This is a genomic window from Pectobacterium sp. HCp5_1, assembly GCF_032905925.1.
GTDB lineage: Bacteria > Pseudomonadota > Gammaproteobacteria > Enterobacterales > Enterobacteriaceae > Pectobacterium > Pectobacterium brasiliense_A.
Map to the genome: position 1 here is coordinate 1 of NZ_JAUMIO010000016.1, position 57,671 is coordinate 57,671.

A 57,671-nucleotide genomic window follows, 5' to 3' on the forward strand; every position below is an offset into this window, starting at 1 on the left:
CTGAATCGTAAAACTATCGGGTACTCAAAATCAGTGGAAATGCATGACAAGATAATCGGCACATTCATCGAACGTGAACATTATCTGCAATGACCTGATCTACATATTGAATACGTGACCAGAAAAACTAAGGTCGCATTCGTTGATAATATCATTGAATTTATTCATGGTTTATCAGTACATATTCTCAGTTAATATGCTGTATCCCGATGTCCCTGCAATATTGTGTTGGCAGGTAATGCTTTCATAACGCAGGCTCAGGGTTTCAAATGGCTGCATATCGCTATGCGTCAATGAGTTGGGGTTCTGATTAGAGATATTGACAATAGAGGCATCCCTTAATGTGATTGTCATGTAGTTCTCTTGCGTCCCGCTGGCGGAGGTGCGGTAATATCTCAACTCAATTTCCAGTAGTTCATTATTAGCGATGCTAGTTAGGACTAACGGTGTAGACTTATCAACGACTTTGGTTACGGAAAAGGGGTGATGATTGACGTGTCGATCTCTTGATAAGTCGTAATTTGTTGCATAAACAAAAATCTCATCTTCGTGACCAGATATATGTTTATTTCCTACAGAATCGATACTTAAACACCCTTCAGAGATCAGTCCCTGAATTTTTCCGGTGATCTTCATAAAAATAGAATTAGCCATTCGTGTAACTCCCTGTTAAACAATCCTTGTTAGAGACGTTATAACGTAAATCTTTATTAAATAAAAGAAGAACTCGGCTATTTAATAAGAAATAGGATTTCTGTCAGGAAGATATCCTTTCCAAAATTCCATAATTTATTGTTTTAAATGATAATTAGTTGTGTGGGGCGGTTTTTATTACTCTGCTAATTATGTTTTGATGATGGTTTTATTATATAAACAAAAAATAATGATCGCTTAAATAACAAAGGCGATAGCTAAAGAAATTAGTGATTTAATTAAGATGAAAGCGTTATTGATAACTCGCCGCTTAAGCGGCGATATTATCTATTCTGGTTTTATTATTTCCCGACGTTAAGCCAGTCTGGCAGATCGTGTAATCCCATTGCCTGACGTACCAGTGTGGGTTTAATGCCGGGCAGTTTATCCGCCAGAACCAGACCGACATCACGCAGCAGCTTTTTCGCCGGATTATCGCCGTTAAACAGCTCGCGGAACCCCTGCATGCTGGCGAGCATCACTGCGGCGCTGTGTTTGCGGCGGCGTTCATAGCGTCGCAGATAAAGGTGTTGGCCGATATCTTTGCCCTGCGCCTGTAAGCGCTTCACTTCCGCAATCAGTTCGGCGACATCCATGAAACCCAGATTGACGCCTTGCCCCGCCAGCGGATGAATGGTGTGCGCTGCGTCGCCGACCAGCACCAGCCGGTGTGCCGCGAAGCTGCGAGCGTAGCGTCCGGTCAGTGGGAAAGTCTGGCGTTCGCTTTCTAGTTCACATAGCCCTAGGCGCATATCAAACGCCATCGCGACCTGACGATTGAATTCTGCTGCTGGCAAGCTCTGCATCGCCTGAGCCTGTTCCGGTGACAGCGACCAGACAATTGAACAAAGGTGAGGCTCGTCCAGCGGCAAGAACGCCAGAATACCGTCACCATGAAACGTCTGACGCGCAACGGATTGATGAGGGTGTTCAGTTCGAATATTGGCGACCAGCGCGTGATGGCCATAGTCCCAAAAGGTCAGCGGAATATCCGCATGCTGGCGCAGCCACGAATGTGCACCGTCCGCGGCGACCACTAGCCGAGCGGTCAGCATGCTGCCGTCCTGCAACGTAATAAAGGCTTCGTTCTCGCCCCAGGCGACCTGTTTTAACGAGGCGGGGGAGAGCAGGGTGATATCGCTTAACTGGGAGGCGCGTTGCCACAGCACCTGCTGAATCACTGGGTTTTCAATGATATGCCCAAGGTGGGAAAAGCCGAATTCTTCACCGCTAAAACTGATTTTTCCGAAGCTGTCTTTGTCCCATACCTGCATATCGTTGTAAGGGCTGACGCGTTGCGCCACGAGATTTTCCCAGACGCCGATATGGCGCAGGAGGCATTCGCTGGCGGCATTGATGGCGGAGACGCGCAGGGCATGGTCTTTCTCGAGCGGCTGAGGTTCGGCCGCTTGTTTCTCCAGCACGGCGATACGCAGGCCGCTGCCTTGTAAACCGCAGGCTAGCGCCAGACCGACCATACCGCCACCGGCAATAACCACGTCGAATGATTGCATTTCCGTCTTTTCCTGTTGGCGAGCTTAATTAACGTTCTACCCAGCCCAGCGTGCGACGAGCAAAGGCGTCGCGCATCAGCGGCAGGTTATTCATGGCGATCAGACCCAGATTACGGCTGATTGTCAGCGCGGCATAGCGGTTAGCGAACAGCCTGACCAGTCCATCGGTGATCGCCACCGTGCTGTGTTGATCGGGCGTGCGCCGTTGTTGATAGCGGTTGAGTACCGTGTACTGGCCGATATCCTGCTGGTTTTTTGCTGCATCGACGAGGGTTTCCGCCAGCGACATCACATCGCGAATCCCCAGATTAAAGCCCTGTCCGGCAATCGGGTGCAGCGTTTGTGCCGCATTGCCCACCAGCGCTAGCCGATGACTAACATGTTGGCTGGCCGTGAGTAAGCGCAGCGGATAGCTGTGGCGTTCGCCGATATGGGTGAACTGTCCCAGACGCCAGCCGAAAGCCTGCTGTAGCTGTTGGCGAAATTCGGCTTCGTTCCATCCATCGACCTCATGTTGACGGTGTTTGTCATGGCACCAGACGAGCGAGCAGCGTCCGTTGCTCATCGGCAAGAGCGCCAGCGGGCCGTGCGGGGTAAATCGCTCGAATGCCCGGCCGCGATGGGGTTCGGCAGTCGTCACATTGGCGATGGTCGCGATCTGATCATAATCATGCTGCTGCCATTGAATGCCGCAGGACTGTGACAGCATGGAGCGCGAACCGTCGGCGGCAACCAGTAGTTGACCCGTTAGCTCAGTGCCGTCGTCCAGCGTGAGCGTCGCATTATCCTGCGTCCGCATGACGGCCACGACTTTGGCCGGGCAGTGCAGGCGCACGCCCGGTGCCTGTTGCAGCAGGGAAAACAGGCGTTGTCCGACGTCGTGCAGTTCAACCACGTGGCCTAATGCCTGAACGTGATAGTCCGAGGCCTTCAGGTTCACCACGCTGGCGTGCCCGCGTTCGCTGACGTGAATGTCGGTTATCGCCGTTGCATTACCCGACAGCGCTTGCCAGATGCCCAGCGCTGCGAGCTGCTGACGTGTGCCATCAGACAGCGCGAGGGCGCGTGCGTCAAAACCCGGATGTTCCTTGTCGAGTGGCGAGTGTGCCTCGATCAGGTCAACCGAGATTGCGCCCTGCGAAAGCCGCGATATTGCCAGCGCCAGCGTTGCGCCCGCCATCCCGCCACCGACAATCATGACCGCCATGCTGTTGTCCTTTGCAATTATGCCATTGTCCTTTGAAAGGAATTGTCCTTTGAAAGGGCTGCCTAGTGTTGTTTATCATGCCGTTGCGCCATGAGCGCTTCGATGGCATCAGCGTCTTTGATTACGCCAGCCGTCAGGTTTTCATTGCCGTTTTCGGTGATCACGATGTTATCTTCGATACGCACGCCGATTCCACGGTACTGCTGTGGCACTTTGGCATCAGGCGCGATGTAAAGACCCGGCTCGATGGTCAGTACCATACCCGGTTCAAGCGGGCGGCCCCGATCGGTGGTGCCGTAATTGCCTACATCGTGTACGTCCAGACCCAGCCAGTGGCTGAGGCCGTGCATGAAGAACTGGCGATGTGCCTGCTCGGCAATCAACTCTTCCACTTCACCTTTTAGCACGCCGAGCTTGATAAGCCCGCTGACCATGATGCGCACCACTTCTTCGTTCACTTCACGGATGCTGCGACCCGGACCAAACAGCTCCAGCGCGCGCAGCTGTGAGCGCAGCACGATGTCGTAAATAGCACGCTGCGGCGCGGTAAATTTACCGTTCACGGGGAAGGTGCGGGTAATGTCGCCAGCATAGCTTTTGTATTCACAGCCAGCGTCAATCAGCACCAGATCGCCGTCGCGCATTTGTGTTTCATTTTCGGTGTAATGCAGGATACAGGCGTTTTCGCCGCTGCCGACGATGGTGTTGTAAGAAGGATAGCGTGCGCCGTGACGGGTAAATTCGTGGTGAATTTCGCCTTCAAGCTGATATTCATACATGCCGGGGCGACATTTCTGCATGGCGCGTGTGTGGGCCAGCGCGGTAATTTCACAGGCGCGGCGCATTACGCTGATTTCTTCCGGTGATTTAAACAGGCGCATCTCATGTACCCATGGGCGCCAGTCGGTCAGCGTTGCAGGGGCAGCAAAGCCCTGACGGGTGCCGTTGCGCAAGGTGTCCAGCGCGGCGAAGACCAGCTTGTCGGCATAATCGTACTGCCCTTGCGCGTGGTACACCACGTCCAACCCATTCAATAAGAGATGCAGCTGTGCGCCGATTTCGCCAAACGGCAGGGCGCGGTCAACGCCGAGTTTGGCGGGTGCCGCTTCCTGACCGAGACGGCGACCAAACCAGATTTCGGCCGTCAGATCGCGTACGCGGTTGAAGATCACGCTGTGATGATGTTTGGCATCGCTTTTTACCAGCAGCAGCACGGCTTCCGGCTCGTTGAAGCCGGTGAAATACCAGAAATCGCTATTTTGACGATAAGGATAGTCACTGTCGGCATTGCGCTGCGCTTCCGGCGCAGAAAAAATAATCACCGCGCTGCCCGGTGCCATTTTTTCCAACAGTACCTGACGACGACGAAGAAATTCTTGTGGATTCATCACCTGCTCCTGAAAATAGTCCGTGCGGTTACCTTTCCCTTCTGCCTTGCATAACAATCAATGCAGCGTCGGTTTTTGCTGCTCGGGCGCAGTCACAACGCGCTGGCTGGTAAACTCGGTATGGCACAAAATGGCAGAAACGCGAACATACTCAATCACTTCTTCCAGCGATTGCTCCAGCTCTTCCTGATCTTCATCTTCGTCGTAGCCAAGCTGTGCGATGTTGCGTAAATCTTCGATGGCTTCTTTCAGCTCACCTTTGGCTTTGTTCAACTGCGGTTGAGCCACGCCCAGCCCAAGCAGGAAGTGGTTGACCCAGCCTGCCAGCGCGTCGGCGCGATCGAAAACGCTCACGCTATCCAGCGAATCGTCCGGCAGGAAAAGCTGGAACAGAAAACCATCATCTTCCAGCGCTTCACGCGTAGTCTGGTACAGGTCCTGAAGCGGCTGCGACAGCGTCTGGGTAAACGCCATGCCTTCATTAGTCAGTTCAAAAACCAGCGTTCTCCAGCTATCGTCATGGTTTCCACCACACAGCATCCCACTGATCAAACCGTGCATTTCTGCTGCGGTCAGCGCGACTTGCTGTTGGTGAAGCAGTTGGTCAAGGCCTTCATAGGCGGGAAACGTATTCTCTATAGACATGCGGATTCGTCATCGTTGGCTGGATTGGTTCATGCTATGCTACCACCAAGCTCCCTTTCGATACCAGAAAGGGCTTGTATCTTAGATCTCGGCTATATATAGTTGCGCCCGCTTTAACGAGCCCGATGTAACGGGTAATGCTCATGCTATGCGGCACGCAGGCGCAAGAACGACAAAAGGCAGGAAGGTGGTATGTCTGCACAACCAGTAGATATTCAAATTTTTGGCCGTTCGTTAAGAGTGAATTGCCCGCCAGAACAACAGGATGCGTTGAATCAGGCTGCGGAAGATCTTAACCAGCGGTTGCAAGATCTTAAAGTTCGCACTAGAGTCACAAACACTGAGCAACTGGTGTTTATTGCCGCGCTGAACGTGTGCCATGAGCTGGCGCAGGAACGGGGTAAGACGCGTGATTATGCGTCGAATATGGAACAGCGTATTCGTATGTTGCAGCAGACCATCGAACAGGCGTTGCTGGAGCAGGGCAAGATCACCGAACGTCAGGGTGCACAATTTGAATAACGTCGTATTTTGACAAAAGTACGGTGTTTTTACGTGATAAGACGTGCTAAGGTTTATCGCGAGTAACGAATAAAATTTCTCTGAGGTGTTCGTCAGCGGGCCAGTCCCCTGAGCCGATATTTCATACCAACAGAATGTAATGCTCTGCGGTTGGTGAGCACGCTCGGTTCGTCCGAGAAGCCTTAAGACTGCGACGTTATGTTCACCTTGAACCAAGGGTTCAAGGGTTACAGCCTGCGGCGGCATCTCGGAGATTCCCTTTCTTTTATCATTCTTGACCCGTGGCGAATGTAGCCCATGTCATCTTCTGATTCATTTTCATCGGCACTTCCCGATACCTCACTCTCTTCTACGACAGCATCGCGTCAGCAAATTCGTCAGGCTGTGCGGCAGAATCGACGTTTACTGACGTCAGAGCAGCAGTCGCGTTTTGCGCAACAGGCGTGTGAGCGCGTCATGACACATCCGAAAATCATACAGGCAGATAGCGTGGCGGTATTTCTGTCATTTGATGGCGAGCTGGATACGACCCCGCTGATTCAACAGCTGTGGCGGCAGGAGAAACGCGTGTATTTGCCGGTTCTGCATCCGTTTCGCACCGGGCATCTGCTGTTCCTGCGCTATGCGCCGGACACCGAGCTGGTACGCAATCGTCTGAAGATTATGGAGCCGCGTCTGGATGTGCGTCAGGTGCTACCGTTACCGCAGTTAGACGTCCTGCTGACGCCGCTGGTGGCGTTTGATCATCTGGGGCAGCGGCTTGGTATGGGGGGCGGGTTTTACGACCGTACGTTGCAGTATCGCAGCCAGATGTCGCGTGGGCCTTACCCGATCGGTCTGGCCCACGATTGTCAGCAGGTTGACGCACTGCCAGTGGAAAGCTGGGATATTCCGCTGCCGGAAATCATTACCCCCTCCCGCCATTGGCAGTGGGATACACGCTAGCTTTTGAGCGGTTCAGGCGAGTGATCGTGGCCCAACATCTGTTGTACCAATTCCACGCAGTGCAGGAAACGCGAATCGTAGTCCGACTCTTTGATGTAAACGTACGGGATATTATTGTTAGCCAGCATTGTTTTCAGCAGATCCTGGAACTCCGAGCGGGCGGTGGTGCTGCCTAAGCTACGCAGTCCGTCGGCCACCCACGGCGTGTTGTTTTCCAGCAAAATCACCAGATCGAAGCGGTATTCATCGATCAGCGCCTGAACGAACGGGTGCTCACGACCCTCGTATTTCTTGCAGAATGCTTGCGTGGTGACAAAATCGGTGTCGATAAAGGCCACTTTATTGGCATATTTTACTGCAAAATCAATGTACTGTGCCTGACCTAGCGCGATCTTGTCGTAGTCGGAATACTGCAACGCCATCTCGTCACCGCCCAGATGGGAGAACACGTAATCGCGGCCATATTCCCAGGCGCTGGTGGTGTTGAAGATATTCGCCAGTTTGTTCACCAGCGTGGATTTACCGCTGGATTCGCCGCCAAGAATGGCAACGGTACGCACAAAGAACGGCTTCACTTCGGTCGGGATATAGTCCCAGTAGCGGAAGGGATCGTGACGAATTTGCGAACCGCTGATGTTCATAAAGGAGCGCTGCGGGTCGATCAGGACGGCCTCAATGCCCAGCTGTTCACGGTATTGTGCGGCATCCTGTTCTTCGCTGGTGTAAACGAAATTCGGCGTGATGCTTTTTTCCTGCATAAACGCCTGAATTCCTTTGCTCCACACATCCCAGCCGTGCGGGTAAGGCTCCATTCCTTGCTCATTGAAGGCGTGAATATGAATATTTTTCTGATATTTAAAGGTCTGCAATAGCCAGCGCAGGCGATCGCTGACGGTGGGCTGCTGTGACATCGAGCTGTTCTCAAACAGCAGACGGTCGCGCGGTTCGTCGTAGCCTAAAATTACATGCAGTTCATCGACCTGGCTACAGGCACGCTGAATCAGATAAATGTGGCCAGTGTGTAGCGGATAGAACTTACCGAAGACGACACCAATGCTCTTTTCGTAGCGCGGGAATTCCAGTTCAAGAAAGCGATGCAGCGCTTCCAGCTTCTGGGCGCTAGGGCTTTTGATTTTGGCATTAAGTAATTGACTGAGATAGCCTTTGGTCATATCGGTCGCGTCAGCAACCTGCTGTAGGGTGCAACCCTTCTGCCGGATAGCGGATTTCAGGTAATCAAATGATGACATGGTGCAGCACTCTTGTTTAGCTTACTAAACAAAATACCACAGAACAGGGCAACATCCGCTACTCTTTCCCCCTGTTTAGTTCAGGATGGAAGCGAGCGGATGGCCTTCTGTGGTCCGTTTAGAGATCGTCGAGGATCGCCAGCGCGTCGGCCAGCTTTTTCACGCCGAACACCTGCATGCTGGCAGGGACTTTCTTCGGCATATTGGCATGAGGAACGATGGCGCGTTTGAAGCCGTGCTTGGCGGCTTCGGTAATCCGCTCTTGGCCGCTGGGAACCGGGCGGATTTCACCCGCCAGACCGACTTCACCGAAGATGACAAGATCCTGCGGTAACGGGCGGTCGCGGAAGCTGGAGACCAGCGAGAGCAGCAGCGCCAGGTCGGCGCTGGTTTCGGTGACTTTAACGCCGCCGACGACATTCACGAATACATCCTGATCGGACATCTGCAAGCCGCCGTGGCGATGTAATACCGCCAGCAGGATCGCCAGACGATTTTGTTCCAGCCCGACCGCCACGCGACGCGGGTTAGCCATCATCGATTGATCCACCAGCGCCTGAATTTCGACCAGCAGCGGACGCGTACCTTCCCACACCACCATGACCGAACTGCCGGACGTGATTTCGTCCCCGCGACTGAGGAAAATTGCCGACGGATTGCTGATCTCGCGTAGACCCTGTTCCGTCATCGCGAACACGCCCAGCTCGTTAACGGCACCGAAACGGTTTTTATGGCTGCGCAGGGTGCGAAAGCGGGAATCGGCATCGCCATCCAGCAGCACGGAGCAGTCGATGCAGTGTTCCAATACTTTTGGCCCGGCGAGCGAACCGTCTTTGGTGACGTGGCCGACCATCACGATGGCGACGCCGCGCGTTTTTGCAAAGCGCGTCAGGTAGGCGGCGGTTTCACGCACCTGCGCCACGCTACCGGGTGACGATTGAATATCAGCGAGATGCATGACCTGAATGGAGTCGATCACCATCAGCTTCGGCTGTTCCTGCTCGGCAATCAGGCAAATCTGTTCGATGCTGGTTTCTGACAGCATATTGAGATTCTGGGTCGGCAGGTTGAGACGATGCGCCCGCATCGCCACCTGTTGTAATGATTCTTCCCCGGTGACGTACAGGGTTTTCATGTTCTCTGACAGCTTGCAGAGCGTTTGCAGCAGTAAGGTACTTTTACCCGCGCCGGGGTTACCGCCGATCAGAATCGCACTGCCGGGGACGACGCCGCCGCCCAGAACGCGGTCAAACTCCTGAAAGCCGGTAGAAAAGCGCGGCAGAGCTTCGAGACTGATTTCCGAGAGCTTTTGTACCCGGCTGACGCCAGCGCTTTCGCCCGCATAGCCAGTGAGACGGTCGGAACGTGATACTGACGCCGAGGCCAGACGGACTTCGGTAATGGTGTTCCAGGCATGGCAGGCGCTGCACTGCCCTTGCCAGCGCGGGTAGTCAGCCCCGCATTCATTACATACAAACGCCCGTTTGACGGCTTTTGCCACGTATCACCTCCCACTGATTAACGCTTTTCGTGTCTCATGCTACCGCTAAGGATGCACAGCACGCCGGTCAGATCGGCATGACGGATGGTCACCGCAGACTGTTCATTGACCTTCGGTTTGGCGTGATAGGCAATGCCTAAGCTGGCTGCCTTGATCATCGGCAGATCGTTCGCGCCGTCACCAATCGCAACGGTCTGATGCATGGGGATTTCCAGCTTTTCCGCCAGTTGTTGCAGCGTGGTCGCTTTATATTTTGCATCGACAATCGTGCCGATGACATCGCCGGTCAGCTTGCCGTCTTGCATGCCTAATTCGTTGGCAACGGCGGCGACCAGACCTAATTCATCACGCAAATAATCGGCAAAGTAGGTAAACCCGCCTGATGCAATCGCGACGTGCCAGCCTGCTTCCTGAAGCTGGCTAACCATATTACGCAGGCCCGGCATCAGTGGCAGTGTTTTACGCACCGTCTGTAAAATATTGGCGTCGGCACCTTTTAGTGTCCCTACGCGCTGACGCAGGCTGTCAGCGAAATCCAGCTCGCCGCGCATCGCGCGTTCGGTGACTTCAGCGACCAGTTCACCCGTGCCCGCCAGTTTGGCAATTTCATCAATACATTCGATCTGAATCGCGGTGGAATCCATGTCCATCACCAGTAAACCCGGCGAACGCAGCGTTGGCGCATTACGCATGGCTGCGACATCGATACCCAGTTCGTGGGCCAGCTTGGTTGCGCGTGGCGTCAGCGTGCCGGCTAAACGCACGACCTGATAATCGCCTACGTTCCAGGCGCTCACGATCACCATCGCGCTCCCCAGCTTACGCTGGTAGCGGGAAATCAGGTTCTTATCGAGAACGTCGCTGTAGATCAACCAGCCGGTGTCGCCAGCGCGGTAGTCAAGCGGCATCACTTCGTCACCGCTCAGTGATAGTGGCAGTCCCGGCCAACAGTTGATCTCATCAGGGAGATCACGATAGGTCAGACTATTCGACATGGAGTAAATCCTCTGCTGGCAGTAGTGCGATAAAGTCGTGCGATAAAGAGGGATGCGGCGTCGACCAAACATATCCCTCCAAAAACTGGGCAACAAGCTATCCTATCGTCGGCGCTTCTGGCAACATGAAAGTATCCAAATCGTGTAAGGATTATCATGGTTCGCGCCCGGGTGAAATTTCGTCTACACCGCACGGCAATTGTGCTGATTTGCCTCGCTCTGCTAGTGGTATTAATGCAAGGGGCATCCTATTTCAGTTTGAGCCACCAGATGGCGCGATCTGAACAGGTTGAAGATCTGGCGCGTACGCTTTCCAGACAGGTGGCTTACAGCCTTTCGCCGCTGATGGGCAGCGTGGACGATAATAGTCAAAAAATTAATACCATCCTCACACAGCTTACCGATCACAGCCGCATTCTGGATGCCGGTGTGTATCAGCAGGACGGCTCGCTGGTGGCGCATATCGGTGAGCAGGTGCAGCTGAGAGACAGGCTGGCGCTGGATGGCAATCGGGTCGGTAGCTACTTTAACCATCAACTGGTGCAGCCGATTGAGGGAAAAGAAGGGCCGATCGGCTTCCTGCGGATTACCTTAGATACCCATGTACTGGCGACCGAAGCCAGACAGGTCGATAACACCACCAATATTCTGCGTCTGATGATTTTGCTTTCACTGGCTATCGGCATCATTCTGACCCGCACGCTCTTGCAGAATCGCCGTACCCGCTGGCAGCAGTCGCCTTACCTTCTCACGGCGAGTACGCCAGTGAAAGAAGAAGGGGATGAGGCAGAGAGCGATACGCGGCCGAACGACGGGACGGTAGTGAAAAAAGACGGGGAAGAGAAAAGCCTCTGACACGCAATGGCCCCCGTACAAACCGAGCGTTTGTACGGGGAGTGTGTGCTATTTCAACTGCTGCTGGAACTGCAACCAGTGAGACTGGAATTTGCTGATGACGGAGAGATGATCGTTTTGGGTATAGCGGTCAGACGCCGTTGCAGAGATATAGTTACGAAGGCTGTCAAACAGTGAATTAGCAGGTGCTGAGTCTGCAAGAGAAAAGATTTGCTGCCGTTGAACCTGCGTGGCCGATGTGCCTTCCGCATTTTTCTGTAGTTCCAGGAACGTCGCGTTTGTCTTCTCGGTGTCTCCCGCGTCAACGCTGCGCTGATACTCATCTTGCAGAATGTTTTTTTCCAGATTACTCAGCGCGTCAGACTGGTATTTGATGAAATCCTGAATATCTTTATCGGCTTTCTGGTGAGCGCTGCTATCCACATAGCGGTTTTTCAGTTCTTCTAACTTCGCCGCTTTTAGCGTGATTTCTACGCTATCGGTCGCATAGCTCCATGTTGTCACGTTAGACGGTTTCGACAGTGCTTGATGAATCAGACCGACAAACTCTTCTTTACTGATGCCGCTGTCTTCTTTGAGATTATTTGACCAGAGCTCAAGCGCCATTTCGTTTGTGCCAATGGGATCAACCGATAGATTGATATTCGGGTTGGGACTGGAGACGTTTCTTTGCCGCGCGAGATCTTGGGCTTGGGCCTCCGTCCGCTGCGCATTTTCATCTATCTTAGTCACGCTAGGGTGTAGGGGCTTTCCGGCATTTTCTTTCAATCGTGCCATCGCTTCCTCAGAGATTTTTATATTGGTGGGGAAGCTGACGGTTTTTCCGGTAATCGGATCGACGACTTTTATGCTGCCACTGTTTGTTGTGATGGACTCTGCCGTTGTCGATTTTTCTGTCGCTGACTGTGCTGTAGTCGATGATGTCGCGGTGCTTTGGGCCTGAGAATTGCCATAACCCGTATTATTTACAGACAAGCTCATACTCTCTCCTTAAGTGCGATCAAATGGTTAAATATTGACCCAAATATTATCGGCAAAGATAAATGATAACTTTATAAATGATTTATGGCGTAATTGTTGATGGTGGTATCAGAACGGTGACGGCGAGCATGATGTCTCCGCGTTGTTTATGCCATCACCGATTGTGTCTGCACGTTAAATCAGGGAAAATACTCGGCTACAGTTTATTTCCGCTTTGCCTGACGATCTGACATCGGTGTGTTGTTGACTTGATGCTGACGCCGGGTGGCTAACAAAAGAAACCTGAAAATCATGTCTCCAAGTGAATACGCCCGCGAAGTCTCCAAAAGAAGAACGTTCGCTATCATTTCTCACCCCGATGCCGGTAAAACCACGATTACCGAAAAGGTCCTGCTGTTCGGACAGGCGATCCAGACTGCCGGTACGGTAAAAGGGCGTGGTTCGAACCAGCATGCGAAATCCGACTGGATGGAGATGGAAAAGCAGCGTGGTATCTCCATCACCACGTCCGTGATGCAGTTTCCCTACCGTGATTGCCTGGTGAATCTGCTCGATACCCCAGGGCACGAAGACTTCTCCGAAGATACCTATCGCACGCTGACGGCGGTGGACTGCTGCCTGATGGTGATCGATGCCGCAAAAGGCGTCGAAGATCGTACGCGTAAGCTGATGGAAGTCACTCGTCTGCGCGACACCCCGATTCTGACGTTCATGAACAAACTTGACCGTGACATCCGCGATCCGATGGAAGTGCTGGATGAAGTCGAGAGTGAGCTTAAGATTGCCTGTGCGCCAATTACCTGGCCGATTGGCTGCGGCAAACTGTTCAAGGGCGTGTACCACCTTTATAAAGACGAAACCTATCTGTATCAGACCGGTAAAGGCCATACGATTCAGGAAGTGCGCATCGTTAAAGGGTTGGATAACCCGGAACTGGATACTGCCGTTGGCGAAGAGCTGGCTGCGCAATTGCGTGACGAGCTGGAGCTGGTTAAAGGAGCATCGCACGAATTTGAGCTGGACGCGTTTCTGGCTGGTGAACTGACGCCGGTCTTCTTTGGTACGGCACTGGGTAACTTCGGCGTTGACCACATGCTGGACGGTTTAGTCGCCTGGGCTCCTGCGCCGATGCCGCGTAAAACGGATACCCGTGAAGTAACGGCGGCAGAAGAGAAATTCACCGGTTTTGTGTTCAAGATTCAGGCCAATATGGACCCGAAACACCGTGACCGCGTGGCGTTTATGCGCGTGGTGTCCGGGAGATATGAAAAGAGCATGAAGCTGCGTCAGGTACGTACGGGCAAAGACGTGGTGATTTCAGATGCGCTGACCTTTATGGCGGGCGACCGTTCCCACATTGAAGAGGCCTACCCCGGCGATATCATCGGGTTACATAACCACGGCACTATCCAGATTGGCGATACGTTTACACAGGGTGAAGACATGAAATTCACCGGTATCCCCAACTTTGCGCCGGAACTGTTCCGTCGTATCCGCCTGCGTGACCCGCTCAAGCAGAAACAGCTGCTTAAAGGGCTGGTACAGCTGTCTGAGGAAGGCGCGGTGCAGGTCTTCCGTCCACTGACCAACAACGACCTGATCGTTGGGGCTGTCGGCGTGCTGCAGTTTGATGTGGTCGTTGCCCGTCTGAAAACGGAATACAACGTTGAGGCGATTTACGAATCGGTGAACGTTTCTACCGCGCGCTGGGTTGAGTGCAGCGATGTGAAGAAATTCGAGGAATTTAAGCGTAAGAACGAACTGCATCTGGCACTCGATGGCGGTGATAATCTAGCCTATATCGCACCGACGATGGTAAACCTGAACCTGACGCGGGAACGCTATCCAGAAGTGACGTTCCACCAAACGCGCGAGCATTAATTTTGAACGGTGACGCTACGGTTTCATGAAAATTATCGTGACTGTGGCGTTTACATCGTGATCACATTGTTAAAATAATCATCACCCGGTTATGCTTGGCTTTCGGCCAAAATTGCCGGGTGTTTTTATTTTTAAATGTATTTAAAAACAATGTATTACCCTGGTTTTTTCCCTGCTGTGATTTCTCGCTTCAGTGCAACAGACAAATCTGAATTGCTGCGCATATTCCCTTGCTCCCCTGTGATTTTCCATTCTGTAGGCTATAGTTAACAGCGTGTTAACTGATTTAGCTTGTTCAACTGTTAGTACAATTTAAGTTGGTTCATTATTTTGATTTGTTTCGTCTTTGCAATTCAATACTCTGATTTTTTATGCAAGTAGAGGGAATTATCGGAGTATTGATAACGTCATTATCACCTTGATTTGCTGATGACGGTGCAGGCGTTAACGTGACCCAAATCGGTTATTTCGGGTTTATAGAAGAGCATAAGAAGGAAGACATCGATGAAAAAGACCAAATTGACACAATCGCTGATCGTAGTTGCTCTGGGTTCTATTCTGGCTGGCGGTGCCATGGCTGAGGAAACGTTGGGGCAGAAAGTAGAACGTATCGCGGACACAACTGGTGCAAAAATCGATAGCTCCGCCAATAAAGCATCTGACTACGTCAGTGACAGCGCGATCACAGCAAAAGTGAAGAGTGCGTTGTTGGAAGACAAATCGATTACCAGCAGCGACATTTCCGTTGAAACATCAAATGGCGTCGTCACGCTGAGCGGCTTTGTCGGTAGTCAGGAATTGAGCACCCGTGCGGTGCAAATCGCGACGCAGGTTGAGGGCGTCCAGTCCGTCAGCGATAAACTGCAGGTGAAAGATTCCCAATCACAATCGGTTGGCGCTTATGCCGATGATGCTGTGATTACCAGCACGATTAAAGCCAAACTGCTGGCAGATGACATTGTTCCGTCCCGTAAAGTGAAAGTCGAAACGCAGGCTGGCGTCGTGCAGCTGAGCGGCGAGGTGGACAGCAAAGCGCAGTCTGATCGGGCTGAAAGTATTGCGAAGGCCGTTGACGGCGTGAAAAGCGTCAAGAACGACCTAGCAGTGAAATAACCGTCGCCATACCGTACAGGGTTATCCGTAATCGCGGATAACCCTACCTAATCCGCACAATAAAACACCACTTGTGGATACGCAGTCAGGACGCATGAAGCGCGTCAGGATGACCACCATGATTTTTCATTTTTTGTCTGGTAAGGAGAGCGTATGTTTCGTTGGGGCATTATATTTTTAGTCATCGCACTGATCGCGGCAGCACTGGGCTTCGGCGGATTGGCCGGTACAGCAGCTGGCGCGGCGAAAATCGTCTTTGTAGTCGGTATTATTCTGTTTCTGGTTAGCTTGTTCACGGGTCGAAAACGGCCGTAGCACAGCACCTTCTTTCATTCTTTCTCCACGGAAAGAAATGTCATACAGAGCACACAGCCGCGCCACGCGGCTGTCATATTTTACCGGCACATGATACAAATCTTTGACTAATACGACCCGCGTATTTGCTGCATTTCGACAGTTTATCAGGAGGGTTATGATGAATAGCGATATCGTTGTTGGCAAATGGAAACAGTGGAAAGGGAATTTCCTGGCACTGTGGGCTGATTGGTTTGACAGCGACTGTGCCTGGCTGGAAGGGAGTAATGATTACCTGTCCGGCGTCTTGCAAGAGGGTTACGGAAAAGCGCACGAAGAGGTATCCTCAGAGAAAACCACGCTACACTGAGGCCTCACCGCAACGACCAGTCCGATTCTGCCATGAGGCTTTGGCAGGGTATTACTTGGGCGTAGATTAGGTCGCCTCATCTTGACGGGCCTAATCTTGACGGAGAGAAGCAACGTGCTTTCTGAACGACACCGCTTTATCGATACCCACTGCCATTTCGATTTCCCCTTATTCTATGATGATGCACCGGAAAGCTTACGTCTGGCGCAAGACGCTGGGGTTGAGCGCATCATTATTCCGGCTGTGGCTTCTCAGCATTTTGAGCGCGTGTTGACGCTCGCTCGTACCTACTCTCCACTTTATGCCGCACTGGGTCTTCACCCGCTTTATATCGCTGAACATCAGGAAAGCGACCTGCTCCGTCTGGAAGAGGAACTGCGCCAGTTGCCTGTAACGCTGGTGGCGGTGGGGGAGATTGGGTTGGATCTCTATATGCCGGAACCGCAGTTTGAGCGACAGCTTACCTTTCTTGAGGCTCAGCTTCGGCTGGCGAAAAAATACGATCTCCCGACGATCCTGCACTCGCGACGTAGCCACGACAGGCTGGCGCAATTGCTCCGCCGTATCGACGTGCCGCGTACTGGCGTAGTTCATGGGTTTGCAGGCAGCCTGGCGCAGGCGCAGGCCTTTATCCGGCTGGGTTATTACATCGGCGTGGGGGGAACCATTACCTATGACAGAGCGAACAAAACGCGCCAGGCGATCGCGCGGTTGCCGTTAGATCGGTTGCTGCTGGAAACTGACGCGCCCGATATGCCGATGAGTGGCTATCAGGGGCAGCCCAACCGACCCGAGCGTATTTCGTGCGCGTTTCAAACGCTGTGTGAGCTACGTGCAGAACCGCCTGAAGAGATTGCCGAGGCGCTGTGGCAGAATTCATTCAAACTGTTTGGGCGGCTCACTCCGACATAACACCGCTACCGTTATGCTGCAACCATTCCCCGAAAGAGGAAGCCTGTTTGCTTCCGCTTTTCTCTTATTTCTGTGCAACAGCAGACAGAACAGTCATTCCGATTTCATATATCATCCATCAAATTGTGACGTAGATCACTTTTCAGCATTTTTGACTGTTCGATGTTGTGTGTATTTGTGACATAAATTAGCGACCTTTTCGGGCCACTCTTTATAATCGGCTCGCCAGGGCGTACTTACCGTTCTGGCGAAATGATTTTTTATTCTGTTTTCACTTTTTTCACGCGTTATAGGGAACTGCACATGCAACTCGTTATGAGTCTCATCGGCATGCTTGTTCTGATTTTGTTCGCGGTTATGTTGTCCAGTAATCGTAAAGCGATCAGATTGCGCACCGTAGTTGGTGCTTTCATTCTTCAGATTGGTATCGGTGCGCTGGTGTTGTATGTGCCAGTAGGACGCAAAATTCTGGAAGGACTGACGGGCGGTGTAGCAAACGTTATCGCCTACGGAAACCAAGGGGTTTCATTCATTTTTGGCGGTCTGGTTTCCGACAAAATGTTCGAAGTCTTTGGCGGTGGTGGGTTTGTTTTCGCATTCCGTGTTTTACCGATCATCGTCTTTTTCTCTTCCCTTGTGGCGGTACTGTATTACATGGGTGTGATGCAGTGGGTCATCCGTCTATTAGGCGGCGGGTTGCAGAAACTGTTGGGAACCTCCCGTACTGAATCGCTCTCTGCAACAGCCAACATCTTTGTTGGTCAAACGGAAGCGCCGCTGGTGGTTCGTCCCTATATCGCCAACATGACGCGTTCTGAGCTGTTTGCGGTGATGTGCGGTGGATTGGCTTCCATTGCGGGATCGGTGATGGCGGGTTATGCCCAGATGGGCGTGCCGCTGGACTACCTGATTGCGGCCTCCTTTATGGCGGCACCGGGTGGATTGCTGTTCGCCAAACTGATGGTGCCGGAAACGGAGAAAACGCACGATCATGACGAGATGGTTGGCTTTGTCGATGAAGACGATCGCCCGGCTAACGTCATCGATGCAGCGGCAAGCGGCGCGGCGTCCGGTATGCAACTGGCGCTGAATGTGGGCGCGATGCTGCTGGCTTTTGTCGCGTTGATTGCTCTTCTTAACGGCATTCTGGGCGGTATCGGTGGCTGGTTTGATTATCCGCAACTGTCGCTGCAACTGATTCTGGGATGGGTGTTCTCGCCCGTCGCTTTCTTGATCGGTGTACCGTGGCATGAAGCAACGGTTGCGGGCTCGTTCATTGGGCAAAAACTGATCGTCAACGAGTTCGTCGCTTACATGAATTTCAGCGAGTACCTGAAGGCAGATGATGTGGTTGCCGCTGCGGGCTTGCAGGTTCTGTCGGATCATACCAAAGCTGTGATTTCGTTCGCGCTGTGCGGCTTTGCTAACCTTTCGTCTATTGCTATCCTTATTGGAGGTTTGGGCAGTATGGCACCGACTCGGCGTCAGGATATTGCCCGCTTGGGTTTGAAAGCGGTTGCGGCAGGTACGCTTTCTAACCTGATGAGCGCCTGCATCGCAGGGTTCTTCCTGACCCTGTAAATGTAACCAGGCATTCTTGCAGTAGCGAGATGATGGGCGGCGAAAGTCGCCCATTGTTCGTTTAAGTCCCTACATTTTTCAGGGATTAAACGTGGCCTATGCAGCATTTACCGAATGCAGGTGCGATATGCTTGCCTGAGTTGGAGCAACATGCTTTCTGCTTTTATTGATGATGTTGAATGGATTACTTTTCCACGGGCAACGGACGGTGCCGCCTACCCAGGTATTACTGCTCGCTGCCATTTCCATTTGTCTGCCTACGACGACGCGCTTTTTGCCGAGGCGAACATTCCTTTCTCCGACGCGCTAGAACGCGCCGTACCGAAACGCCGCGCCGAATTTCTGGCCGGGCGCTGTGTCGCCAAACACGTGTTAAATAAGCTGGAACACCCTGATTTTGTTCTGCATAGCGGGGAAGACCGCTCGCCGCAGTGGCCGGGTAATATTGCCGGTTCGCTGAGCCATAACAAAGACAGCGTACTCTGCGCCGCACATTTACGGAGCGATGCGCTATCGTGCGTGGGGGTGGATATCGAAGGATTTATGTCTGACGAACGTGCGCAATCGCTGTGGCCCGGCATCATTGGTGATGAAGAATTCCAGTGGTTTCAGGAGCGGGAAGAAGCATTTAGCTGTTTGCTGACAATCAGCTTCTCAGCGAAGGAGAGCCTGTTTAAGGCGCTTTACCCGCAGGTCAGGCACTATTTCGATTTTCTGGATGCCAGACTAGTGGCGCTGGATATCACTAAACGCGAGTTTGAGCTGGAACTGCTGACCGATCTGACGCCGACGTTTTACGCCGGACGCCGTTTTAAAGGCGCGTATTTGTTAAGAGAGTACGATGTCACCACGTTTCTCTGCTGCTAAAAAAGCCCGCGTTAGCGGGCTAGAGTTATTGATCAGAACTTATAGCTCACGCCGCCGTACACCGTACGTCCAGACAGGAAATAGTCGTTGTCGGTAGCAACATAGTCCCGTTTTTCGTTAGTCAGGTTCGTGAGGCCCAGTTTCAGGTCTACGTTTTTAACCGGCGTATAGGTGGCACCGATATCCACGGTATTGAAGCCTCTGGTTCTAAGTACTTCTTTATCGCGCAGATATTGGTTACTGGTGTACTGATAGGACACATAGGTTGAGAGGTTATCCAGTGCCTGCCAGTTCAACTGCGTGTTAACCGTATTTTTCGGGGTTTGCTTCAGGCGTTTTCTGGTGGTGCGATCTTCGGCATCGACAACCGTCCAGTTGGTGGTCCAGTTCAAATCCTCTGTCAGATCGATCCAGAATGAAGTTTCAATCCCCTGAATTCGTGCTTTACTCACGTTGTAATAAGTAAGATTGGCTGGAGGAGTAGACCTGACACCATTCCAAGCCTCAGCTTGGATCATATCCTTGATATCATTATTAAATAAGGTAACGCCTCCGCCGAAGCGCTCAGCTTCATAGGCAGTACCGATTTCATAACTGATAGAGGTTTCTGCTTTGAGGTCTGGATTGCCTATGCGCCGGCAGAACATGCGGCAGTCCGCTTTGGAATAGCCTTTGGTAAATTGAGCCAGCGTTGGGGCTTTAAATGCCTTATTCACGCCGCCTTTGATCACCCAGTTGTCGGTTAAACTATAAGTGGCGTAAGCACGTGGGCTGAACTCGGTTCCATAAACCTCATGGTGATCGACGCGGCCACCAAACGTGAGCGCTAAATCAGCAATCTTGAACTCGTCCTGCAGGAAAAGGGCGCTTTGATTGACGTCTACTTTACCGCCTTTCATGTTCATGCTGTGTTCCAATGACGTTATGCGATATTCGCCGCCGCCGGTCAGAAGATGGTCTCCTAGATAGCCAGAAATCTGCCCATCAACCGTCTGATTATTCTGGGTAATGTCGGCTACGCTTTCATTGAGCTGAGAGTTGTCCATTAAGTCGATGTTTTCGTAGTAGTAGCGCAGCCGCGTATCGAAATTATCCCAGCTACCGTTATGTGTGAGTCCCAGAGCGAGGCGATCGATTTTTTGTGTATTATGAGCAGTGGCACCAAAGTTATTCCAGTCGACGAAACGGTCATCTTTGGTATAAGTCGCATCAAAATCCAGACTCTGCTGGGAATCGATCAACCACGTCAGGTTACCCAGCACGCTGTAGTTATCGCGTTTTTCCAAGGCATCTGAGTTGCGATTCTTAGATTGTTCGGTACGCCACGCATCGCGCTTGCCACCATCAACAATCAAACTACCCAGCAACGTATTTTCTATTAATGGCCCGCTGACGTAGCCATTCAAACGATTATTATCGCCGCCGGAGCCTTCTGTCGGTGCCTGAAAGTTATAGCCGATCTCACCAGCAACGTTCTCCCCCGGCTGACGCAGGATCACGTTTACCACACCGCCCAGCGCATCGGCACCGTACAGCGAAGACATCGGGCCACGAATCACTTCGATACGTTCAATGGCCGACATAGGAATGGAACTCAGATCGAAATCATTCCCCATATCGGTTGCGAGCGATTCTTGGGAGTTTATACGGCGACCATTTACCAGCAGCAGCGTGTAATCAGCCCGCATACCACGAATTTTGATTTCATTACGACCATAGGTGGATGACGGATTGATGTTAATCCCCGGCAGCTTTTTCACTGCGTCGGAAACGTTATTCACCGACATCTTTTCCAGCTCGGCGCGGGTGATAACAGAAACGCTGGCGGGCGCGCTCAGCGTGGTGTGTTTCGTCTGTGTTGCTGTCACGACGATTTTTTCATCTGCCGCGTTTTCTGCCTGTACGAGAGCTGGCAGTGCCAGTAACCCGGTCACCAGCAGGGCGCGATACACCTTGCTGTGTGGGAAATGATGATATGAAAAACGATTTTCCGGTTTTAGCTGCATGTCAAAGACCCCATCAAAGAGTGGAAAAATATCCCCGTAAATAGCGTGTTGTGTTGCGTATATTGCCGACCCACTCGTACGTGAATCGATCGGTTTATTGCCCTGTATACCCGTCATACTTCAAGTTGCATGTGCGTTGGCTACGTTCAAATACTCGGCCCGTCGTGGGCCTCGCCCTGAAGGGCCGCTGCAAGCAGCGTTCAAATCTGCTCCCGGCAGATTTGTCACCCGAATCACTTACCTGAGTAAGCTCATCGGGATTCCTTCTCTTGCCGCCTTCCTGAAACTCGAATTATTTAGGGTATTGTCTGTGCCGTTTGGCGTGCGGCCATCTTTCGGCTGCGTTCAGCCAGCTTCGGAATCAGGCGCATGGTTAGCAGCATGGCGGCCAGCGCAAATACGGTGCTGGCGATAGCAAGCTGCGAGAAGCCGTCAATTTTTCCCTCGGCAGAGGTGCTCAGATAAGCTGCAGAAGCGACGCTGGCAAGCCCCGACGCCACGTTGGCCGCGGTTCCCTGATAGGACATAAACGCGGCGCGCTGATGTGGCAGCGGAATACCCGCGGTAATCGCCAGCGTGCTGCTGGAGCGGGCTGCGCTGAGCGCCATGAACAGGGTGAACACCAGATACAGGGAAAGTGAAAAAGGCAAAACGAAACCGCAGAGAATCACAACGGCCAGCAGCAGCGTCGTCACCACGATTGTCCGGCTGGCATAGCCGCGATCCAGCAGATTGCCGCACAGCTGCATGGTCACCATACTTGCCAGCCCGCCGCAGAGATAGAGCAGGGAAATATCATCCCGTGGGAACGCCAGATTGAACTGAAAGTAGTTAGAAAAATGGGGGATCAGCAGGAAATGGCCGAACATTTGCAGCGACATGATCGTCAACCCCAATAGGAAAAGAGGCGATGCCAGCAGGTCATGTAATACCGAAGCGGGCACTGCCGTGGGTGATGAACCTTGCTGAACCCGATGCGTCGGCGGCATGGAAGGAAAAAACCACAGCACTAACAGCGCCAGTAGCAGGCCGCCGAGGCCGAAAATATAAAACGGTGCTTGCCAGTTAATACGGTGAGCCAGCTCCAGCGACAGCGGCATGATGACAATCGCCGCGAGCGAAAAACTCATACCGACATAGGCCAACTGCTTGCCGCGCTCGTTGGCAGGCACAATATCGACAACCGCCGCCATCAGGACGCCAGATGCTGGCCCGGCCACGCAGCCCGCCAGAATAAACAGCAGTAAAAGATGAGTTTGGCTGGTGGCAAACATGCAGGCCGCCGTCAGGCCGAAGCGCAGGGTTAGCAGCACGATCAGAGCATGTTTACGGTTAAATCTGTCCAGATAGGGAGCGGCGAGGAAGCCGACGATGGCAGAAGCAAACGTTGCGCCGCCGCTAATGTAGCCGATGTTCTTAGCATCCATGGACAGTGCGCTGATGAAATCAGGGCCCAACGGCATCACCATCATCAGGCTACCGAGGGAAAGCATGTTGATTAGCAACGCCAGATGCACAACAGATCGGGTGTGCGGGCGGTACATGCTTTCATCCATGACAGGCTCACATTTAGACACAGTTAGTAAAATATTTGCGCAGTCTAGCGCAGCTTAATTTTCCTGACAATGAATGATAAGTATTTTCATTATCATCTGTGATGTGGGTTTTATAATCAATACATTCCTGTTGCTAATCATTATCCATTCTGAAACATGCACAAAAAAATTGATTAATATCAATTTAACCCCTAATTACTGGGCGTGAATAACCATTTTGTGGAAGGATTGACCGAACACGTTACTTCAGTGTAATTTAACTGCGCTTAATATAAATGATAATGATTTTAATAATCATTGGTATTTAATTTGCGAGCGCAGGAGCTGTCTTGTGGATACACTGATTACAGAAACTGAAGCATCTAGCGGACTCACCTATTCGGAACAGACCGCTTTTTTATATGCATCGGAACACCGAAGCCTGTCTACTTCTGGCTTATTTGAACGTATTTCTTCCCCTGTTTGTGTTCCGGGCTCGCACGATGACAGGCTTAGCCCTGCAATCGCGCAGGCATTCCAGCGAGCGCGTCAGGCAGGGCAGTCGCTGCCTATTGTTGTGGGGGCGATTCCCTTTGATACCACGCAACCGTCTTGTCTCTATATCCCTGATAGTTATACCGTTACGACGAAATCTGAACTCGTCAGCCGTGCCCGTAAGCACACGGCGGCGGGTCCTACCGCGTTAACGTTAAACAGCGTCCCGGACGAATGTCAGTTCAAGTCCATCGTGGCAGAGGCCGTTGAGCGCTTCCGCCGTGGTGAACTGAGCAAAGCGGTGCTGTCACGTATTCTGGACATCGAGCTGGCGAGCCCCGTTAAGGCGCAAACGATCCTCAATAACCTGATGGTGCAGAACGCCGGTGGATACCACTTCTCACTGCCGCTGCCGGATGGTTCGGTATTGCTGGGGGCGAGCCCGGAACTGCTGCTGCGTAAGCAGGGGAATGTCATTGTCTCTAATCCGCTGGCGGGATCGGCGCGACGAATGAACGATGAACATCTGGATTACCTGAACAGCCAGCGCCTGCTGAAGTCGGGTAAAGACAAGCACGAGCACAAGCTGGTGGTGGACGATATCCGCCAACGCCTGATGCCGCTGTGCGCATCGTTAACGATTCCATCGGTCCCTTCGCTGATGCACACCGCCTCCATGTGGCACCTGTCTACCGCTATCCGCGGTGAACTGGCGAACCCAGAGATGACGGCGCTTCAGGTCGCCTGCCAGCTCCATCCGACCCCCGCATTGTGCGGCTTCCCCACGCAGGAAGCGCGCCAGTTGATCGCCGAGCTGGAACCGCACGATCGTGGCGTATTCAGCGGCATCGTCGGCTGGTGTGATGCCAACGGCGATGGTGAATGGGCGATAGCGATTCGCTGCGGCACCATCAAACACAACAAAGTCCGCCTGTTTGCCGGCGCTGGCATTGTTGAGGCGTCCGTCCCCGAGGATGAATGGGCTGAGACCGCCGCCAAATTAAACACGATGCTGAATGCGTTTGGGCTTAACTCAGGTGTGGATGGACTATGAGCATTGAATTTACGCCCTGGCCAGAGGAACTGGCGCAGCGTTATCGCGACAAGGGATACTGGGTTGGCCTGCCGCTAACGGATGCCTGGGAGCGCCACCTGGCGACGCAGCCTGACGCCGTTGCGGTGGTGTGCGGCGAGCGGCAATGGAGCTATCGCGAGCTGGATCGGCAATCTTCCGCGCTGGCAGCGCGCCTGACGGAAAGCGGCCTGCGCTGCGGCGACACCGCGCTGGTGCAGTTACCGAACGTGGCCGAATTTTACCTGACCTTTTTTGCGTTGCTGAAAATGGGCGTCGCGCCAGTTAACGCGCTGTTCAGCCATAACAAGCTGGAACTGCTATCGTACGCCACGCAGATCGAACCGCGTTTACTGATCGCCTCGGCTGAACATCCGCTGTTCGGTAACGGTGAGTTTCTGGATCGGCTACAGACGCAGGTTCCCCGTCTGCAAACGGTGGTGATGCTCGGCGACAGCCCGCTGGGGCACAGTCTGTCAGACTGGCTGCAGCCGTGTGTGTCGACCAGCCAGTATCAGCCTTCTGCATCGGGGCAGGTCGCTTTCTTCCAGCTTTCTGGCGGCAGTACCGGTACGCCGAAGCTGATTCCCCGCACCCATGATGATTATTACTACAGCGTGCGCCGCAGTGTGGAAATTTGTGAGCTGACGCCTCAAACCCGCTACCTGTGCGCCTTGCCCGCGCCGCATAACTTCCCGCTAAGTTCGCCCGGTTCGCTCGGCGTATTTTACGCCGGTGGACGTGTCGTACTGGCACCCGATCCGGGGGCGATGACCTGTTTCCCGCTGATCGAACGCCATCAGATCGATATTACCTCGCTGGTTCCTCCCGCTGCCGCGCTGTGGATCCAGGCGGCCGAACAATTTGGTGACGCGCTACGTAGCCTGAAGATCTTGCAGGTGGGTGGTGCAAAGCTGAGTGAAACCGTCGCCCGTCGTATTCCGGCGGTGTTGGGCTGTCAGCTACAGCAAGTGCTCGGCATGGCGGAAGGGCTGGTGAATTACACCCGACTGGACGACAGCGACGAGCACACTTTCACGACGCAAGGCTATCCGATGAGCCCGGACGATGAAGTGAAAGTGCTGGATATCGACGGCAATCCGGTGCCGAGAGGCGAGGCCGGGCTGCTGGCGACGCGCGGCCCGTATACCTTCCGTGGCTATTACCGCAGCCCGGAACACAATGCCCGCGCCTTCGACAGTGAAGGCTTCTACCACTCGGGCGATGTGGTGCAGATGACCGAAGATGGCTATTTGCGCGTGGTCGGGCGGGAGAAAGATCAGATTAACCGAGGCGGTGAAAAGATTGCCGCGGAAGAGATCGAAAACCTGCTGCTCAAGCATGACGGCATTCTCCATGCCGCGCTGGTGTCCATGCCCGATCCGGTCATGGGCGAAAAGAGCTGCGCTTTTCTGGTGGTCAGCGATCCCTCGCTGAAAGCTATCGCGTTAAGAAAATATCTTCGCAATCAGGGTATTGCTGAATTCAAACTGCCGGACCGCTTCGAGATGATCGACACCTTGCCCGTTACGCCGGTCGGCAAGATTGATAAGAAATTGCTTCGTCAGCGCATCCAGACCCAACTTAGCACTCAAAATAAATAAGGATTTTGTGATGGCAATCCCTTCTATTGCTTCTTATCCCCTGCCGCGCGCACAGGATTTCCCTGAGAACAAGGTTTCCTGGGCATTTGAACCTGAGCGCGCGGTGCTGCTGATTCACGACATGCAGGATTATTTCGTGAATTTCTATGGCGCGGACAGCCCGCTGGCGCAGCAGTTGATCGAGAACATTGTGGCGTTGCGAACCTACTGCAAAGCACAGGGGATTCCGGTGGTGTATACCGCGCAGCCGAACGCACAAAGCGCGGCTGACCGGGCGCTACTGAACGATATGTGGGGCGCAGGGCTGAATAATCATCCTGAAAAACAACGCGTCGTGAGTGCGCTGGCACCGGATGAGCACGACACGGTACTGGTGAAGTGGCGCTACAGCGCATTCCACCGTTCACCGCTGGAACCGATGATGAAAGAGATGGGTAAAGATCAGCTGATTATCTGCGGCGTTTACGGGCATATCGGCTGCATGATTACCGCGACGGATGCCTTCATGCGCGACATCAAGCCGTTCATGGTCGGCGATGCGGTGGCGGATTTCTCACTTCAGGAACACCAGATGGCGCTGAAATATGTGGCGACGCGCGCCGGACGGGTGGTTAGCACGGCAGAACTCACAGGAGCAAAAATGGCACAGGCACTGACGAAACAAGGACTGAGAGCGCATCTGCTGACCTTGATCGACGAAGAAGAAGATCAGTTCGATGAAGATGAAAACCTGATCGACTACGGTCTGGATTCGGTGCGGATGATGTCGCTGCTGACCGAATGGCGCAATCAGGGTGTTACGCTGAGCTTTGTCGATCTGGCGCGCAACCCTAGCCTGAATGCCTGGTGGGCGCTGATCGAAAAACAGCAGGGAGCTGCATCATGAAGCCGTTGAGCGTTGCGCAGCACGGGCTGTGGTTAGGCCATGCCCTGAACGATGATAAAGCGACGTTCAACACGGCGGAGTGCATCGCGTTTGATGGCAAGGTTGATATTGAAGCCATGCTGAGCGCGATCCGTCAGGCGGTCATGGAGTGCGAGTGCCTGTACTGCCAGTTTGTTGAAGTGGCGGGTGAGCACGCCGACCAGCCGGAAATCGGCTTTGTGGCTTCACAACTGCCGGTGCCGATTGGCGTGCTGCCGATTATTGAACTGTTGCCTGCGCCGATGAAGGATGAAGAGCAGACGATACGCCAGTGGGCGCGTGAGGAAATCGCCCAGCAGCTGGATCTGCTGAACGGATTACCCTGTCGCTTTGCGCTGCTGTGCGGTGAAAAGCGCGATTTTCTCTACAGCTGCGTGCACCACATTGCGCTGGACGGCTTTGGCACGACGATGCTGTTTCAACGCATCGCCCAGATCTATACCGCGCTGACGGCGGGGCAACCCGTGGCGGTGGCGGAGTTCGGCCCGTTCAGCGAAGTGCTGGAAGAAGAACAGCAGCGCGATGCCAGCGGGCAGACGGCGCAGGCGCGCGATTTCTGGCTGGAAACGCTGAACGCGATGCCGGAACCGGCCAGTTTCAGCGAGAAGAAAGCACCGATTGCGGCGCGTTTTTTACGCCAGAGCAGCGTGTTGCCGACGAATATCTGGCAGCCGCTGACCGCGCTGTGTGAAGGCAATAAAATCAGCTGGCCGGATCTGTTTCTGGCGATGCTGGCGACGCACCTCAAGCTGGTGTCCGGCAGCGACAGACTGACGTTCGGCATGATGGTGATGAACCGTATCGGTTCCGCCTCGCTGACGGTGCCGAGCATGCAGATGAATATTGTGCCGCTGTGCATTCAGGTGGATGAGCAGGCGGACTTTGTCACACTGGCACAGCAGGTTGCCCGCACCAAACGCACGCTGCGTCGTCATCAGCATTATCGCTATGAGCATTTACGGCGCGATCTGAACCGCGTCGGCGGTGAACAGCGGCTCTTCGGCCCGCTGATCAATATCATGCCGTTCGATCATCCGCTCAGTTACGGATCGCTGTCGTCCAGCACGCTGAATCTCAGCGCCGGACCGGTAGAAGATCTGACGATCGAGATCCACTTCAAACCCGATGGCACACCGGTATTGGATTTTGATGCCAACCCGGCCTGTTACAGCGCAGAAGCGCTTGCCAGCCTGCAGGAAACGCTGTTCACGCTGCTTCAACGCTGGCTGGCACAGCCGCAGCAGACCAGCGGCGAGCTGTTGGGACGCTGGCTGCGTGAAGAACGCGAACTGGCGCTGATCACCAGCCGCGAGCCTGAACCTTTTGTCGAACCGGTTCTGACGGCGATTGCCAAGCAGGCGCGTAAAAACCCGCATCATCCAGCGCTGACGCAGCGCGACCGGCAGTACAGCTACCAGCAGTTGCTGGATCTGAGCGGTCAGGCTGCTGCGGCGCTGCATGAGCGCGGCGTTCAGCCCGGTGAACGCATCGGCATCATGCTGAACCGCAGCCCGGAAACCATCATTTGCCTGCTGGCCGTGATGCAGTGCGGCGCGGTGTATGTGCCGCTCGATCCTGAACAGCCGCACGAACGTCAGCAGCACATCATCCAGATTGCCGAGCTGCGTACGATTGTGACGCAGGCGGACTACCAGCATCGGCTGGCGTCGGTCTTTTCCGGCGAGATCGTTCTGGCGGGGCATCTTCTGTCATCCAGCGCACAGGCTGCCGCGCTGCCGCCTGTGGAAGCGAGAGACGGGCAGATTGCCTATGTCATGTTCACATCAGGATCGACCGGATTGCCGAAGGGTGTGGAGATCGGCGCTGACGCGTTAGATCACTTCACGGCGGCGGCACGTCAGCGCTACGGCCTGCGAGCGGCGGATCGCGTGCTGCAATTTGCCCCGTTCAATTTCGATGCCAGCATCGAAGAAATTTTTGCCACGCTGACCAGCGGTGCGACGCTGGTGTTGCGTACCGATGAGATGCTGGAGTCGATTCCGACCTTTGTCGAGCAGGTCGAAGAGCAGGCGATTACGTTGCTCGATCTGCCGACCGCATTCTGGAATGAGTGGGTGGTGGGGCTGAAAACCGGCACGCTGACCATGCCTTCCGCACTACGTGCCATCATCATCGGCGGTGAAGCGGTGTACCCCGAACAGCTGGCGCAGTGGCAGCGTCAGGCACCGAACACGCTGCGCTTAATCAACACCTATGGCCCAACCGAAACCACGGTGGTGGCGACCAGTTGCGATCTGCAAACGCAGCCTGCCGATGTGGCGCAGCTTCCTATCGGTCTGCCGCTGGCGGGTGTCAACGCGCTGATTCTGGCGGCGGGCGACCGCCCTGCGGCAGAAGGGGAACTGGTGCTGCTGGGGCCAACGCTGGCGGCGGGTTACATCGGTACAGAACACACGGCGTTTACGCAAATAGCGGTGGGCGATCGGGATCTTCCGGCTTACCGCACGGGTGACAGAGTCCGGCTAGAAAAAGGACAACTGCTGTACCTCGGACGTATGGACAACGAATTTAAAATCAGCGGCTACCGGATTCAGCCAGGGGAAGTCGAAGCCCATCTTCTGGCGCAGCCGGACGTTGATGAAGCCTGCGTGCAGGGCATTGTTTACCCCAACGGCGTGCGGCGTCTGGTGGCATTTGTCGCCACGAAAGCTGGCGAGATTGATGCGCGTGCGCTGAAACAGCGTCTGGGCAGCGTGTTGCCGCCGGCGATGATCCCGACCGATTATCGCGCCTTCCGCCAGTTGCCGAAAACGGGCTCCAACAAGGTCGATCGCAAGCGTCTATTAGCGGAATACCGCGATGAGGCACCGGCGCAGGCGTTAGCCAGCGAAACCGAGAATCGGGTTAGCGCCATCTGGCAGCAGATCCTCGGCGTGTCGGGGATCCAATCGCGGGATAACTTCTTCGAACTGGGCGGACAGTCGTTGCAGACCATCCAGATCGTCAACCGTCTGGCCGCCGAATTTTCCGTCAGCATCAAGGTGTCTGATGTGTTCGATCATCCCCAGCTCAGCGACTTCTGCCGCTATCTCGACGACAGGCTGTCACAGGATGAAAACAGCGTGGAAATGGTGTGGTAGGGAAAAGATGAACAAGGCACAACCTCTTCAGTTTGATTTCAGCGGCCAGACCGTCTGGGTCACCGGTGCGGCGAGCGGCATTGGCGAAAGCATTGCCCACCAGTTTGTCGCACTGGGCGCGAACGTGATCGGCTTCGACCGCGCATTCCGACATTACGATCATCCGTTTACCTGTGTGACGCTGGATATCAGCGAACCGGACAGCGTGGCGGCGGTCTGTCGCCAGCAGTTGGCGGAAACAGGGCTCGACGTGCTGGTCAACGCCGCCGGGATTCTGCGCCTGGGTGACATCGACGCGCTGAGCGTGGACGACTGGCACCAGTGCATTAACGTCAACGCCTCTGGTGCGTTTTACCTGCTGAACGCACTGGTTCCGCATTTCAAGCAGCAGCGCCGTGGCGCGATTGTATGCGTGGGCTCCAATGCTGCGCATGTTCCCCGTCTACAGATGGCGGCGTACTGCGCTTCAAAAGCGGCGCTCACCAGCCTGTCTCACTGTGCCGGTCTGGAGCTGGCACCTTACGGTGTGCGCTGCAATCTGGTGTCGCCGGGCTCGACGGATACGCCGATGCAGCGCGGCATGTGGCACAGCGCTGATGCCGAACAGCGCACTATCGCGGGCTTTCCTGACCAGTACAAACTGGGGATTCCGCTGGGCAAGATTGCTCAGCCGGAAGAGATTGCCAATACCGTGGTTTTTCTGGCTTCCGATCTGGCCAGCCACATCACCATGCAGGACGTGGTGGTGGATGGCGGGGCAACGCTGACGGCCTGATTTGCTGAGAGAGTGACAAGTCATGAAAGATATCGTAACGCTGTTAAAGCAGCTGGAACGGCAGGGCGTTCGTCTGGCGTTGAATGCACAGGGACAGCTGATTTCGCAGTCCAACAAAGACGCGATCACGGCAGACATTGGGCGCACGATTAAGGAAAACAAAGACGCCATTGTGCGCTGCCTGACGGCGCAGCAGGCGTTTGAGCGACCCATCACGCCGCAAAATGCCACGTCTGGCCCGCTGTCGTCATCGCAAAGCGGACTGTGGTTTATCGAACAGTACGAAGAGCAGTCACACCTCTACAATATGCCGGTCTATTTTCGCCTGACCGGCACGCTGGATGTGGCTGCGCTGGAGTTTGCCTTTGATGCGCTGGCGCAGCGCCATGCCAGCCTGCGCACCCGCTTTGTGGTCAATGAACAGGGCAAGGGTGAACAGCGTATCGATGCCTATCAACCGTTTGTGATACAGCATGATGACTTCTCACTGCTGCCGGAAGCCGAGCGGGAAGCGCGCTTGCAGCAGCAGGTGAAAGCGGAAATCAGCCGCCCGTTCGATCTCACGGCGGGCGATCTCACCCGCGTGCGGCTGGTGAAAATGAGCGAGCGAGTGCACGTTCTGATGATCACCCAGCACCATATTATTTCCGACGGTTGGTCGGTGAAGAATCTATTTGCGGACTTCAAACCGGCCTTTTTGGCCTGTCAAAACCGCCAGCCTCATCCCGTCGAGCCGACCCAGCTTAACTATATCGATTACGCACACTGGTTCAATTCTGCGTCATTTCTGGATTACCACAACGAATTCAAACCGTTCTGGGTTGAGCGGCTGACGGGGATCCCTGAGGTGCACAGCCTGCCGCTGGATAAACCGCGTCCGGCACACCAGAACAGCGGCGGTGAGGTGATCTTCTCCGCGATCAACAACGATCTGTGGGATAAATTTAAGCGTCTGTGTCAGCGCTACAACACGTCTAATTTTATCGGCCTGCATGCGGTGTTTTCCCTGATGCTGGCGCGAATCAGCGGCGAGAAAGATATCGTCATTGGTTCACCGCTGGCCTACCGCGAGCGGCCGGATATCGAAGATGTCGTCGGCTTCTTCGTTAATACCATCGTGCTGCGCACCCAGTTGCAGGATCAACAGAGCTTTGTCGATTACCTGCAATACTGCCGTGAGCAGGATCTGTCGGCTTTCGATCATCAGCTTTACCGTTTTGAGGCACTGAGCGAGGCGATCGGCTCCGATCGCACCACCGCGATCAACCCGATCTTCCAGGTAATGCTGGTGTATCAGGCCAAAGTGGATTTTGACGATCTGATCCCCGGTTGTGATGCGGCGGAAGAAACGTCGCCGGTGCTGCCTGCCAAGACCGATATTTCGGTCAAGGTGACGGAGCTGATGGGCGAGGTGCGGCTGGACTGGCTGTTTGCCACTGCGTTGTTTGAGCGTCAGACGATCCAGTATTACGCCGACCGTTTTATCCGACTGATTGAGGCCGTGGTTGAGGCACCGGAAACCGATGTCTGGCATCTGCCGCTGATGGAAGCGGATCGCTTTGCCGCTGTGCTGGCGGAGAGTCAGCAGCTACCGCGTAGCTATCCGCAGCCGCAGCTGACGGTAACCGACGTGATTGAAGCCATCGCCCAGCGCGATCCCCAGCAGCTGGCGATAGCCTTTGATGGCGAACAGCGCACCGATACGCTGACGTATGCTGAACTGAACAGGCAGTCGAATCAGCTTGCGCACTGGCTGCACCGTCAGGGGCTGGGTGAACAGTCGCTGGTTGGCGTGCTGGCGAAGCGCGATCGCTATTTTGTCATTGCGCTGCTGGCCGTCTGGAAAGCGGGTGCTGCCTATGTGCCGTTGGATCCTGACTATCCGCCTGAGCGGCTGCGTCACATCATTACCGATGCCAATCTTGCCGTCATTCTCGGCGGCGATGGGCAACAGCTGGCGCAGTGGTCTGCCGAACAGTGCATCGATCTGACCGATCCTGCGGTTGTCGCGCAGTGGCACGATCTGCCGGGCGATGAACCGCCAGCCATTCCGCGCCATGCACAGCAGCTGGCACAGGTGATCTACACCTCGGGATCGACCGGTCTGCCGAAGGGCGTCATGATCGAACACGGTTCGCTGATCAATCTGTTGGACGATCATCGCGATCGCATCGCGTTCACGCCGCAAAGTACCATGTTCAACTGCATGTCGCTCTCGTTTGATGCCGGTAACATGACGACGCTGTTGCCGCTGAGCAGCGGTGGCACGCTGGCGTTTGGCGAACCCAACGATCGGGCGATTGTGCAGGCGGAACAGGCGGGGGCGACGCATCTGATCCTGCCGACGGCGCTGATGTCGATTCTCGATCCACAGCACGTTAACGGCATTCAGGCCATTGGCATGGGCGGTGAAGCCTGTCCGAATGCCGTGGTGGAAAACTGGGCTGATAAGGTCGCACTGTACAATATGTACGGGCCGACGGAGTGTACCGTTACCGCGTTGAGCACCCGTCTGCGTAAAGGTCAGCCCATCACCATCGGGAAACCCATCGCCCATATTCAGGCGTTGATTCTGGACGCAGCAGGGCAACTGTGTCCGGCGGGCGTGCCGGGTGAACTGTGCCTTGCGGGGCTTGGGCTGGCGCGCGGTTACCTCAACCAGCCGCAGATGACCGCCAGCCGCTTTGAGCACATCACGCTGAATGACGTGAACAACACCGAACAGAGCACGGCGACTCTGCGTATTTATCGCACGGGTGATAAGGCCAGACTGCTGAACAACGGCGACTATGAATACTGTGGCCGTATTGATGAGCAGATTAAGCTGCGCGGCTACCGCATTGAGCCGGGTGAAATTGAGGCACAGCTGGCGGCAGTATGTCCGTCGCTGAAGCAGGTGAAAGTCGTTGTGGCACAGGTCGGGAACCGTCCGGCGCTGGTTGCCTATGGCACGGTGAAATCGGACAGCAGCAGCCCAGAACCTGCTGCGGTGCTGATTGATGTCGCGAAGCACCTGCCAGAATACATGGTGCCTTTCCGACTGATTCTGCTGGAAGACATGCCGCTGACGCCAAACGGCAAGCTGGATACGAAACAGCTGCCGCCAGTGCTGGAGACAAGGGAATGCGACGGTGAAGCCGATAATCCGCTGGAAGCGGACGTACTGGCGATTTGGCGCAGCGTGCTGAATACGCCGCTGGGCGTTGAGGATGATTTCTTCCGCTTAGGCGGTGATTCCATCCTCAGTATTCAACTGACGACGCGCCTGCGTAGCGCGGGCTATGTCTGCACGGTGAAAGACGTTTTCGAGGCGAAGAGCGTACGGCGTCTGTGTCGCGTACTGGCGCAGAATAACCGCGACACCGGGATTGTCGCGGAGCAGGGCACGCTGGAAGGCGAATTCGCGCTGCTGCCGATTCAGCGCTGGTTTATGGAGCAGTCGCTGGCACGTCCTGAGCATTGGAATCAGGCGGCGATGATCCAACTGCCGGACGTGGATACTGAACGCCTGACTACGATGTTGCAGGCGCTGATGGCGCAGCATGACGCGTTGCGTCTGGCCTGTGATGCCGACGGACAGCGCTATCTGACGGATGTGCCTTGCCCTGCGGTGTCGACGCTGGATTATCGCCAGCTCGGTGACGACGGCCTGCAACAGGCGTTTACCGCATTGCAGAGTGAATTCGATCCCGCGCAGGGAAGAACGATGGCCGCCGCACTGGTACGCCACCATCCGCAGGCGGACACGGCTGTGTTCCTCGCTTTCCACCATCTGGTGATTGATGCCGTGTCCTGGCGCATTTTGGTCGACGATCTGGAATGGCTGTACCTCGGTGAACCGCTGCTGTCGAAAACGTCGAGCTATCGCCAGTGGGGGGCGGCACTGCAAAACTACGCCACACAACATGCGGAACAGCTGACGTACTGGCAGGCGCAGGAAGACGGCGTGGATCAGACTGCGCTGCTGGCGGCGAAAGATCCGCAGGGCCTGGCTAGCGCCGCGATGCTGACGCTGGACGCGGAAACCACAGGCCAATTGGTGAGTGAGGCCAATCGTGCCTTTAATACCGACGTCAGCGATCTGCTGCTGGCGGCGCTGACCCGTACGCTAAACGATCTCGGCTGGGGCGACAAAGCCCGCATCATGCTGGAAGGACACGGTCGCGAGGCGATTGATCCGACGCTGGATGTCAGCCGCACGGTGGGGTGGTTTACCAGCACCTATCCGGTGTGTCTGCAAGATCGGTCCGACTGGGCTTCCCTGATTAAATCCAGCAAGGAACAGCTGCGTCAGGTGCCGGATAAAGGCGTCGGGTTTAACCCGCTGCGCTACCATCACCCGCAGGGCGGTTCGCTGACGCTATCGCCGATTGTATTCAACTATCTCGGGCTGTCGGTTCAGGCGGCTGGCATGTGGCGTCCGGTGGATGTCGCGCCGGGAGGCTGCGTTTCGTCGGAGAATAAACCGGCGGAGGTTATCAGCCTTCACGGCGGTATTGCGGGCGGACAGCTGACGCTGCGTCAGGTGGGTTGCCTCAACCAGCGCGACAGCGAACGTCTGATGGCGCGGTTCACGGAGAATCTGCGTGCGCTGACGGAGGCCTGTCTGGCACAGCTACGTCACGGCACTGTCTTTACCCCCAGCGACTTTCCGGCGGTGACGCTTAGCCAGACGCAACTCGACAGCCTGTCGCAGCGTTATGACATCGACACGCTGCTGCCGCTGTCATCGCTTCAGCAGTCGATGCTGTATCACCGTCTGCGCTGTCCGCAGGACGATGCTTATCATCTGCAAACGCCGATTCGCTACGCGCAGGCGCTGGATGTGGAAGGCTATCGTCAGGCATGGCAACGTCAGATTCAGCGTTTCCCGGCGCTGCGTGCCGCGCTGGAAAGCGAACATGCCAGCGTGCAGGTGATTGTGACGCAGGCAGACCTGCCCTTCTACTATCAGGATGTGGCGCAGGAGGCCGATCCACTGGCTGTCATCGAGCGCTATCGCCAGCAGGATTTACGCACCGGATTTAACTTGTCGCAGCCGCCGCTGTTGCGTATTGCCTGTTTCCGTTTGGGTGAACAGGATTATCGGGTGCTCCTGAGCTGTCACCACAGCGTGATTGATGGCTGGAGCGGCCCGCAGCTGCTGGGCGCGGTACACCGTGATTATCAGGCATTAATGCACGGTGAAACATTTATGCACGGCGAAACATCCGCGATTCAGGTGGATCGTGCTTATGTGGATTATGCGCGGCATGCCGTGGCGCAGCAGTCCGCTGTCGAGGCTTTCTGGCAGCAACGGCAGCCGCTGCTGGCGCAGACGAACGATGTCGCGATGCTGTTTGCGGCGGCGGGGAAACGCGCCGATCTCAGCCAGCATCTGACGCAGGTTGAACCGCAGGTCACTGGCGTGAGCCTGAACGAACAGGATCAGGCTGCACTCATCGCTTTTGCCCGCGAGGTAGGCGTCACGCACAGCATTATCGCGCAATACGCCTGGCACCGGCTGCTGGCGCGGTCGACCGGCGATGCGGTCAGCATTGTCGGAAACGTGCTGTCGGGCAGGGAAAGTCCGGTGGAGGACGTGGCGAGCAGCGTGGGTCTGTACATCAACAGCCTGCCGCTGGCACTGAGCTGGCAGCAGCCGGTATCGCTGCAACAGCATTTGGTGCAGTTGCAGAATGAGCTGATGGCGATGAATCAGCATGCTACGCAGTCGCTGATTGCGCTGACGGCCGGACGTGCGCGTCTGTTCAACAGCCTGTTTATTTATGAAAACTATCCCGTTAATGAAAATCGGCCCGGCGCAAAAGCAGAACAGGGCCAACGCGCTGACGATCCGCATCGGTTATCTCCCGAATTCTCCGCCGCCTATGAAAAAGTCGAGATACCGCTGAATCTGGTGGTGCGTGAGCAGGCGGGCTGCATGCTGCTGCGCTTCGAGTTTGACGCTGATGTGCTGGACAGTGCGCAGGCGCGTCGGGTGCTGATGCGCTGGCATGACGAAGTGGTCGCGCTAATCAATAGCTCACCGCAGCAGCCAGCCGAGATTATCGGGCATGAGAAAGCGACAGGCTCGGTGGTTGCGCAGAAAACGGTGGCAGATAGCGGTATTAGCCAGCCGGATACGCCATCAGCCCAGTCGCTGCTGCGCGTGTGGGCGCAAACGCTACATCTCAATGAATTCGGCCTCTGGTCGCAGACGCTGTGTGAAAGCGGCGTTGATTCGCTCCAGCGTATTGCGCTGGCACAGGCATTAAGCCGCGCGTTAGCGCAGCCGGTGAGCGTGGCGCTTTTACAGCGCTACCCGTCACCGCAGGCGCTGAGCGGGCATCTGGCACAGTCGAGGGTTACCGCCAATGAGGAAACGCTGTCATGACAGGGAACGATGAAGCAGTGGGGAATCCGCTGGCGGATATCCAACAACCCACGGCCTTCGGGCAGCGGGCGGGGGCCGCGCACGGTGAACAGCGGCACAGCAGTGAATTGGTTAAGCACTATCCCACGTCGCTGGTGAGCGCGGCGTGGAGCTGGCTGCTGTACAAATACAGCGGTGAAGAGCAGGTGTGTGCGGCGCTCGTCACGGGCGATCTTCCTGACAGCGTAAGGCCGCTGATCGTGCATTTTCAACAGCGCGATCGTCTCGTCAGCGAGTGGATCACCGCCGTGGGATCGTCGTGCGATCCGCAGTCTGCGCCAGAGATTCCGGCCGCAGATAGCCAGCATGCGCTGTTTAGCAGCCTGCTGATTGTGGGGGAGAGGGCATCGTTACCTGCCGTAGCTCAGAATGTGGCGCTCATCGTGCAGGTTCAGCACGATCGGGTCATTCTGACCGCGCCTGATGGGCAGTTCGACAATCGGCAGCTACAGCGTATGGCCCGCGATCTCACGCAGCTACTTGATGGCCTGCTGACTCCGCGCTGGGAGCGGCTGGCACAGATTCGCCTCAGCCCGCAGGTGGCACCGCTACCGCACAGGGCGACGACGCTGGCGTTGCACGATGAACTGCTGGCGCGTCTTACTGAGGAAGCGCGTCAGGATCGTGTGGCGATTGCCTTTCAGGAACGCGAAATTCGCTATCGGGAACTGCTGCAACGCGTGGCGCTGATTCAACAGGCGCTGGCGTCGCAAGGGGTGACGGCCGGTCAGCGCGTGGGGCTGCATCTTAGCCGTCAGCCTGACACCGTGGCGGCGCTGCTGGCCTGCCTGTTTTCTCAGGTGACGTTTGTGCCGCTGGAGCCGGATTTTCCGGGAGAGCGTCTACAGGCGATTCAGCAGGAAGCGGCGCTGGCAGCGGTCTTGCAGGACGGCTATACCGGCGGTTCGCTGGCGTTTGATTGCCCGATACTGAACCTGTGTGATTTACCGTATGCCGCCAGCGATTCCACGGCGAGCGTACAGTTGGCACGGGCCGGCGGACCGGAAACCGCGGCCTACATGATGTTTACCTCCGGTTCGACGGGGAAACCAAAGGGCGTGGTGATTGGTCAGCGGGCGCTGCAAACCTTTATTCATGCCAGCGTAGAGCGACTGGCTTTAACGGATAACGCCAACTGGCTGCTGATTACTACGCTGGCGTTTGATATCTCCATGTTGGAAGTGTTTGCGCCGCTGTGGGTTGGCGGCGTGCAGCATCTGACTACGCATGAGGAATACAAAGATCCGCAGGCGGTCGCGGCGTATTTGCAGGCTAGGCCGGAGATCAACGTATTGCAGGCCACGCCCGCGTTTTGGCGCATGATGTTCAAGGCGGGCTGGCAGGGCAAACCCGATCTGGTGGCGCTGTGCGGCGGTGAAGCGCTGGATCTGCGACTGGCGCAGCGTCTGGTCAGCCGTTGTAAGACACTGTGGAACTGCTATGGACCAACCGAAGCGACAATTTGGTCGCAGATGGCGCAGATTGATGGCGCCGAGTTGGAGAATCAGCACACGGTCGCGCTGGGCAACACGCTGGCGGGCTATCAGCATCTGGTGATCGATGACGATCGTCATCCGCTGTCGGAAGGGATGGTCGGCGAACTGTGCATTCTCGGTGAAGCGTTGAGCAGCGGATACTGGCAGCGTGACGATCTGACGCAGGATCGTTTTATTCAGCAGACGGAGTCTGGACAGCGAATGTACCGCACTGGCGATAAAGTCCGGCTGCTGGCGGACGATCGCTATCAGTATCTGGGGCGTTTCGACGATCAGGTGAAATTGCGGGGATTTCGCATCGAGTTAGGGGAGATCGAGGCACAATTGAAGCGGATCGAGCAGGTGCAGGATGCGGCCGTCAAACTTCAGGGCGAGGGAGATGAGGCGGTGCTGGTCGGCTACGTGGAATATAAATCCGGCTCGGAGATGACCAAGCTGGCGTTGCGTAAACAGCTGCATCAGTTCTTACCGGCTTACATGGTGCCGGGACGCATTGTGGTGCTCGACAAGCTGCCCAAAACTGGCAGCGGTAAGGTCGATCGCAAGCGCCTGACGGATGTCTGACGGTAAGTAGGGCAGCGGTGCTGCCCTTTCACCGCGATGAGCGGTTTCCTAATACACAAATAATTAGGGAGCGAAATCGGAGTTGGCCGTTATCTGGCGTAAAAAATTATGCTGAGGCGATAGCAGGCTTAGGATGAGCCGCATGGACGCGGCGAAAGCTTGCGCCACGCTGGGAGCGTGTCGCAAGCGGTCCGTTAAGCCTGATACCGACGAAGGCATCGCGCAGCGACATAATTTAGCCAAAAGCCAGGGTTCACAGGGCGACGGCGACTGAGCCGCCCTGTGTCGGGCGCGTGCTACGAGGTAGCATGAAAATGACGGTATTGTGGCGCACGAAACTATCTCCGCGTTCACATAAAATGTGACTAAGAGACAGCACGATGGGGAAAGCCTACTGGTACTCCTGACGGGCGTCATCGCCAAACGTGATTGCACGTCCACGCGCATCCATTTTTGCTTTGTCGCGGTTGAAGCCCATTTTGGCGCGAACGCCGCCCAGCATGCCGCTCCGCTGATAGATTTCATTCGCACGATCGTGGTTGTACTGGCTATCGGGGCTGATTTCTAGCGCACGGTCGATCCACACTTTGGCCAGGTAGCTATTCTGGGCGACGCCCGCCCCGTTACGGAAAGCATACGCGTAGTAACCTGCCGCATAGTCGCGGTTATCATCATCTTCGTCGTCCCATAATTCGGGCAGGACGACATCCACACAGCGCGTCTGATCTTCTGGGAGGTTGCTAAACAACCAGAGAGTACTGAGCTCTCTTGCCGAGCGTTGCCACACGGTTCTGCCTAGATTAGGGCTACGCAGTACGCTAAACAGCAGTGTGCTGGCACGCTGGTACTGTTCCGGTGTCAGCGTGTCATTTTCATTGATCAGATTATAGGCAACGTTGTACATGCTAACGACATGGCCTTTCTCCGCCGACACTTCCTTCCAATAGCGTGATTTTTCGTGATCTTCATAAGGTGAAGGGTCGCGGCCGTGCATACGTGATAGATAGCCGGAGTAGAGGTCACCGAGTGATGCCATTGAGGAGACTTCCCCCCAGCTCGCGGCTTCGTGTAAAAGAAAGACCCCTGCCTCTTCGGAAACGGATTCGAACAAGTTAGCGGCCGCCTGACCGAAGTTTGTATCTGATTTCATGAAGCGGCAACGTGCGAGCAGCGCATCGCTATCAAATTGGCCTTTTGCGATACCGTAGAAGCCAAATTTACTGGCGAGCGCGGCGATAGCGGTCTCATACGCTGAGTCTGCCCACGCCTGACAGCGTTCCAGAAATTTTGGCATTAAATTAAAGCTATCTTCGATACCGGCAAAATTCACACAGCTGATTAAGGTGTCGAGCATGCCCTCATCAGGATGTGATTCAGGAAGATCAACCTGCCAGGCTTCAACCATCAGGTCATAGGCCTTCTGCATATCGACCTTATTCCAGTGGATCTCGCCATCTTCTTCAGTTCGCGCATACGTGCTGAGGAAGCTGGCATATTTGCGCAGGACTTTAGCCCGAACATCCACATCAAGTTCAAGCGTCAGCAGCCAGTCGAAGGTTTTTCGGCAGTACGCCACATTTTCCGTGTCCTGGGCATCGGGCAAGAGCACGTCATAGCCAATGTAGTCCCAACACTGCGTCACGCGTAGGCTGTTACGTTCCGCCTCTGTCAGTGCTTCACACAGTGGTCCATCAATAAATTGCGCCATTGCCTCATGGCTACCGCCCCAGCGTGGATACAGGAAGTAAACGCACTCTTTGCGAATCGCTAAGTCTTGGGGACGAGTGGCTAAGGTGACGCGCAGCCAGTAGTGCATGGGCTCTTCCCATTCGTGTTCTTCTCTGGCTGGCAGAGGAGTGGGCAACGCGACAGGAAGCTCAACAAACGCGGGTGCACCTTCATTACGCAGATGCTGTAGACCTGCTTCCCAAAGCTCGGGCTCAATCTGCGCCTGACGCTGTGCGTAGGTCAGCGGTTCACCGCCTTGCAGTAGGACACCCAGCCACTGTGGTTCGCCTAAATAGCAGGTCAGACGAAACAGACGTGAAAAGGTCAGGGCAGGTCGCTGATGTAGCGCACTGGCGCGCAGGTAAGCCGCGACGCCCAGATCGCGAGCCAGTTCCGCGCCCATCCAGCGATCGTCTTCGACATATTCTCCGCCGTTTGAGGTACGAATCCGCGCGGCGGCGTTCTCCCAATATTGCCCGGTGAGATGATGCGCGTGATAGCTTTCAGGGTAGGCGGCAACCCAGGACTGTAAATGCGACAGGATATCGGCATCAGGTACTGCTGGGTCAAAGAGAGAATTTACGTGCCAGAGATAGGTATAAGGCAGATTAGGGCCGTCCAGCCAAACCTGATGTTCTTGTTCCAGCAAGGTATCAAGCGCATCGAATTGATGTGTCGCGAACATGTCGCGCACCTGCGCACGACGCTTAACCAATGCGGTGAGTGAGTCAGAAATTGATGTCATAGCGTAAATTCTTAGCCTGTTGTTGAGTCATCATGCCGACAACATCGCGCGTGACCAGCGGCATGTGCAGGCAAGATTTCGGGGGATTACTGTGTTGTATCTACTTGATAATGATTACAGTTATACCAACAAACCGGTATTCAGACAGTGTTATTTACATAAATGTAAATAATCGTTTAAAACGGTGTAAATGGGGAAGGGGGTAAGAGGCAGGCTTTGATATCGTGTCACACCGCAATCGTGAAACAGAAATCAGATTGTCATAAGTTCATGATAACCTGAAAATATTGTCGATTTCTCATCCTAATGGTTTACCTGCGAGTGATAGGCTCAGCGATGAGCATGCATAAGAGTTCGACTTCCTTTCTCTCTCCCCATGACGTAGCCGCTGTGTATCGAATTAAATAACCAAAAAAAACTAAATTTCTAGTTTTTTAGTATGAATAAAGTCATGTGCGTTAAGTAATGTCCTGTTTTATTAATTTTATTCTCGTTCAAATCGATTCCATTTCAATAAGGTAGGTGAAATTAAAAAATAAACAAAAAATTTTTACCCCTATTGAAGTGTTGTTTCCAAAGAATAGAATCACCCTGTTGGTATATTTAATTGAAATAAATATAACGTTGCGTGGTTTTGTGATTGTTGCGCTTGGTTTACTAGGGAAAGTATACCCCCAACTCTATGGTACATAGGAGATAACCATGTCTATTATTTTATCGAATCATACCCCAACGGATTCCTATAAGGGGTGCACACCGGGTTCACGCCGCAGTGCGCTCCGTGAATTATTACAGCAGCAAAAAGGCATTCGTGTGATGGAGACTCACAGTCCGCTTTCTGCTTTATTAATAGAACAAGCCGCTTATGAAGATGGCGATATTCATTATCAATTTGATGCATTTTGGTCGAGTTCACTCACGGATTCGACCTTGCGTGGAAAACCCGATACCGAGCTGGTGGATATCAGCCATCGTTTCCATGCGATTACGGAAATATTCGACGCTACCACTCGTCCGTTAATTTTTGATGGCGATACCGGCGGACAAACGGAGCATTTGGCTCACCGCATTCGGGCTGCCGAAAATCTGGGTATTTCCGCCATGATTATCGAAGATAAAACGGGTCTGAAGAAGAACTCTTTATTTGGCAACGATGTAAAGCAAACGCAGGCTTCTATAGAGGATTTCTGCGAAAAAATTACCACGGCCAAAAAAGCACAGCTGACGCCCGAATTTATGCTGATCGCCCGTATTGAGAGCTTGATTCTGGACGTCGGTATGGAGGATGCACTAAACCGCGCCCTGCATTATGCTGATGCCGGTGCTGATGGCATTATGATTCACAGTCGGCATAAGAACCCCTCTGAGATATTAACGTTCGCCAGACAATTCCGCGAACATTACCCACATTTACCGTTGGTTTGTGTTCCAACCAGTTTTAACGATATTACTTTCGATCAGCTGATTGATAGCGGGTTCAATATCGTTATTTACGCCAACCATATGTTACGTGCGGCATATCCTGCCATGAAATCCATTCTGCCAGAAATCCTCAAGCATGGTCGAACGCTGGAAGTTGAGGATAAATGCATGTCGATAAAAGACATTCTGGATCTGATACCCGGCACGCGATAACGCCCTTTATTAGGGTGTCAGTATAATTATTTTATAACGCTATTATTTAGCGCTATAGGCTTATTGCTGTCGTTGAAGCAACACCATTATATTGCCCCTAATTATCCGTGCCACATAATGAAAAAGCCAAGGCGTTATCATCGCTATTAAATACAGCGTGATGCGCAGGGGAGGTTTATTGTGATTGACCCGAATAAGTTTATCGAATTTCTGGTTCAACGTGGCGTGCATTTTTTCAGTGGCGTCCCAGATTCATTATTAAAAGCATTTTGTCTGGCGATTGGAAGTAATAACGGGGGGCTTGCCCACCGTATCGCGAGTAATGAAGGTTGTGCGGTGGGCATGGCGATGGGGCATTATCTGTCGACGCGAACGCTGCCCGTGGTTTATATGCAAAACTCGGGGTTGGGCAATGCGATCAATCCCCTCTGCTCTCTGGCTACGCCGGATGTTTATGGCATTCCGCTGTTACTCATTATTGGCTGGCGTGGTGAAGTCGATGAGAGCGGTAAGCAACTGCACGATGAGCCGCAGCATGTCATGCAGGGGCGAGTCACGTTGCCTCAGCTCACTGTGCTTGATATTCCGCATATCGTGCTGGATGGCCATAACGCGCCGCCGTGGGATGACATTCAGGCGTTGCTCCAGCGTGCGCATGATGAACACCGTCCTGTGGCGCTGGTGGTGAGAAAAAATACCTTTTCCTCGCCAGCGGCATCTGCCAACCCAACGGCTGAATCGACGCTGATGCGGCGAGAAGCCATCGTCGCGGCCTGCCTGAACGTGCTGCCGTCTCATCTCCCTATCGTCAGCACCACGGGCATGTTGTCCCGTGAACTCTATGAGCTGCGTGAACAGCGCGGGGAAGGGCACCAGCGAGATTTTCTGACCGTCGGTGGAATGGGCCTTGCCAGCCAGATCGCACTGGGCCTGTGTGATGCGCAACCGCAGCGGAAAGTCGTGTGTCTGGATGGCGATGGGGCGTTGCTGATGCACATGGGCGGACTGACGAACACCGCTCAGGCCAGCAACCTGATACATATCGTTATCAACAACGGTGCCCATGACTCCGTGGGAGGACAGCCCACGGCGGCGTCCCGCTTACCGCTGGCCCCTATCGCTGCCGCCAGCGGCTATGGCGCAACGTACTACGCTGAGACAGAAGAGGCCTTACAGGCTGCGCCTGCAACAGGCGTTGCAGGCGCAATGTAGTCAATTCATTGAGGTGCAATGCCGCGTGGGTCATCGCAGCGATCTGGGGCGGCCTGCGACCTCTCCCGCGCAAAATCGCGATGCCTTTATGCAGTTTCTTAATACACCTCCTCAACTCTCTTGATGAGCGGCAATACCTGAGTATTGCCCACCCCTTAGCGACAAGGATTGCCGATATGACTCATTCTGTTTCTTTAGTTGGCGTTGGTGTATTAGGAAAAGTGATCTCGCTCAGACTATTACAGCGGCATTTTTCGCTCTGAGTGTTCAACCGGACTCACCGCAAAGCGAACGAGGTGGCTGCCGAAGGTGCTCAAGCCATCCCCGAACTGCACCAGCTGTTCACGCAGGAAAAACAAATTGTGCTCATCTGCCTGAAGGATGCGGAGGCGATACGTGACGTTTTTCAGTCGGAGGAGGTTATACAGAAGCTGACCCGCTATCGTCCTGTGTTACTCAATATCAGCACGATAGGGCCGGAAGAGAGCCGCTGGATGGAGGCCTTTTTTCACCAATACGGCGCGCATTATGTGGAATGTCCGGTGTCGGGCGGGCCGGAAGGCGCACGGCAGGGCAAACTTGCCGCCTGGGTCGGGCCTTGTGCGGATGATGTTGCCAGCGCGGTTAACGACGTCATCACCAGCCTGTCGGATCGCTATGTGCTGATGGCGAGTAACCACAGCGCGCAGACCATGAAGGTGATTAATAACTATTGTGAGGCGGTGCATCTGCTGGTGGCGGCGGAAGCGCTATTGCTGGCGGAAGCCCACGACACCGCTCCGGAAGTGCTGGCAAACGCGCTGACGCTGGGGCGCGGACGCTCGACCTACATGGAAGTGATGCTGGATCGCTATCTGAACCCGCGTGAAGTCGTGTCTGTTCCGTTATCCATTCGCCTGAAAGATCTCGATCTGGCACAGACGCTTTTCCAGCGCTCGACGATTCAAAGCGAATTCTTCGATACGGCGCGCCAGTGCTATCAAAATACGGCGGATCTCTCGGCCGAGCCTCAGGATCAAACTGCCTGTTTTTCTTATCTCTCACGTACTTTGCCAGCGGGGAGGGACTAGATGTCAGAGCTAACACAGCGACAACGCTGGATGTCGATTCTCGCTCACAGCGATCCTGCCGCGCTGGAAGCGCACTGGGACACGCTGCATTTTCCAACGGACTACCAGCTCTTACGCCCGACGCAGATCGGTTTGATCCAACTGCAAGGGAGAATGGAGGTCGACGGCCCGCGCTTTATTGTGGGTGACATGACGGTGACCCGCGCGGCGGTGCAACTGGAAGATGGAACGTGCGGCTACAGCTATATCGCGGGCAGAAACAAGCCGCATGCCGAGCTGTGCGCCTGGATCGATGCACTCCTGCAAACCCGATCCTCTTTCCATGAAATATGGGAGCGCATCATCACGCCGTTAGCAGACCAACAGCGTGCGCGTCGTGAGCAGCAACAGCATGACGTCGCGGCCAGCCGGGTGAATTTCTTTACTTTGGTCAGGGGGGAATGATTTGTCATGACAACGATGACGGGCTTCGCCCACCCCATATTTGGCACACAGCTCTGCTTTCGCAAAATCGTGAAGGCCATGAGCGAGCCGGGTTCTCTGGTCACAGTTCCGAATGTCTCCGGTCTGGAATCGATGTCGTCCGTGACAGCAGCCACACCACGCCGCTGTTTATCGATCCCAAGATCGGTAACCCGCTGCTGCTGCGCACGCTCTGCCTGCATACGAACGTGCCGATCGCCACGAGGCTCGACGATGCTGACTTTGTGCTGCTGAGTGGAAACCGTTTTTCTTATGACCTGATGGCGCTCTCCTGCGGCAGCGAAGTAGAACCCGAAAAATCCACCACCGTTATTGTCGAAGTGGAGGGGATGCATGACGGGCCTTGCCTAAAACTGACCGGGCCGGGTATCAAGACACATCGCATTATCTCCCCCCGTCTGCCCGGTAGCGTCAGGGACTACCTGTGCAACCGCCCCCATGCCTTCCCGACAGGACTGGATTTTCTCTTTACGTCTGGGAAAAAGCTCTTTGCGATCCCCAGAAGTACCCATGTGGAGGAATGCTAATGTACGTTGCCGTCAAAGGTGGGGAAAAGGCCATTGAGGCCGCCCACCAGCTACAAGCCTGCCGCCGCCGCGGGTGCACGGATGTACCAGAATTAGACTGTTCACAAATAGAACAGCAGCTTAATTTAGCCGTCGATCGCGTCATGACCGAAGGCAATATTTACGACCGCCAACTCGCCGCGCTAGCCATTAAACAGGCCAGTGGCGATCTGGTGGAAAGTATCTTTCTCTTACGAGCCTACCGTTCCACGCTGCCACGCTGGGGAATTAGTCAGCCGCTTAATACGCCGGATATGCGCCTTGAACGCCGTGTGTCGGCCATTTTCAAAGATTTACCGGGCGGGCAGTTACTTGGCCCGACCTATGACTATACCCATCGCCTGCTGGATTTCTCGCTGCTGGCCGACGGTGAGGCTCCTGTCGCGCCGCAGCCTGATGCCGTTGATGAGGATGACGCGATGCGTGAACACATTCCTCACGCGTTTCAGTTCCTTTCTCAGCAGGGCTTCGTGCCTGAACGAGACAACAGTGACGATCGCGATCCGCCAGATATCACGATGGATCCACCGAGTTACCCCGGCACGCGGGCATCGCGTCTCCAGCAGCTGTTTCGCGGTGATGAAGGGTTTCTTCTCTCGCTCGGGTATTCCACCCAGCGCGGCTATGGTCGCAACCATCCGTTTGTCGGAGAGATCCGCACGGGCTATATCACGGTGAGCATCGTCGCCGAAGAGGTGGGATTTACCATCGATATTGGCGAGATCTTGCTGACCGAATGCGAAACCGTGAACGGCTTTGTGAAACCCGCCAACGACGCGCCGCATTTTACCCGTGGCTACGGGCTGGCATTCGGCCGCTCGGAACGTAAAGCCATCACGGTGGCGTTAGCCGATCGCGCCCTTCAGGCCGCAGATTACCAAGAGGAAATTCGCGGCCCGGCTCAGGATGAGGAGTTCGTTCTTTCTCATGCTGACAATGTGGAGGCGGCAGGATTTGTCTCGCATCTGAAACTGCCGCATTACGTCGATTTCCAGTCAGAGCTGGAGCTATTAAAACGACTACGTGAGGAATACCTCGCGTCTGTGCCAAGGAGTAACGCGTGATGGGCCAGACAACGATCTCCCGCCAGAAAGACAGTCAGCCAGAAACGGAATGTCACGGTTCAGATACGGAATACAACTATGCCTATCTGGATGAAAGCACGAAGGGCATGATACGGCGTGCGATCCTGAAAGCGATCGCCATCCCTGGGCATCAGGTGCCATTCGGCAGCCGGGAAATGCCTATGCCTTACGGCTGGGGCACCGGCGGTATTCAAATCACCGCCAGTATTATCGGGCCGGACGATACGCTTAAAGTGATCGATCAGGGATCCGACGATACGACCAATGCGGTATCGATCCGCACCTTTTTCCGCAAGGTGGCACAGGTATCAACCACGGAAAAAACCCGTGAAGCGACGCTGATCCAAACGCGGCACCGTATTCCTGAAACGCCGCTGAAAGAGGATCAGATCCTGATCTTTCAGGTGCCGATCCCCGAGCCGCTGCGCTTTATTGAACCGCGCGAAACCGAGACGTGCAAAATGCATGCGCTGGAAGAATACGGTGTGATGCAGGTGAAGCTCTATGAAGATATTGCGCGTTTTGGGCACATCGCCACGACCTACGCCTATCCGGTAAAGGTGAATCACCGCTACGTGATGGATCCGTCGCCTATCCCGAAATTCGACAACCCGAAGATGGACATGATGCCCGCGCTGCAACTTTTTGGTGCCGGGCGTGAGAAGCGAGTCTATGCCGTTCCGCCCTATACCTCGGTGGAAAGCCTCGATTTCGACGATCACCCTTTCACAATCCAGCAGTGGGACAAGCCGTGTGAGCTGTGTGGTGTACGCGACAGCTTCCTTGATGAAGTGGTGATGGACGATGACGGCACGCGCATGTTCGTCTGTTCCGACACCGACTATTGCCAGCAGCGCCAAAACCAGGGAGGAGAGCCGTCATGACGACAGCGCATCATGCATCCGACAGTCCGCTGCTCGATGTGCGACACCTTACACACCTGTATGCGCCGGAAAAAGGCTTCCGTGACGTGTCGTTTCAGCTGTGGCCAGGGGAGGTTTTAGGGATTGTCGGCGAATCGGGTTCAGGGAAGACCACGCTGCTGAACGCGATCTCTGCAGGTCTGGCGCCGCAGGAAGGCGAGGTTATCTACCGCAACGCTGGGCAGCAGGCGCTCTCAATCTATGACATCAGCGAACGGCAGCGGCGCGCGCTGGTACGCACCGAGTGGGGGATTGTCTGGCAGCATCCGCTGGCGGGATTGCGCCCCACGGTGTCTGCGGGCGGCAATATTGGCGAGCGACTCATGGCTATCGGCAATCGGCACTATGGTGATATTCGCAGCAAAGCCGCGCAGTGGATGGAAAACGTCGAGCTGCCCGAAAACCGTCTGGATGATTTGCCGACCACGTTTTCCGGCGGGATGCAGCAACGCCTGCAGATCGCACGCAATCTGGTGACGGCACCGCGGCTGATCTTTATGGATGAACCCACCGGCGGATTAGACGTATCGGTACAGGCGCGACTGCTCGATCTGCTCAGGACGCTGGTGGTGGAGATGCAGCTCTCCGTCGTCATCGTGACGCACGACCTCGGCGTCGCCCGCCTGCTGTCGCACCGTCTGCTGGTGATGCAGCGTGGGCGAGTCGTCGAGCAGGGATTGACGGACAGGGTGCTGGACGATCCGAGCCATCCTTACACCCAACTGCTCGTTTCTTCCATTCTGTAAATCCAGACAAAAGGACGCTTGATGGATACGCAATTACGCATCGAGAACGTTGATAAAACGTTCGTGTTATATAACCAGCAGGGCACACGATTGCCGGTTTTCCATGACATCAGCCTGTCCGTGAAAGGCGGTGAATGTGTGGCGCTGCACGGGCATTCAGGCAGTGGCAAATCCACGCTGCTGCGTTCCCTGTACGGCAACTATCAGCCTGACGGCGGACACATTTGGGTACGCCATCGCGAACGCTGGGTCGATATCGTCAACGCGGACGCCCGCCATGTGCTGGAAATCCGCCGTGAAACCGTAGGCTGGGTCAGCCAGTTTCTGCGCGTCATCCCACGCATTACACGCTGAATGTGGTCATCCAGCCTTTGCTGGAACGCGGTATGTCTCGTCAGGAAAGCGAGATTCGCGCCGGTGAACTGCTGACGCATCTGAACGTCCCTGAACGGCTTTGGTCGCTCGCGCCCGCTACCTTTTCCGGCGGTGAACAGCAGCGCATCAATATTGCTCGCGGGTTTATTGGTGATTACCCGATTTTGCTGTTAGACGAACCGACAGCGTCGCTGGATGCCAAAAACCGATTGGCTGTCACACAGCTCATTAACAATGCGAAAGACAAAGGGTGTGCCATCGTCGGTATTTTTCACGATGACGAAGTGCGTCAGGAGGTTGCCGATCGCCTGTATACGATGTCAGTGAACGGAACATGCTGCCGATAGCTTCCAACGCTCAGGAGACCGCAAATGATCATTAATAACGTCAATATGGTGCTCTCACGGGAAATCATTCATGGCTCACTGGAAGTGCGCAACGGCGTGATCCACCACATCAGCGACAGGCCCAGCCGTCATCCCGGTGCGCTGGATGGCGAACAGGCATGGCTTCTGCCGGGGCTTGTCGAGCTACATACGGATAATCTCGATAAGTGTTTCACGCCGCGCCCCGGCGTTAACTGGCCTGCTGAAGCGGCGATGCGCAATCACGATGCGTTGATTATCTCCAGCGGGATCACCACCGTGCTGGATGCCGTCGCGGTGGGGGACGTGCGCGATGGCGGGCATCGGCTTGAGAACCTGCGGCGCATGACGGATGCGGTATTGCACAGCCAGCAGCACGGCACCAATCGGGCGGATCATCATTTGCATCTGCGCTGCGAACTGCCGCATCAGGATACCTTTCCCCTCTTTGAGCAACTGGCGGATATTCCGCTGGTCGCGCTCGCGTCATTGATGGATCACTCTCCGGGACAGCGGCAATTTTCCTCTCAGGAGAAATATCATCAGTATTACAAAGGCAAGTATCACCTCAATGATGAACAAATGGCCGCGTTTGAGGAGGAGCAACTGGCCGGTTCACGCCGTTGGTCGCAGCCGAACCGCGAGGCCATTGTCCGTCTTTGTCACGACAAAGGTATTACGCTGGCCAGCCATGACGATGCGACGCCGGAACATATCAGCGAAGCCCATCAGCATCGCGTCGCCATTGCCGAATTCCCTACCACCGAGATCGCGGCGCAGCAGGCAAACGGCGTTGGCATGAACGTGCTCATGGGCGCGCCAAATGTCATCTGCGGTGGCTCGCATTCCGGCAATGTGTCGGCACATCATCTGGCGACGCTGGGCGTGCTTCACATCCTCTCTTCGGACTATTATCCGGCTAGCCTGCTGGAGGCGGCGTTCATGATCGCAGAAGATGATCGCAATGATTACGACTTGCCGCGAGCGATGGCGCTGGTCAGCCGCAACCCTGCTCAGGCGCTGCAATTTGACGATCGCGGCTGTATTGAAGAAGGAAGGCGAGCCGACCTGCTGCTCGTCAAACGGCACGCGCCGCAGATGAAGCTGATGCGCGTGTGGCGTCAGGGCGTGCGGGTATTCTGATCATGCCGAAACTCATCTACCTCATTGGCGCTTCCGGTGCAGGCAAAGACAGCCTGCTGCGGGCGATACGCCAGTTGTCGCTGCCACGCCTGCTGGTGGCGCACCGGTACATTACCCGTCCCGCTGAAATTCAGGGAGAGAACCATATTGCGCTGACCCCAGAGGAGTTCGCGAACCGTCAGCAGCTTGGTCTCTTCGCGCTCCATTGGCAGGCGCATCAGTGCCATTATGGTATCGGGATAGAGATTGATGACTGGCTACAGCGGGGGAATGACGTCATCGTGAATGGCTCGCGGGCTTACCTGACTCAGGCGCGTGAACGCTATGGCAACACGCTGTTTCCGATATGTTTGACTGTCTCGTTTAATTGACCTGCAACCCCATTCTTACGGCACGCAATCTGTTCTGTACCATAAAACTCCCTTATTGTTTTGAAACAGAGTAGTTATCTTTTTATCATAGGGAATTAACACAAATTCCGCATTTTTCCACCACGCATTCCTGCATCCTGCCTTGTAAAGTTATTCTGGATGTTATCAGTGTTACTTTAGCCCTAACTTATAGCACACAGGTTCCGAGATTTTTCTTGATAATGGAGAAAAGCAACGGGGAAATATTGTGATGAAAATCGCAAAGTAAGGCAGGCTACTGGAGAAAAATCCGCAACGGCGAATTATCGTAGTCCGCGAACCTCAACCAGCATTTTGAAGGCTCTGCTATATGGAAGAAAACACAAGGCAGCGTACGGAAAATTATATTTCAGCAAAAAATCAGCATCCAGCCTGGATACTTCTTGCCACCCGCCGTTCACCGCTGGTATTGAGTTGTCTGAAAACGCTGTTTGAAAAATCACATGATGGTATCCCTCTTGAGGAGGCTATTCAGTCTCTTACCGGCATTCTTGTCGAGCATGTGAGTCAGGAGCAATATGGCATTAATCAGGACAATCTATCTCTTCAGGCCAGTCGTGAGCTGCGGGAATGGATTAAACGCCGTTTAATTGTCGAACGGGATGGGCGTATCTTCGCCACCGATGCGCTTGAGGTCGCGATTACGTTTGTTGAGTCTCTGGATAATCGTTTCATGACCTCTACGGCGTCCCGTTTGTCCATCGTACAGCGAGAAATTGAAAACCTGGAAACCCAGCTTAATCCTAATCCGGCAAACCGAGTTTCAACCTTACGCCGTCGTATTGCCGAACTGGAACGTGAATTACAGGAGGCAGAAGCTGGGCATATTGAGGTGCTGGAAACGCATCAGGCGGTTGAACATATTCGTGAGGTCTTCAATTTAGCTTCCAGCCTGAGGGCTGACTTTCGCCGCGTTGAAGACTCCTGGCGCGAGGCAGACCGTGCGCTTCGGCAATCCATTATCGGTGAGCAATATCATCGCGGCGATATAGTCGATCGCCTGCTGAACGATCAGGATGCGCTGCTTAATACGCCGGAAGGAAGAGTCTTCGACAGTTTTCAGCAGCAGTTACGCCATTCAGCTGAGTTGACGGCAATGAGCGAGCGACTGCGCGTAATCCTCAATCATCCCTCGGCTTCCGATGCGCTCAACCGTCTGCAGCGTTACGATTTGCGCTGGCTAGTTAAACGCCTGGTCCATGAATCGCAAACCGTACTTCAGGCACGTGCCCGTAGCGAGCGCGATGTCCGTGGTTTTATGAAAACGGGTCTTGCAGCTGAACATCACCGTGTTGGTCATCTGCTTAATGAATTTCTGAATCAGGCGTTAAAGCTCGACTGGCAGCGTCAGATGATTCGCAAGCAAGAGGTTCCTCTTCCTGCCGTTGGTGTAGTGGTAACGGGTATCCCCGCTATTGAACGTTTACGTTTTAAAGAGGTGGATGACGAAGCAGAACAGACATTGGATCTCAGTAACCATGCCGCTGATTTAACGCAGATTGGTGATGATTTCTGGGATGCTTTTAATGGCCTAGATCGTGATGCGTTGATTCAACAGACACTGTTGCTTCTGGCAAAAGAAAATCGTCCCGTTGGTCTGGCTGAACTGGCGGTGTTGTTGCCCCCGGTTCACGATCTTGAAACGTTCACCGTCTGGATTGGTATGGCGAGGGAAGCGGGTATCGAGGTTATTGATTCGCAGCGCGAATTTGCTGAGCTTAGTGATGGGGAAGGGCGTCGCTGGCGATTTAATCTGCCCACTACTGGTCTGGAAAGTCAGGCGTTAATGGATATTGATTGGGAGTAGTAGGTATGGCGAGCTTTTTTGACAAACTGATTAACCGGAGCGTTACCGCAAATGCAGGCGGTGAACCAGAACCGTTGGACGAAGAGGTTGCCGATTCGTCGGTTGAGGAAACGGCAACCAGTAGCGAAATGCGAACACTGAAAAAAATACGCGAAGCGACTCAGGAATTGCTCAAATACGGCTTGCTGGAAGAGGTCAGTAAACCCAATCTGTACCGCGTATTACTTACTCATCCGGAAGAGGTTACCCGCATTCTGGAACCTCTCGATCTGGATATCGGTATTGATGAGATTCGTGGCCTGCTGTATGTCAAAGTCAGGCTTGATGAAACGCCAGAGCAGGATGAATGGTCACACCCTCTGGTGAGGCGGCAACGGCTTAACCTGGAACAATCATTATTAGTTGCCATACTGCGCCAGCATTTTGTTGCCTGGGAGCAAGAGAGTGGAACTGGTGCCGGCCAGGCGCAGATAGCTATCGACGATCTCCTCCCCCAACTCCAGATTTACCTTGGCGATCCGGGGAGTGAATCAAAAGAACGCACCCGACTGCTTACCTTGCTGGATCAATTAAAAGGGCATGGGCTGGTCACATCGCCGGATGCGCATGAGCGGATCGTGATTCGTCCGATCATTGCCCATCTTGCCGATCCGATTAATCTTCAGGCATTACTGGCATGGTTACGGGAACAGATTGCCCGGCAAACCTCCCAGGATAACGCGTCAGAAAAGGATAGCAGCGAGGAGGATGTATGAATCAGGTATCTCATCTAGCGGGGAAGGAATCTTTCATTCTTACCCACATCGAGTTGTTCAACTGGGGCGGTTTTCATGGATTGCATCAGGCCGCAATCCACCAGGAAGGTACTGCCGTTATTGGCCCAACCGGCAGCGGAAAAACCACGCTGGTCGATGCCTTGATGACGCTACTTTGCGCTACTCCCCGCTACAACCTGGCCTCAACCGGAGGACATGAAAGCGACAGGGATCTTATCTCTTACGTGCGCGGTGTATCAGGCCCCGGCGATGGCGGTGAGGCGCAATCGCATATTGCCAGACCGGGTAAAACCGTGACCGGCGTTGCCGCTACGCTGGAACGTGAAGGGCAACAGGTACGCCTGGGCGCGTTGCTGTGGTTTGATTCCACCAGTTCCAGCGTGACGGATATGAAAAGGCTTTGGCTGTTCAGCGAGAATCCTGGGCAGACGCTTGAGCACTGGCTGAACGTTTACCATGATGGCGGTACACGATTGCTGAGGCAAATGGAAAAAGAAACGACCGGGCTCTGGACATACCCGAATAAAAAACAGTATCTGGCGCGCCTGCGTGATTTCTTTGAGGTTGGGGAAAACGCATTTACGCTGTTAAATCGGGCGGCAGGGTTAAAACAACTCAACAGTATTGATGAGATTTTTCGCGAGCTGGTATTGGACGATCACTCTGCCTTCGATCGCGCAACGGAAGTGGCCAATAGTTTTGATGGCCTGACTGAAATTCATCAGGAGCTGGAAACGGCGCGCAAACAGCAGCAGTTCTTGCAACCTGTTGCCCTGAGTTGGGATAAGTACCAGAAGCAGGAGCGACAACTGGCTGACAGGAAGGTGCTGGAATCGCTGTTACCCATCTGGTTTGCACAACAGGCAAGTCAGCTCTGGCGGGAAAAAGTCAATCGTCTTGACGCCGAACTTGGTGAGGCAGAATCGTGCGAAGCACGGTTACAGTCACAGCTTGAGCTGCAAAAAAAGGTGGTTGCTGATTGTATGCAGCGTTATTACCAGGCTGGTGGCGCAAACATTGATGATCTGAATGAGCGCATCAAGGACTGGCAAAAAACGCTTGGCAGTCTAGAGACTCAGGCGCACCAGTATCAACAGTTGACCCGCAATCTTGGTTTGCCGTCTGACCTGAGTCAGCTTCAACTGGAGTCGAATCAGCATGAAGTCGAACGACGGCTTGAGCAGCTTGCCGGTGATATAAAGCTGAAAGAAGAAGAACTGTATAAAAAAAGCGCGCTCAACCATAACATTACCGTAGAACTTCGCGAACGAGAAACTGAACGCGCTGAGATCGCGCGTCGTCCAGGCTCTAACCTCCCTGCAAATTATCAGACGTTTCGCAGCGATCTTGCAAAAGCGTTGAACGTTGATGAGTCTGAACTGCCTTATGTCGCTGAACTGATCCAGGTTAAACCGGAAGAGGCGCAATGGCGCGGTGCGATTGAGCGCGCAGTTGGGAGTAACCGGCTGCGTATGCTTGTTTCGCCAGAATCGGCACCGGAAGCGCTGCGTTGGGTCAATCAGCGCAACAATCGTCTGCATGTGCGGCTACTGGAGGTCAAATTACCGCACTCTCCCGTCCGGTTTTTCGATGATGGCTTTACCCGCAAGCTGTTGTGGAAAGAGCATCCGTGGCGAGAGGCCGTTAAAGCACTGCTGGCAGAAAGCGACAGGCATTGTGTTGATAGCCCTGAACAGTTGCGTGACACGCCCCATGCTATGACGGTTCAGGGGTTAATGTCCGGTAAGCAGCGTTTTTATGACAAGCAGGATCAGAGACGCCTTGATGAAGACTGGTTAACGGGATTCGATAACCGCGATCGTCTGAACTTCCTTGCCAAAGAAATTACCGCGCTCCAGGAGCAGGTTAAAACCGCAAGCGAGGCATTTGAGTTTGCAAAAGGCGAGGTCGGGCTTTTGCAAACTCAGGCAATTTCATTCCAGAAAATACAACAGATTGATTTCGATAACATCGATGTTCACGGCGCAAAGAACCAACTGGAAGCCCTCAAGGAGCGGCTGGAGAATCTGAACCACCCGGATTCCGACGCCAGCGTGGCAAAAGCAAAACTTGATGAGGCTCAAACGGTTGAATCTGAAATTGATAAGCAGCTCAGAGCCGCCAATAAAGTCACTAACGGGCTGGATACGGAACTCATCTCAGCCCGGGCCGCAGAACGCAAGGCCCAGCAAACTGCGCAACAAGGTATGGAGGATGAAGAGCGAGAGTTGTGCGCGTCACATTTTCCTGCGGTGACTCTGGAGCAACTGCCTAACATTCGCGATCTGGAACGTCAACATGAGCGGGCAATTCAGCAAGAAATCGAGGGTGTTAAAGGTGAACTGCACCGATTGAACATTGAGTTGACCAAACGTATGTCTGAAGCCAAACGTGTGGATACAGGGGCACTCGCTGAGGCAGGGGCTGATTTAGACGATGTTCCTGTTTATTTAAAGCGTTTGCAGGAACTGACCGAAGAAGCACTACCAGAAAAGCTCAGCCGTTTCCTTGACTATCTGAATCGTTCATCTGACGACGGCGTAACGCAACTGCTCAGCCATATCGACCATGAGGTGCTGGTGATTGAAGAGCGCCTCAACGAACTCAATGAAACCATGTTCAGGGTGGACTTTCAACCGGGTCGCTACCTGCGTCTGGATACGAAAAAAGTTGTTCATGAAAGCCTGCGCACGCTTGAGAAAGCACAGCGTCAACTGAATACCGCCCGGTTTGTTGATGATAACGGCGAGAGTCATTATAAGGCCTTACAGGTGTTGGTGGCGCAACTACGGGATGCCTGTGAACGACATCGTACACTCGGGGCGAAAGCGTTGCTTGATCCGCGTTTTCGTCTGGAGTTCGCTGTATCGGTAATGGATCGTCAGAGTGGAAGCGTGATTGAGTCACGTACTGGGTCACAGGGCGGTAGCGGCGGAGAAAAAGAAATTATCGCTTCCTACGTGTTGACCGCATCACTGAGCTATGCTCTCTGCCCTGCGGGGAGCCGTTATCCGCTGTTTGGTACTATTGTCCTCGATGAAGCGTTCTCCCGTAGCTCTCATGCCGTGGCGGGCAGGATTATTGCCGCGCTTAGAGAATT

Annotated in this window: 42 protein-coding genes, 1 other RNA gene and 4 pseudogenes (1 of these 47 running past the window's edge); 35 read left to right on the forward strand and 12 right to left on the reverse strand. The window is 54.4% G+C overall.

What is annotated here, in order from left to right; translation table 11 throughout:
• The coding region (locus tag Q3A88_RS12380) for an IS1 family transposase (protein WP_317177888.1) at window positions 1–93 on the forward strand (93 nt) is incomplete at its 5' end.
• Window positions 94–174: 81 nt separating this feature from the next.
• Here Q3A88_RS12380 and Q3A88_RS12385 read toward each other — a convergent pair.
• The 5 genes from Q3A88_RS12385 to Q3A88_RS12405 all read right to left on the reverse strand — a co-directional run bounded on the left by Q3A88_RS12385 (window position 175) and on the right by Q3A88_RS12405 (window position 5,447).
• On the reverse strand, window positions 175–654 hold the full coding sequence (locus tag Q3A88_RS12385; RefSeq protein ID WP_110162765.1) for an Hcp family type VI secretion system effector: 480 nt from the start codon (window positions 652–654) through the stop codon (window positions 175–177).
• Window positions 655–995: 341 nt separating this feature from the next.
• The gene (gene ubiI, locus Q3A88_RS12390; protein ID WP_110162763.1) at window positions 996–2,207 is read right to left on the reverse strand and encodes an FAD-dependent 2-octaprenylphenol hydroxylase; all 1,212 of its coding nucleotides are present in this window, start codon (window positions 2,205–2,207) and stop codon (window positions 996–998) included.
• A gap of 28 nt (window positions 2,208–2,235) precedes the next feature.
• Window positions 2,236–3,414, reverse strand: a complete 1,179-nt coding sequence (gene ubiH, locus Q3A88_RS12395; RefSeq protein WP_233991202.1) for a 2-octaprenyl-6-methoxyphenyl hydroxylase — start codon at window positions 3,412–3,414, stop codon at window positions 2,236–2,238.
• A 62-nt stretch (window positions 3,415–3,476) separates the two neighbouring features.
• Complete coding sequence (pepP, locus tag Q3A88_RS12400; protein WP_233991203.1) at window positions 3,477–4,802, reverse strand: Xaa-Pro aminopeptidase; 1,326 nt, start codon at window positions 4,800–4,802, stop codon at window positions 3,477–3,479.
• 57 nt (window positions 4,803–4,859) lie between these two features.
• The gene (locus Q3A88_RS12405) at window positions 4,860–5,447 is read right to left on the reverse strand and encodes a YecA family protein (protein ID WP_110162761.1); all 588 of its coding nucleotides are present in this window, start codon (window positions 5,445–5,447) and stop codon (window positions 4,860–4,862) included.
• Between the two features lie 192 nt (window positions 5,448–5,639).
• Here Q3A88_RS12405 and zapA point away from each other — a divergent pair, with 192 nt between their 5' ends.
• The 3 genes from zapA (at window position 5,640) to Q3A88_RS12420 (ending at window position 6,914) form a co-directional block, all read left to right on the forward strand.
• Complete coding sequence (gene zapA, locus Q3A88_RS12410; RefSeq protein WP_010284667.1) at window positions 5,640–5,969, forward strand: cell division protein ZapA; 330 nt, start codon at window positions 5,640–5,642, stop codon at window positions 5,967–5,969.
• A gap of 74 nt (window positions 5,970–6,043) precedes the next feature.
• Window positions 6,044–6,227: non-coding RNA, 6S RNA (gene ssrS / locus Q3A88_RS12415), on the forward strand.
• A gap of 39 nt (window positions 6,228–6,266) precedes the next feature.
• A complete protein-coding gene (locus tag Q3A88_RS12420; RefSeq protein ID WP_317178014.1) occupies window positions 6,267–6,914 on the forward strand; it encodes a 5-formyltetrahydrofolate cyclo-ligase in 648 nt (215 codons plus the stop codon).
• On the opposite strand, the gene nadR is transcribed toward Q3A88_RS12420, so the two are convergent.
• The 3 genes from nadR to serB all read right to left on the reverse strand — a co-directional run bounded on the left by nadR (window position 6,911) and on the right by serB (window position 10,660).
• Entirely contained in the window at window positions 6,911–8,164 is a 1,254-nt protein-coding gene (gene nadR / locus Q3A88_RS12425) for a multifunctional transcriptional regulator/nicotinamide-nucleotide adenylyltransferase/ribosylnicotinamide kinase NadR (protein ID WP_233991205.1), read from the reverse strand. The genes Q3A88_RS12420 and nadR overlap by 4 nt on opposite strands.
• Window positions 8,165–8,282: 118 nt before the next feature.
• Window positions 8,283–9,665, reverse strand: a complete 1,383-nt coding sequence (gene radA, locus Q3A88_RS12430) for a DNA repair protein RadA (protein ID WP_010296280.1) — start codon at window positions 9,663–9,665, stop codon at window positions 8,283–8,285.
• Between the two features lie 17 nt (window positions 9,666–9,682).
• The gene (gene serB, locus Q3A88_RS12435) at window positions 9,683–10,660 is read right to left on the reverse strand and encodes a phosphoserine phosphatase (protein WP_039282511.1); all 978 of its coding nucleotides are present in this window, start codon (window positions 10,658–10,660) and stop codon (window positions 9,683–9,685) included.
• A gap of 156 nt (window positions 10,661–10,816) precedes the next feature.
• On the opposite strand from serB, the gene Q3A88_RS12440 reads away from it, so the two are divergent.
• Window positions 10,817–11,515, forward strand: coding sequence for a YtjB family periplasmic protein (locus Q3A88_RS12440; protein ID WP_317178015.1), 699 nt, complete (start codon window positions 10,817–10,819; stop codon window positions 11,513–11,515).
• A 48-nt stretch (window positions 11,516–11,563) separates the two neighbouring features.
• On the opposite strand, the gene Q3A88_RS12445 is transcribed toward Q3A88_RS12440, so the two are convergent.
• Window positions 11,564–12,496 carry a hypothetical protein gene (locus Q3A88_RS12445; protein ID WP_317178016.1) on the reverse strand — a complete coding sequence of 311 codons (933 nt, stop codon included), beginning with the start codon at window positions 12,494–12,496 and terminating at the stop codon, window positions 11,564–11,566.
• A gap of 291 nt (window positions 12,497–12,787) precedes the next feature.
• On the opposite strand from Q3A88_RS12445, the gene prfC reads away from it, so the two are divergent.
• The 7 genes from prfC (at window position 12,788) to Q3A88_RS12480 (ending at window position 19,514) form a co-directional block, all read left to right on the forward strand.
• Window positions 12,788–14,377 (forward strand): peptide chain release factor 3, encoded by a 1,590-nt coding sequence (gene prfC, locus Q3A88_RS12450; RefSeq protein WP_317178017.1) that lies wholly within the window; start codon window positions 12,788–12,790, stop codon window positions 14,375–14,377.
• Between the two features lie 504 nt (window positions 14,378–14,881).
• Window positions 14,882–15,490: a molecular chaperone OsmY gene (gene osmY, locus Q3A88_RS12455; RefSeq protein ID WP_014914026.1), complete on the forward strand. Its 609-nt coding sequence runs from the start codon at window positions 14,882–14,884 to the stop codon at window positions 15,488–15,490.
• Window positions 15,491–15,643: 153 nt separating this feature from the next.
• Window positions 15,644–15,805 (forward strand): DUF1328 domain-containing protein, encoded by a 162-nt coding sequence (locus Q3A88_RS12460; RefSeq protein WP_003019081.1) that lies wholly within the window; start codon window positions 15,644–15,646, stop codon window positions 15,803–15,805.
• A 160-nt stretch (window positions 15,806–15,965) separates the two neighbouring features.
• Window positions 15,966–16,154, forward strand: coding sequence for a CsbD family protein (locus Q3A88_RS12465; RefSeq protein WP_010284712.1), 189 nt, complete (start codon window positions 15,966–15,968; stop codon window positions 16,152–16,154).
• 114 nt (window positions 16,155–16,268) lie between these two features.
• The gene (locus Q3A88_RS12470; protein ID WP_233991207.1) at window positions 16,269–17,066 is read left to right on the forward strand and encodes a TatD family hydrolase; all 798 of its coding nucleotides are present in this window, start codon (window positions 16,269–16,271) and stop codon (window positions 17,064–17,066) included.
• Window positions 17,067–17,369: 303 nt separating this feature from the next.
• Window positions 17,370–18,647 (forward strand): NupC/NupG family nucleoside CNT transporter, encoded by a 1,278-nt coding sequence (locus Q3A88_RS12475; protein ID WP_039548022.1) that lies wholly within the window; start codon window positions 17,370–17,372, stop codon window positions 18,645–18,647.
• 150 nt (window positions 18,648–18,797) lie between these two features.
• Window positions 18,798–19,514 carry a 4'-phosphopantetheinyl transferase gene (locus Q3A88_RS12480; RefSeq protein WP_014914029.1) on the forward strand — a complete coding sequence of 239 codons (717 nt, stop codon included), beginning with the start codon at window positions 18,798–18,800 and terminating at the stop codon, window positions 19,512–19,514.
• 32 nt (window positions 19,515–19,546) lie between these two features.
• On the opposite strand, the gene Q3A88_RS12485 is transcribed toward Q3A88_RS12480, so the two are convergent.
• Window positions 19,547–21,520, reverse strand: coding sequence for a TonB-dependent receptor domain-containing protein (locus Q3A88_RS12485; RefSeq protein WP_317178018.1), 1,974 nt, complete (start codon window positions 21,518–21,520; stop codon window positions 19,547–19,549).
• 296 nt (window positions 21,521–21,816) lie between these two features.
• The gene (locus Q3A88_RS12490) at window positions 21,817–23,064 is read right to left on the reverse strand and encodes an MFS transporter (protein WP_317178019.1); all 1,248 of its coding nucleotides are present in this window, start codon (window positions 23,062–23,064) and stop codon (window positions 21,817–21,819) included.
• Between the two features lie 343 nt (window positions 23,065–23,407).
• Between Q3A88_RS12490 and Q3A88_RS12495 the strand changes: the two genes are divergently transcribed.
• The 8 genes from Q3A88_RS12495 (at window position 23,408) to Q3A88_RS12530 (ending at window position 39,776) form a co-directional block, all read left to right on the forward strand.
• Window positions 23,408–24,604 (forward strand): isochorismate synthase MenF, encoded by a 1,197-nt coding sequence (locus Q3A88_RS12495; RefSeq protein WP_014914032.1) that lies wholly within the window; start codon window positions 23,408–23,410, stop codon window positions 24,602–24,604.
• The gene (locus tag Q3A88_RS12500) at window positions 24,601–26,226 is read left to right on the forward strand and encodes a (2,3-dihydroxybenzoyl)adenylate synthase (RefSeq protein WP_317178020.1); all 1,626 of its coding nucleotides are present in this window, start codon (window positions 24,601–24,603) and stop codon (window positions 26,224–26,226) included. The genes Q3A88_RS12495 and Q3A88_RS12500 overlap by 4 nt, the downstream gene beginning before the upstream one ends.
• A gap of 10 nt (window positions 26,227–26,236) precedes the next feature.
• Window positions 26,237–27,112: an isochorismatase gene (locus Q3A88_RS12505; protein WP_039557924.1), complete on the forward strand. Its 876-nt coding sequence runs from the start codon at window positions 26,237–26,239 to the stop codon at window positions 27,110–27,112.
• Window positions 27,109–30,252 (forward strand): amino acid adenylation domain-containing protein, encoded by a 3,144-nt coding sequence (locus Q3A88_RS12510; RefSeq protein ID WP_317178021.1) that lies wholly within the window; start codon window positions 27,109–27,111, stop codon window positions 30,250–30,252. Before Q3A88_RS12505 ends, Q3A88_RS12510 begins: the two co-directional genes overlap by 4 nt.
• A gap of 7 nt (window positions 30,253–30,259) precedes the next feature.
• Window positions 30,260–31,027, forward strand: a complete 768-nt coding sequence (dhbA, locus tag Q3A88_RS12515) for a 2,3-dihydro-2,3-dihydroxybenzoate dehydrogenase (protein ID WP_317178022.1) — start codon at window positions 30,260–30,262, stop codon at window positions 31,025–31,027.
• A 22-nt stretch (window positions 31,028–31,049) separates the two neighbouring features.
• A complete protein-coding gene (locus Q3A88_RS12520) occupies window positions 31,050–37,403 on the forward strand; it encodes a non-ribosomal peptide synthetase (RefSeq protein WP_317178023.1) in 6,354 nt (2,117 codons plus the stop codon).
• A complete protein-coding gene (locus Q3A88_RS12525) occupies window positions 37,400–39,502 on the forward strand; it encodes an amino acid adenylation domain-containing protein (RefSeq protein WP_317178024.1) in 2,103 nt (700 codons plus the stop codon). The genes Q3A88_RS12520 and Q3A88_RS12525 overlap by 4 nt, the downstream gene beginning before the upstream one ends.
• Before the next feature lie 142 nt (window positions 39,503–39,644).
• Window positions 39,645–39,776 (forward strand): hypothetical protein, encoded by a 132-nt coding sequence (locus Q3A88_RS12530; RefSeq protein WP_317178025.1) that lies wholly within the window; start codon window positions 39,645–39,647, stop codon window positions 39,774–39,776.
• Window positions 39,777–39,893: 117 nt separating this feature from the next.
• Here Q3A88_RS12530 and Q3A88_RS12535 read toward each other — a convergent pair whose 3' ends face one another.
• Entirely contained in the window at window positions 39,894–41,975 is a 2,082-nt protein-coding gene (locus Q3A88_RS12535; protein WP_233991215.1) for a DUF4034 domain-containing protein, read from the reverse strand.
• A 702-nt stretch (window positions 41,976–42,677) separates the two neighbouring features.
• Here Q3A88_RS12535 and aepX point away from each other — a divergent pair.
• The 15 genes and pseudogenes from aepX to Q3A88_RS12610 all read left to right on the forward strand — a co-directional run.
• Entirely contained in the window at window positions 42,678–43,610 is a 933-nt protein-coding gene (aepX, locus tag Q3A88_RS12540; RefSeq protein WP_317178026.1) for a phosphoenolpyruvate mutase, read from the forward strand.
• Window positions 43,611–43,790: 180 nt separating this feature from the next.
• On the forward strand, window positions 43,791–44,822 hold the full coding sequence (gene aepY / locus Q3A88_RS12545) for a phosphonopyruvate decarboxylase (RefSeq protein WP_233989577.1): 1,032 nt from the start codon (window positions 43,791–43,793) through the stop codon (window positions 44,820–44,822).
• 263 nt (window positions 44,823–45,085) lie between these two features.
• A complete protein-coding gene (locus tag Q3A88_RS12550) occupies window positions 45,086–45,892 on the forward strand; it encodes an NAD(P)-dependent oxidoreductase (RefSeq protein WP_258307581.1) in 807 nt (268 codons plus the stop codon).
• Complete coding sequence (gene phnG / locus Q3A88_RS12555) at window positions 45,893–46,336, forward strand: phosphonate C-P lyase system protein PhnG (RefSeq protein ID WP_014914043.1); 444 nt, start codon at window positions 45,893–45,895, stop codon at window positions 46,334–46,336.
• A 78-nt stretch (window positions 46,337–46,414) separates the two neighbouring features.
• Window positions 46,415–46,902: pseudogene (gene phnH / locus Q3A88_RS12560) on the forward strand (phosphonate C-P lyase system protein PhnH).
• Window positions 46,902–48,005 carry a carbon-phosphorus lyase complex subunit PhnI gene (locus Q3A88_RS12565; protein ID WP_233989580.1) on the forward strand — a complete coding sequence of 368 codons (1,104 nt, stop codon included), beginning with the start codon at window positions 46,902–46,904 and terminating at the stop codon, window positions 48,003–48,005. Before phnH ends, Q3A88_RS12565 begins: the two are co-directional and overlap by 1 nt.
• A gap of 107 nt (window positions 48,006–48,112) precedes the next feature.
• Window positions 48,113–48,910: an alpha-D-ribose 1-methylphosphonate 5-phosphate C-P-lyase PhnJ gene (locus Q3A88_RS12570; protein WP_317178042.1), complete on the forward strand. Its 798-nt coding sequence runs from the start codon at window positions 48,113–48,115 to the stop codon at window positions 48,908–48,910.
• On the forward strand, window positions 48,907–49,695 hold the full coding sequence (phnK, locus tag Q3A88_RS12575) for a phosphonate C-P lyase system protein PhnK (RefSeq protein ID WP_317178027.1): 789 nt from the start codon (window positions 48,907–48,909) through the stop codon (window positions 49,693–49,695). Before Q3A88_RS12570 ends, phnK begins: the two co-directional genes overlap by 4 nt.
• A gap of 21 nt (window positions 49,696–49,716) precedes the next feature.
• Window positions 49,717–50,417, forward strand: a pseudogene (gene phnL, locus Q3A88_RS12580) (phosphonate C-P lyase system protein PhnL).
• A gap of 24 nt (window positions 50,418–50,441) precedes the next feature.
• On the forward strand, window positions 50,442–51,578 hold the full coding sequence (gene phnM, locus Q3A88_RS12585; protein ID WP_110163420.1) for an alpha-D-ribose 1-methylphosphonate 5-triphosphate diphosphatase: 1,137 nt from the start codon (window positions 50,442–50,444) through the stop codon (window positions 51,576–51,578).
• A gap of 2 nt (window positions 51,579–51,580) precedes the next feature.
• Window positions 51,581–51,940 (forward strand): annotated as a pseudogene (gene phnN, locus Q3A88_RS12590) (ribose 1,5-bisphosphokinase); the annotation flags it as partial.
• 358 nt (window positions 51,941–52,298) lie between these two features.
• Complete coding sequence (locus tag Q3A88_RS12595) at window positions 52,299–53,795, forward strand: DUF3375 domain-containing protein (protein WP_072036230.1); 1,497 nt, start codon at window positions 52,299–52,301, stop codon at window positions 53,793–53,795.
• Window positions 53,796–53,800: 5 nt separating this feature from the next.
• Window positions 53,801–54,550, forward strand: a complete 750-nt coding sequence (locus Q3A88_RS12600) for a DUF4194 domain-containing protein (RefSeq protein ID WP_039515093.1) — start codon at window positions 53,801–53,803, stop codon at window positions 54,548–54,550.
• Window positions 54,547–54,750 (forward strand): annotated as a pseudogene (locus Q3A88_RS12605) (ATP-binding protein); the annotation flags it as partial. The gene Q3A88_RS12600 and the pseudogene Q3A88_RS12605, both read left to right, overlap by 4 nt.
• A gap of 1,737 nt (window positions 54,751–56,487) precedes the next feature.
• Window positions 56,488–57,671: the 5' portion of an SbcC/MukB-like Walker B domain-containing protein gene (locus Q3A88_RS12610; protein ID WP_307824124.1), read on the forward strand. The gene runs 163 nt beyond the window's last position; the window shows 1,184 of its 1,347 coding nt (coding positions 1–1,184); it begins with the start codon at window positions 56,488–56,490; its stop codon lies off the right edge, out of view.

Bases quoted from the DNA above. Each gene is read 5' to 3' on its own strand.
- Q3A88_RS12525 (WP_317178024.1), top strand. From the start codon at position 37,400: ATGACAGGGAACGATGAAGCAGTGGGGAATCCGCTGGCGGATATCCAA.
- osmY (WP_014914026.1), top strand. From the start codon at position 14,882: ATGAAAAAGACCAAATTGACACAATCGCTGATCGTAGTTGCTCTGGGT.
- Q3A88_RS12530 (WP_317178025.1), top strand. From the start codon at position 39,645: ATGGACGCGGCGAAAGCTTGCGCCACGCTGGGAGCGTGTCGCAAGCGG.
- Q3A88_RS12485 (WP_317178018.1), bottom strand. From the start codon at position 21,520: ATGCAGCTAAAACCGGAAAATCGTTTTTCATATCATCATTTCCCACAC.
- Q3A88_RS12475 (WP_039548022.1), top strand. From the start codon at position 17,370: ATGCAACTCGTTATGAGTCTCATCGGCATGCTTGTTCTGATTTTGTTC.
- nadR (WP_233991205.1), bottom strand. From the start codon at position 8,164: ATGTCATCATTTGATTACCTGAAATCCGCTATCCGGCAGAAGGGTTGC.
- phnG (WP_014914043.1), top strand. From the start codon at position 45,893: ATGTCAGAGCTAACACAGCGACAACGCTGGATGTCGATTCTCGCTCAC.
- Q3A88_RS12535 (WP_233991215.1), bottom strand. From the start codon at position 41,975: ATGACATCAATTTCTGACTCACTCACCGCATTGGTTAAGCGTCGTGCG.
- Q3A88_RS12520 (WP_317178023.1), top strand. From the start codon at position 31,050: ATGAAAGATATCGTAACGCTGTTAAAGCAGCTGGAACGGCAGGGCGTT.
- Q3A88_RS12420 (WP_317178014.1), top strand. From the start codon at position 6,267: ATGTCATCTTCTGATTCATTTTCATCGGCACTTCCCGATACCTCACTC.
- Q3A88_RS12440 (WP_317178015.1), top strand. From the start codon at position 10,817: ATGGTTCGCGCCCGGGTGAAATTTCGTCTACACCGCACGGCAATTGTG.
- zapA (WP_010284667.1), top strand. From the start codon at position 5,640: ATGTCTGCACAACCAGTAGATATTCAAATTTTTGGCCGTTCGTTAAGA.
- Q3A88_RS12500 (WP_317178020.1), top strand. From the start codon at position 24,601: ATGAGCATTGAATTTACGCCCTGGCCAGAGGAACTGGCGCAGCGTTAT.
- Q3A88_RS12565 (WP_233989580.1), top strand. From the start codon at position 46,902: ATGTACGTTGCCGTCAAAGGTGGGGAAAAGGCCATTGAGGCCGCCCAC.
- Q3A88_RS12460 (WP_003019081.1), top strand. From the start codon at position 15,644: ATGTTTCGTTGGGGCATTATATTTTTAGTCATCGCACTGATCGCGGCA.
- Q3A88_RS12600 (WP_039515093.1), top strand. From the start codon at position 53,801: ATGGCGAGCTTTTTTGACAAACTGATTAACCGGAGCGTTACCGCAAAT.
- phnK (WP_317178027.1), top strand. From the start codon at position 48,907: ATGACGACAGCGCATCATGCATCCGACAGTCCGCTGCTCGATGTGCGA.
- Q3A88_RS12465 (WP_010284712.1), top strand. From the start codon at position 15,966: ATGAATAGCGATATCGTTGTTGGCAAATGGAAACAGTGGAAAGGGAAT.
- Q3A88_RS12490 (WP_317178019.1), bottom strand. From the start codon at position 23,064: ATGTACCGCCCGCACACCCGATCTGTTGTGCATCTGGCGTTGCTAATC.
- Q3A88_RS12595 (WP_072036230.1), top strand. From the start codon at position 52,299: ATGGAAGAAAACACAAGGCAGCGTACGGAAAATTATATTTCAGCAAAA.
- phnM (WP_110163420.1), top strand. From the start codon at position 50,442: ATGATCATTAATAACGTCAATATGGTGCTCTCACGGGAAATCATTCAT.
- ubiH (WP_233991202.1), bottom strand. From the start codon at position 3,414: ATGGCGGTCATGATTGTCGGTGGCGGGATGGCGGGCGCAACGCTGGCG.
- prfC (WP_317178017.1), top strand. From the start codon at position 12,788: ATGTCTCCAAGTGAATACGCCCGCGAAGTCTCCAAAAGAAGAACGTTC.
- Q3A88_RS12445 (WP_317178016.1), bottom strand. From the start codon at position 12,496: ATGAGCTTGTCTGTAAATAATACGGGTTATGGCAATTCTCAGGCCCAA.
- serB (WP_039282511.1), bottom strand. From the start codon at position 10,660: ATGTCGAATAGTCTGACCTATCGTGATCTCCCTGATGAGATCAACTGT.
- Q3A88_RS12570 (WP_317178042.1), top strand. From the start codon at position 48,113: ATGATACGGCGTGCGATCCTGAAAGCGATCGCCATCCCTGGGCATCAG.
- aepX (WP_317178026.1), top strand. From the start codon at position 42,678: ATGTCTATTATTTTATCGAATCATACCCCAACGGATTCCTATAAGGGG.
- pepP (WP_233991203.1), bottom strand. From the start codon at position 4,802: ATGAATCCACAAGAATTTCTTCGTCGTCGTCAGGTACTGTTGGAAAAA.
- Q3A88_RS12385 (WP_110162765.1), bottom strand. From the start codon at position 654: ATGGCTAATTCTATTTTTATGAAGATCACCGGAAAAATTCAGGGACTG.
- dhbA (WP_317178022.1), top strand. From the start codon at position 30,260: ATGAACAAGGCACAACCTCTTCAGTTTGATTTCAGCGGCCAGACCGTC.
- Q3A88_RS12505 (WP_039557924.1), top strand. From the start codon at position 26,237: ATGGCAATCCCTTCTATTGCTTCTTATCCCCTGCCGCGCGCACAGGAT.
- ubiI (WP_110162763.1), bottom strand. From the start codon at position 2,207: ATGCAATCATTCGACGTGGTTATTGCCGGTGGCGGTATGGTCGGTCTG.
- Q3A88_RS12405 (WP_110162761.1), bottom strand. From the start codon at position 5,447: ATGTCTATAGAGAATACGTTTCCCGCCTATGAAGGCCTTGACCAACTG.
- Q3A88_RS12480 (WP_014914029.1), top strand. From the start codon at position 18,798: ATGCTTTCTGCTTTTATTGATGATGTTGAATGGATTACTTTTCCACGG.
- Q3A88_RS12510 (WP_317178021.1), top strand. From the start codon at position 27,109: ATGAAGCCGTTGAGCGTTGCGCAGCACGGGCTGTGGTTAGGCCATGCC.